The following is a 42,347-nucleotide window of genomic DNA, read 5'->3' on the forward strand; positions in this document are numbered from 1 at the left end:
CTTGCGACATGATCGTTGGTGACGTAGAGAATAACATTATAATCGCGTTCATAAGCTTCTTCCTGAATACCTGAAATCACCATCGAAAAATAATAATTGGTGATAAAGGGAATGACCACACCTATATTGTTTGTTGAACCGGAAGCTAAGGCGGAAGCATTTTTATTAGGCTTAAAGTTTAATTTCTTGGCGAGTGCCAGCACCTTTTTTCGGGTTTCGGGATTGACATCGTGGGTATCCCGAAAGGCCCGCGAAACTGTCGATACCGAAATTTGGAGCATCTTAGCGATATCCTTGATGCCTAAAGGATTCTTCATATTTAGATAGAGTTAAAGAATTGCGATACAAAATACTAAAAACTATCGAAAATTGCCCGTTTTAATGTGTTTTACTACCATAAATGTCACTAATTCATGCATTTTGCGGCTATGTAATCATTTAAGTAGCTGAAATATAAGCATCGACTACCCATACGATGCCGATAACTTCCACTCCAAATGCTATCATAATTTAGATCTTATTCCAAAGTTTAAATAATTAGGACCGAATGCGTCTTCATCAATATAGTATTTAACTTATAACCGGAATAAACGTATAATTTTTTTACAATGAAAGTTCTATCCCAATTCGGACATTTCGTGAGTTTATGTTTCGTTAACACCCTTTTCAGATTGCTTTCATTTCGCTATAAGTTTCTTCCTCAAGAACTACATTTTTGTAAACTTTGAAGATGTCGCTAAAATTGTTTAGTTCTTTAGTGTAATCAGCACCAATATAATGATAGCTTGTTGAAAAAGGTATAAAAAAAGGCTGATCATACTGACCAGCCAAGAAAATAAAACATTACAATAAAACTTATTAATCTTAATCGTGTCCTTCGGTTTTAACTATCTTATTGTAAATACCCAATAGTAAAAATGGTGCCGCCCATTGACCAACGAATAGTGCCGTATTATCATTTTTAGTTTTGCAACATTTTAAAGCTGCTGAAATTCCCATTGCTGCTAACGAAGCTGCTAAAAATACAATAGAGGGAATTTTAGATGTTTGTGTTTCGACCTCTTTCGTTACTTTGTCTTCATTTCCTGTTGTAAGTGCCATAGTTTTTATAGTTTAGTTTATTAGTGAACTACTTTCAAAATAAAATAGTTTGAAAATATCTATTATTTTTCTTTCTCACTTCATTTCCGGTCTGATCTTTATAAGAATCCACATTGCTTTGAAATTGCTTTATTAACCGAATTAAGGATTTTTATTCTTTATGACAAATAGTTTGTAAATTGAAATGCATCCCGGTATCATTGGTAAAATTGCTGTCCACATTCCAGGAAAATAATAGTTACCGGTTGTTTTAAAATAGTAGTTGGGCATATTTTCAATAACGGCTCCCGATACTGAATCAGTAATAATATGGGGATCATTAGGTAGAATCTCAGGTCTTATTAGCGGAAAAATGAAGTGTGTAAATTCAGCTACACCTGGACCGATAAAAATAAACCACGCAACAAATCCTGCCATAGGAATTCTGTAATATAAGCCCAATGTAGTTAGTGTATAGATTGTTGGCCCAACGAGCGCAAATATGAGGAGGAATTTCTTTTCACTCCAGGGAATCCCAAATAGTCTGCTCATGGAAGGCGCAAATCCTGTCTGATATTCTTCAATAATATGTACCTGCAGGGCAGCTACAGTAAGGACAAAAAGAGGCAATATCAATGATGGATCAGTAGGATGGCTCAAGTAGGTTTTATACCAGCAGATAAAAGCAATGAAGGCCGAGCCGCCCACGATAACTACCGGTGGTAAACCGATTGAAAAATAGCCTAATAAGGTTGCAAGAATCGTAGTAATGAGTACGATAGTAACGTTGAGCTTTCGACTGAAAAATAATGTTTGCATCATAACAGAATGAATTTTTTACTAAATTACATATGTGTTTACAGGCAGTATTTATCAAATGATAAAATCGCTAATTCTTGCCACGGATTCTGCTCAAAGAAACTTGCGTGATACCGAGATATGATGCTAAATCTGCTAAACTGATCCGTTGAAGGAGATATCCCTGATTTTTTAGGAATTTGTTGTATGCGACGATTCCCGTTTCCTCAAGCGAGCGGCCTATGCGGGTCATCATGTCGATAACGGCCGTCGAAAGAAGTTTACGGTAGAAAGTTTCTATCTCATGATATCTGACACATAATAATTGTAGGTCTTTATAAGATATGTAACTTACTACGGTATGTTCGAGTGCAACAATTTCGTAATTAGAAGGCTTTTGTTCTATAAAACTATCCAAAACTGAAAAGATATTTGTTTCCGAGAAAAAACGCATGATATACTCCCTGCTGTCTGAAGTAAACAGAGTTTTTACAAGACCAGATTCCAGAAAGAATATTTTATCGCAAATTCTTCCTCTTTTGACAATTTTGTCTCCTTTTTTAAAGGATTTTGAGGCGATTTTTGATTTAAAATCAAGCGATGCGTCATTATTCATATTAAAGTGAAATTGTACGAATTGTACAAAATCCGGTGGATTATGATTGGAAAAGTTAGTCATCATACTATATAGCTCAATGCCATTGTTTTATTTAATTTACGATTGTTTTTCCGAAATGATGTAAACATCGATAAATGGTTCAATAAGGCTCCCTTTACTTTCTTAATGGCGGATTTGTATTGTGTTGTCAGTGAGGTTTTCAAATATTACTAGTGAGGTTGGTCATTCTATTTTGTAATTTATCATTTTTTCTATAAAAGAAATTTTTATGCACTAATAATTTTAATTGCCTAAAGACAGTTCATAAATGAAGGATATCTATCGCGTAAATTATCTCATTTGTTACAAAAGTATTTTGCACAAACGATTGCATTGTGTATTTTTTGTTTTATTTAATTGTATTTATAAAATTAGAAAGAACAATTAAATTTAAATTATGAGATATCCCAAAGTTACACTACTGCTCAGTGCAGTATTGGCAAGCTTTCTTTCTTGCCAAAAAAGCGATTTACAAACCAATTTAGAAGAGAAATTATCGCTACGTGCTGCTTCCCCGGGTTTAAGCGGATACGAAGTTCCCTTAGGTGGCAATGGATTTGTCACTTCTGCACCTTCCGGTGCAGCGGAAGTCATCAATAGCAACGGATTGGCAAACTGGAACAATGTGAATAGCGTAATCAGTACCTATGCTAAGGTTCCTCAAGCGGGCGCTTTACGTGTTAAAATAAGAGCTAAAGTGTTATCTTCAGGCGATAGTAGTACAGTGAAATTAACAATTAATGGTATAAGCAAACAAATCAAACTTAAAGGTGCAGCATTAAAAGATTACACGGTCGGTACCTATTCACTAAATACCGCGGGATATGTAAAAATGGATCTTCAAGGCGTAACCAAGTCAGGCGGTTATTTTGCATATGTATCACACTTGATTCTAGATAGTTCTGCGACAAATGGCACGGTAATCTATAGTGATAACAATGTAGATAATACCTACAATTGGTCGCGGCGGGGCCCATCCGGACATTTGAATTATACCATTCCAACGAATCAGCAAGTATCCTATTATTATAGCGAGGTGAAAGTGCCTGTTGGAGAAGATAAAATAGGATCTTACTTTATGGCAAATGGCTTCGATCAAGGGTATTTCGGTATGCAGGTCAATTCAGCGACAGAACGCAGAATACTGTTTTCTGTTTGGAGTCCATATAGCACCGATGATCCATCCCAAATACCAGCAGAGGACCGCATCACATTAAATAGAAAAGCGGCAAATACGACTACAGGTGAGTTTGGTGGCGAAGGTTCTGGTGGACAAAGTTATCTCAAGTATAATTGGACTGCCGCCACAACATATAAATTTTTATTGAAGGGAGAACCTGATAACAGTGGAAGTACTGACTTTACGGCATGGTTTAATGATCCGTCGACCAATAATTGGATACTAATTGCAAGCTGGAAACGTCCTAAAATAAATACTTATTTAACAGGCTTTCATAGTTTCCTCGAAAATTTCAATGCCAACAATGGCTTCCTTAGCCGTTCTGCAGAATATAGCAATCAATGGGTTCGTACATCTACTGGAACTTGGCTGAAAGTTGTGGAAAGTACCTTTAATGTTGATGCGACCTATTCAAACAATCAGCGTATAGACGCTATTGGCGGAATAACCGGAAACAGCTTCTTCCTCAAAAATGGCGGTTTTTTCAATACTGTCGTAAATCCCGGAACGAAGTTTACACTGCCAGGTTATGGCACAGCACCTTCAATAAATTTAACAACACTACCTTAACAGACATATTTACAGTAGATTATTCATAATTTACATCTATTAAAAGGGACAATACTTCATTAAAGAGTATCGTTCCTTTTAATTTTCTTGTATGCTAAGCCGTCCCTTTGCCATAAATCTTATCTTAGTCTTATCCTGTACCACTTTGATGGAAAGCTCCGTTATGAAGCTTTCGGTTAGGAAATATTGTGGCCATTGGGGAGTGCTACGATGCAGACTTCATTGTTTTTAAATCAACATCCAATGGTAAGTTTAACGAAAGTTGTATCAAACGATAGACTAGAATTCACGGTATATATCGAAGATGCCGATAAGGTATGCTATGCATACTTAGGGAAGGAAAAGAGTACAGTTGGCAATATCTGGTTATACAATACCGTCCGTCCCTACTCCAAGCGAACCTGAATGGCATAACAAGTAAAATGTCTTCGCTAAATGGACTTTCTACTTACTTAGGGAAGCCTATTTTTAAAAAATTATTTCATTTAGCAGAGTATAGCAAACTAAAGCCCGAGGAACGAGAAATGTACAACGCAAGTTTAAGGAATAAATGGGATGCGGAGAGCATCCGAAGTAGTCAGGAGGAGCTCCTGAAACGAGGGCGCGAAAAGGCAGTGGCAGAGGGAAGAGCAGAGGGGGAGACTAAGGGAAAGGCGGAAGTAATAAAAAACCTTTTGTGTCTGAATAAGTTTTCGATTTCGGAAATTGCAGAATTAGCGGACGTCAATGTAGAGTTTTTAAAGCAGATCGAACACAAAGGGCTAAAGGAAAATAAAAACAAATTGCCCGATGAAAGAGTCTAACATAAAAATATCGACCGATACTCCGATTTTAGTTGTTAACTATGCAGAATAGATCTTTCTGAGGACGCTCGACAGAATTATAGTGGATAAGCTTTTGATCACCGTTATCCTACGCAACCAAACTGCGTACTTTTATATTTCTGTATAAACTTCATTTTTTTAATAAAATTATCTATCTGATAATAAGCGATATATTTTATTTTTTATACTCTTTTTCTAATGCGCAAGAGGGCTTCAGTATTGCAGTCGACCTTTGTGTTAATAAAAATAAAAAGCACGAAGAAATGAAAGCACTTATCATTAAGAAGCTCATGGAGATAGAGGCGAACGAAGGAGTACGAATAGTTTTTGCCTGTGAATCAGGAAGTCGAGGTTGGGGATTTCCGTCAATGGACAGTGATTACGATGTTCGGTTTATTTATGTGAGAAAAGAGGAGGACTATATCCGTTTGTTTCAGCTGCCTACCGAAATGCGGTTTCCGATAACCGATGACCTTGATATCGCAGGCTGGGATCTGTTCAAAGTGTTGACATTACTGTATAAGAGTAATGTCAGTCCATTCGAATGGATCCAGTCACCAGTGGTCTATCACGAGTTCACCGGATTCAAAACAAGTTTTATGACAATGATGGAAAGTTATTTTGACGCACGGAGGCATGCCCATCATTATTTGGGGATTGTCCGTAGTAGGATAGAAGATCTGCAAAGCGCAACAATAAAGCTCAAAAGCTTATTTTACATCCTAAGATCTTTACTTGCCGCAGATTGGAGTGTGACCTATCGTAATTATGCACCCATGACATTGGCCGAACTATCCGTATTATTGCCTGATGATCTTAAAGTTGAAGTAATGGGATTGCAGGAATTGAAAAGCCAAGTCGATGAAGCGTTTATATATAGCTGTTCAGCGAACATAAGGAGTTGTATCAACACAAAGTTAATACATTTAGAGCATCAGGTAAAGCAGCTTCCGATATCCGTATTGGATAAGGAAGGATTGGAGAATTACTTTAAAACTATATTAAGATGACTATAGACGAACTTCGAAAGAACGGGCTGATCCTGTTTGAAGCTGTTGTCGGCAGCCGGGCATATGGATTGGCCACAGCATCTTCCGATACCGATATCAGGGGTATATTTTATCTGCCACTGGAATATTACTTGAGCGGTACATACATTGCCCAAGTGGCTAATGCCAGTAATGATGAGGTTTACTATGAGCTAGGGCGCTTTGTAGAGCTCCTGTCAAAGAGCAACCCGACTGTATTGGAGCTATTGGCTAGTCCGGCCGACTGCATCGTATACCAAGATCCAATCATGGATAAATTTAAAATGCAGGATTTTATTACGCGAGAGGCCGCTATGACTTTTGCGCAATACGCCATGGTACAGGTGAGAAAGGCAAAAGGATTGAATAAAAAAATCAACAATGCAATGGATCGTGAACGTAAAAGTTTACTGGATTTCTGCTTTATCATAGCTGGTCATAGTAGTTTACCGTTAAGAGATTGGTTAAGTAAGCGGCATTGGAGAGAGGAAAACTGTGGTTTAACAAAGATCGAACATACAAAGGGTATGTATGCTCTGTATTATGATCAGGCCCAGAATTTGGATTACAAAGGTATCGTTGCTACAATGGAGAGTAATGAGGTTTCCTACAGTTCTATCCCCAGGGAAGAAATACTTTGTGCGTACCTATTTGTTAATCACGAAGCTTATTCATCTTATTGCAAGGCCTATAACGAATATTTTAGCTGGGTGTCGGCACGCAATGAGGCGCGCTTTGAAGGAACAATGACCCACGGTCATGGCTATGATGCCAAAAATATGATGCACACCATCCGTCTATTGCAACAGGCAAAAGAGATTTTTTCCAAAAGTGAACTACAGATACAACGTCCTAATAGGGAAGAGCTCCTGCGTATCAAGGAGGGGGCTCATAGCTATGATGATCTTTTTGTCTGGTCGCAAAAGCTCTTTCAGGAAGTTCAAGAACTTTGCTTGCGCAGTTCACTTCCGGCAGTGCCAGATCAGATTAAGCTACGTCAGCAATTGGTAGACATGCGTAAGGGTCTGTATCAGATTAAACTTTAATCATCATGCCCAAGGATCTACTCTGTTATGCCAAACAAGCTTACAAAATTTGAATTAGATCGAAGCTCAAAGCCAATTAACAATATGATCTTGTAATTTCCTCTATAAGTCCATCGCTTTAAGTGGTCCGATACTTTTTAAAATCGAAGCAATTGAGCTCAGGTAGGACTTATTTTTCGAAAAGTCACTGTGCGCTTCATTTTGCAGTGTGATAAATCGATCTGAGGCTTTTAATAGCTTGGAGAGTTTAACAGACGAGCCGTAATAAACAGCTGTGTCTTTGTTTCCATGAAATACAATCACAGGGCATTTTACCTTCATCAAAAAGGAAGCGTTGTCGAAACTATACGGGATATTGGAAGTATCCAATTCAGGCGCGATATTGTTTGTCCAGTCTTTAAAGTTGTAATATGGAGCTTGAAGGATTAGTAGAGCTGGATGGTTACTGGCGGCTGTATAGGAAGCAAGCGCCGTGCCCATTGATTGGCCTAAAACTATGATCCTATTTTCAGGGTAAATATCCTTTAAATTATCATAAACAATTTGAATGTCTTGGTAAAGAGTATTCTCATCTATTACTTTACCTTGACTCTTCCCATAACCCCGATAGTCAAGCATAAAGATATCATATCCATTTTCCGTGTATATAGATGCAATTTTACCCCATGTATCCAAAGCATTATTACTTCCATGTAGATAGAATATAAGTCCCTTGGCCTTCTTTGCTTTAAATATTAAGCCATGTAAAGCTGTGCTATCATTTACAAAGATGAACTTTTCTTCAAATGGAATATCAAAATGAAACATTAAACTATCAGTCTTTTTACCAGGGAATAATTGATCAGCCAGTAGATTTTTCCAATCTTGGTTTGATAACACGACCTTATTTTGTGCGCTGCTAAAGGTTTGCAAAAGCATTAAATTAAAAAATAGACATATACTCTTAAAAGCTACTTTCCTTACAATTCGTGTTATAACCATCTTATCGATTTTACGATTCTTATATTTAAATTACAAAAAGTTACTAAATTATCATACACTGATATTCAGCTTTATCGTTAATAATCGCATTTCAAATACAAAAGATTAGAAATAAGGCATTGATGCCATTGAATATATGGTTTTTAAGCTTGTTGCATTAGCAATTTAATTTTCCTCTCCAAAATAAGATGATAGAAGTTCTCGAAACAATCCTGATAGATATATCGATATCGAGTTTCTCTTTGATTTCTATACTTAGGCATTCTTCTTTCGATCTTGCCATCTTGGAACTCCCATTTCAATGGAAGTTTCATCGAAGCCGATCGTTGGCATATCGGCTTGAAGGCTCAATGACAGACTCCTGGACAATTTTTTAAACGTATGATGCAAAAATATCAATAGTTTTGTCAATAGTAATTACGCAGTGTTTGAACCATAAAAGTGGCATGAAGCTAATGCTGTGGTAGCTCCTTACATTTTAGGGCCGGACAATGCCTCAGTAATTATAATTGCTTATGTATTATTTCCAAAAATCTACAAAAAAGCTTTGTGAAATAGCAATTGTCTTACTATCGAAACCTGGTGGCTAATTATCACTTATATTGATTTTCGTTGCGATATGCACATGGTTACCTAAATTTGCCTCTTCCTGATCCTGTTGACGGATAAAATCAATTAGTCGCTCTAACTCTCCGTTGGTATCATCCCACCATTTAATGGACCATATCCTATGGAATATAAATCCATATCTTTCAAGTTGCTCCTGGCGGAAGTTGTCCCAGGCGTAAGCTTCCGGACTGTTATGGTATTTTGCGCCGTCACACTCTATTGCGATTCGTGGTTTGTTGCTTATTTTAGATTTTACAACGATATCAATCCTAAAACCGCCTACTGAATGCTGCTGTTCTAAGCGATCTGCGCCAATATGCTGTGCAAGTTGTTCAAATATTTCGTCTTCAAACGGAGACTCAGACCCTAAGCTAAATTCCGCGGGTTCATACAGTTTATCTGAACAGTACTGACTCAATAATTCAAGAATGCCCTTCCGCAAGTCGTCATTCCCTTCACTTACCGCTTTCGCATAAGTAAAGTAAGCGTACATAATACCACGTCCTTTATTGCCATTCTGCTGGATAAGATTTGGGTACTGACCAACATACTCCTGCGGGAAAGAAGTACATACATATACTTTAAACCGCGCTCGAGTAATGATTACATTCAACATGCGATGTCCCTTGCCCTGTATAATCGGACCAAAGTTTTGACTAAAGGAGCCGTCGGCTTTTCGCCCAAATGTCGTTGAGAGAATGATAATATCCCGTTCGTCGCCCTGAATGTTTTCGAGATTTTTAACAAAAAATGAATCTCCCGCCTGCGCCATTAAACTGTCGAATACAGGGTCATGCTGACGAACTGCACTCAGTTCCTCAAGGATTAAGTTGCGTTGATAAATATTGAACGTAGCAACACCCACGCTTGGAATACTATCTTTGGCATCCTTCATGATCTGTTGTAACAATTCGACCACTTTCAGCGCCTCTTGCTTATTTACTTGCCCTTCATACAATCCATCAATCTGTAAGTATTCTATAGGAGTGTAGTGCTCCTTTGCCGGAACCGGCATTAATCTATTTCCGTAAAACGCATGGTTGGAGAAGTCGATAAGATAAGGGTGTTTAGAGCGGTAATGAACTTTTAGATAAGATTCAACGAACCCCTTGTCTACAGCATAAGCGAGTAAGGATTCGCTATCCGCAAGGTTAAGCTGAGCAGCTTGTAGCGCAGTCCGATCTGAAAATTCATCTTCGGAGTCTTCTGTCTCATCATCAATCGGGTCAAGCAGCGCTCCACTTCCCTCGAAGTAAGAGGAGGGAGCCATCTGGTGCTTATCACCGGATACAATTTTAGCCTTCCCTCGGATCAGAGCCGCGTACGTATCTTCGAGACGCAGCTGACTGGCCTCATCAAATATGACCACATCAAAAATTCCTTCCTGTAGCGGCAGTATCGAGCTGCAGACCGAAGGATTGACCAATAGTACAGGAAAGAAATCAGTAAATAGTTCAAATTCTCTATTCACAATGGTGCGTAGTGAATTGCGACGCATTCCCTTAGCTCCCTTTTTGTTAAACAAACTATTTATGTTTTGTCCTCTGGATTTGAACTTTCCTACAGCGTCAGCCTGTTTTTCCGTCCACAAAGCAATAATGCTATTCAGCTGCGCATTATTAAACTCTTGTTTTTGCTGCTGATATTGTTGTAGTTGATAATCGCTTTTTGGCAATTCCTGTGGTTCATTTGTGGTGAGTATCCAATACAAATACCAGCATTCAAAAGCATCAGCCCAATGGTCTTTAAGATGAATGCTGATTCGGGTAACAAGCTTTTGTTGCACTTCGTCCACTGAAAGGAAAAATGATTTCCACTCATGATAGCTACGGAAATCACTCATATGTTCATTGAACATTGTAAAGGTATGCTTAATCGTATGACATAGGTCCTGTGCAGCCTGAAGACTCGTATACGGCAGAAATACTCCATTTGTTATATTTCCCGTTAACTGGTTACTCTCAATATCGTCAATCGAGTTTTGTAGACTCCGATAGGCATCAGCTCGTGCCGCGTAATAGTCACGAAAATGATTAAAATGCCTTAATTGAAAAGTAACTCTCTCAATTAGATAGGGTACTGCCTCAATCAAGCCGTTGATATCAGTAACTGGAGTCGTTGGAACGATATTGTAATCAGCGATTAGCATTTGCTCTATACTATCCAATTTTTGAAGTAGGGGAGCTACTTGCGCTTTTAGTTCACTCAGTTCAGCATGAAAACGATGATCATTAATATTAGCCAAATAGCTATCTATCGTATAAGGATATTCTTCTTTCCAATTCGCTGCCTTTTGTCGTAGTTCCTCAATATTGTTGAGATAAATGGATAAATCAGTCGTTTCCAAATGGTCGTTATATTGATGTTCAATATAATTTTTTTGAACATGGAATGATCTTACCTGCGCGATGCGATTCTTTAATTCAATTCTTGTTTGTTTTATCTGCTTGTGCTTTCCCGAGAATATACTCAACAAACTTGTTTTAAATTTCGCGCCGCTACTATTATTTAATAAGTTACTACCATATTGCGCAATGCTTGACTCAGCGTAGCCAAGATAAGTTGATAGTGCATGGCTTAGCGATGAATAATAGCTGCTGTAATGTTGTTGTAAAGCATCATCATATTGCTTGAAAAATTGTATTGCTTTAATCCGGACAGATTGTAATCCTACGACAATTTCATTGATTCGCTGTTCCTGAGGAAAAGTAGATGGTAATTCCTTTTCCTTCACTGAATCTCCAATACAAAATGCTAAAAAGGGCTTAAAATCCTGCTGCATTATTGCGGGGATGCCGCTCAAAAAATCATCAGCCCACTGCTTTCCAATTACTTGAAGTTCAGTAATAACCTGCTCAATAGTTGGTAGCTGTTTATGAGCGTATGCAATAACATCTTCAATTCTTACACGCGATGGTCCAACCTGTTGGTCTAAAAATAGAGCGTCTGATAGTGGTCTAAATATGGAATGGACCTGATGCGATTGCTTAAATAAATTATGGCTATGCTTTAAAACAACCAGTGTCCTTTCCAGTTCTGTATGATCCTGAGCGAAATCAAAGTCCTCTTTCGGTATAATATTTTTGAGCGGTACCTGATTAAAGTTTTTTAATAAAGCCAAATACCGTCCGACGATCTGCGGCCAACTTTTATCGCCGTAGACCGTTTCAGCTAAGGCAGCATGCTGTGCGTTGATACGTTCAGCTGATTCCTTGAGTTTTGACTTTATCGTATCATATTGGTTTTGGGCTTGCTTTACTGAGATGTAAAACGGAACTCCGATCTGACGGTCTCTGACAGAATCTACGATTGCTTCACGGGCATCGTTTACGTCATCAATTACACCTACAAGAGCGCCGATCTGAGTATTCGTACGTTCGATATTTGCTTTAATCACATCAAGCGCTGTTTTCTTTTCGCAGACGACCAGACACTTTAGTCCATTGGCAAGTGCATTTGTAATCAGTGCAGTTAATGATTGACTTTTTCCCGTCCCTGGAGGGCCTTGAATTATTTGATTCGGTTCATTTCCGAGAGCACTTATTATGGCCTGTTGGCTTGGATCGGTATCTACGGCACTGAAAGGTGTAGTCGATAGATTTTCTACTTTAAGCTCATCAAATTCAAAGGCATCGAAGCGATCTAATAAGCGGGAAATGTCGGTGATAATACTTTCTTTTTGCGCTCTGAACAAACCAAAAATACCACCAAAATGAATGTAAGCTTTGTTATTGGCGATAGCATCTATCTGGGATGCTTCGGGTAATACGTTAATGGCTGTTTCAAAGTTTTTTCGTAGCACCTCGAGTATCTGCTCTTTACTATTCGCATTTAGTGCTTCCAGTACTTCAGCACAAGCGTTCACTAATTCGTTGCTATCAATCAGTGCGTCTTCTAAGGCTTCATTAGCAAGATTGGGGAGAGTAATGTCATCTTCGCTTTTGATAAAAGAAAGGAGCACCTCGTTGATACTAATCGGGTGAATATCTGAATCCACTATTTTACCATTTGATTGAACCACTTTATTTCGCAAAAACGACCATTCATTGACTTTGTTTTTAGATTTAACGGCCTCTAGTTGCCAAATGAATAATGGGGCTTTTATGATTTTCGAGGGGTCTTTTGAAGATCTTTTTATAAGAATAGGATAGCCGAACCCGAGGGTCTTCATCCCATGTTCTTTAAAATAATCTTCATTTTCTATGATAATCGAGTTCAGTCGTTTAGAAATTAAGGTCAGTTTCTTTTGAGTTTCCGCATCTTTTTCATTAAGGTCTATTGTATCAAATGAAATCTTAAATTCAACGTGTGCTTTGGTCAACAACGTATCCAAAAATAATTTGGCGAGGCCATCCTCGATGAGGTCAAGCTGCTGGAGGTCTAACCGGGTGGCCAATCGCCCTGGCAATGCATTTAAATGAATAGAGCGCGCGTTGCCGCCTTTTAATTTACTCTGTAATGATTGCAGGAAAATCTTGGATGACATAACTGTAATATTTGTATTTATCCTAATATACAAATATTCGGTATAATCAGCAATGGAATCAAATTACCTAAGCATAATCTTCTCATCGATTTCTTAAACGAACTCTCTAGAGGACGCAAGGTCATTGCTGCTTTGTATTATAACAAAAATGAGCATTTAGAAGATACAGAGGATATCGGTACCGTTATTTTTGATCTGACTTGTACTGCAGACAATGGCTAGCGCTTTAATATTGAAGTGCAGCGCACGTCACAGTTCGATTTGAAAAAGCGCATGCTTTACTACAGTAGTAAATGGATTGCGGATCAAGCACGCAAAGGCAACCGAAGGGCTTGTAAGTATGCAATTAATAAAGTCTATATCATTGTGTTGATGTTTAATCGCACAGGTGATTTGCAGCGTAGTGGTTCAAAGTTAGGGATTTAGAATAATATTAACGAACCCTGTGTGAACCCTCAAATAATCAATGCTGTGGTAGCTTTTGACATTTTAGGGACAGTTCAACGGTAATTGTAGCGTAGTAGATAGGTTAAAAACAGCATTTGATGAAAGTATAAAATCTGTTTCATTTTCTTCAGCAGGTAATCTATGCCTCTTTCGGATCGAAAATTTTGTATCAGATTTCAACTTTAAGTTACTGCAGTTATATGTCAATTAAATGAGTGTCTGAACTCAAGTGGCGTTTGATTGGTTTTACTCTTAAAAAGGCGAGTAAAAGACTGTGGATAATCAAAACCTAACTGATAGGCTATTTCAGAAATAGAAAGATCTGTAGTAGATAAAATTGCTTTTGCATTCTCAATAATTCTATGCTGGATGTGCTGTTGGGTATTGAGACCCGTTAATGATCGCAGGATATCGCTCAAATAATTTGCAGAAACATGTAGATTCTCTGCAAAATACTGAACTGTTGGAATACCCGTTTGCACCAAATTTTCATTTGTAAAATAGGCCTCCATTGCATCTTCAAATCGTTGAATGAGGTTTTGATTTAATATCTTATGAGTTACAAATTGCCTCTTGTAGAAACGACTGCTGTAGTTTAACAGTAGTTCAATCTGCGATATGATAACATCCTGACTGAAATCATCAATCCTACTTTTAAGTTCCTCCTCGAGAATGCTAAAGACAGATAGTAGAGTTGTTTTCTCTTTTTCGGAGACTTGCAATGCTTCGTCTGTATTGTAGGAAAAGAAACCATACTGCTTAATTTTCTTTGAGAGTGGATAAGATAAAAAAAAGTCGGGATGCACAAGTAATATGCATCCGTTATTTTTTTTATTCGCAGGTTTTTCAAATAATTGCCCAGGAGCAGTAAAAACCAATCCTCCTTCACCAAAATCATAGTGATTTTGCCCATATTTTGCCTTACCGATCGTATTTTTATAAGCGATTTTATAAAAATCTAAAACAAGGAAATCAGCTAATGGCTCGTCTGGCAGTATCATTTCTTCTATCCGGATAAAACTCACAAGAGGGTGTTCGGGTTTTGGTAAACCAAAGATCCGGTGGAATTCAGATAAGGTGCTGAATTTATGCAATTTGTTTTCTTTACTTTTCATCTCTAATAAAAAAGATTTTATAAAACTTTGAACAATATTTAACAACGTTGTCGTCAGCAAAAATACTGAATTAACTACCAAGGTGTTTCGCCTGTATCTGGATTATGTTCTTCGCTGATGAATTTTCCCGTCACTCCGTCCTCTTCAACCATTGCATATTTAGCAATTCTAAAATCGGCTTCTTCAACAGTGCTAGCACCTCTTTGGCTGTTAAAATCGGTTGTCAACAAAATCAGTTCATACAGCATTCACTTTGAAGACAGTTTTTCGAAGCTCACCATTACTTTCTTGAAGGCATTAGCAGGGGCCTTTAAAGCTGCCTTGGGAAGTGCGCCGTTGATACCTGCGTTGTTGATGAAAACATCCAAAATTTCCATTTTACTCTCAAGTGCCTTTCTCGCGTTAATGACCGATTCGATATCCGTCACGTCCAACTGTGTGGCTTCAGCAGTTTTGCTGTCTCTATTCCAATATCTATATTGGCGTCTGTTATAAGTGCTTGTTCATCGGTCTAATTATTTTGTCTGTCATATTCTGCTGCGAATTCAGTTGCAAAATCACTGAGCTTGACTTTCCCCAAATTCGGTTTGTTACGATAAAAATCTTCATAGAGACTGCCGTCAGCCTGTGCTTTCTGCATGGCAACTAAACCATGTGCAATCCATTCGTTGATCCCAGCTGAAAGCATTTGGTTTAATAATTCCTCAGCGGTAATTACTTTCCATTCTAAAGATGCATATCCGATGGCTTTACCTAATGTCTGTGCAATTTCGTTAGGTGAAACCTCATCACTGGCAATATAGTGAACTGTCTTACCCGTAAAAGGCTTTGCCATTTCTTCAGCTATAGTATGTGCAATGTCATAAGGGGACACCCAAGGTTCCTTTCGGTCACCGCCATAACTTTGTACGATTGCGCCCGCCGATTTAATCGTGGGCAGCCAGCGATATATATTGCTAAAAAAGCCAACCGGCCGCATGAACTTGATACTAACATCCTGAGGCAGGGTGCGTAAAATTTGTTCAACTGCATGATGAACCAAAAGGCTGCCTGTTCCGTTTTCTGAGTGCGCCCCCACGCTACTCAAATGAACAATCCTTTTAACGTTGGAGTCTTTAACTGCTTTTACATAGTTGTGTGCAATTTTTTCGAACTCTAGTCTATAGTCAATACTCTTGTCGAAGAGGCTACCTATTCCTTCCCAAGCTTCCATTAAATACACAATATCCGCGCCGTTGAACACTGTTGTTAAAAAATCCACATCCTGAATATTTCCTATCGCAGGAGTTGCTTCCAAAGCTTCGATTGCAGATGCTCTTTCAGGCTTACTGCTGATTACCGTTACTTGGTGTCCCTTGGAAACCAACAATTTCGTTAGTGGTTTTCCGATGTTCCCTAGGGAACCAGTTATTACTATATTCATATCGTTATTTTATATAGGCAAATTTCCGTTAACCAATGAGAAGAAAATTAACAAAATCACGGTAATGATAAACTAAAACGTGGGTGCGCGGTAGAGGTTGCCTACAAATGATAAATACCCGATCCGACGAGCGAGTAACCTGCCGTTTAATCTAGTACCTGAGGCTAGTATTGATTGCAAATTTACCTTCTGCCGTTTCTTGGATGAAATCTGACAGATTGATATGAAGCATTAGTGTATGGTTTTCATTTGGTAAAAGCTTACTGTCGGCTGCGATATTCACGGCGATAATTGATTCTTGTGGCATCTCTAAAGCATGGGGAAGGTTATCTATAGTTAACTCCCCTAAAAATAGCTACGATTATTAAAGTAGCTTTATAAATTAGTCCAAATGCCCTACTTCTAAATGCTCCAGTTTTTTTTCAAACTTTTTTCTTACTGATATAGGAAGTGTTCTATGTTTAAATTATTGATAATGAGATGAACTACCTCATGTTGATGATTTAGTACCTTATTAATTTAATATATGATTTCAATTTTTAGATATTTGCAAATGGCTCTATTGATAACTTTGGATAATGTCTATAAATTGTACAATCTTGATTCTTCAAAAAAGACGGAAGGAATAGTTATTCTCAATCAGCAAAATGATCCTAAAAAGGAATATACAAATAATAGCCGTCTATTTGATGGTTTATTACTAGGATTTCTGATACAAGGATCCATGAAAGCACAGATTCATTTTTTAGAATATGAAATGAGCGCAGGGGATATTGCTGTTTTACAGCCGCAATTGATGATGGATACAAAATCATTGAGTGACGATGCCCAAATTGTAACCATTGGTCTTTCGTTAGATTTTATTACAGCATTTCCAATTTTACGTGAGTTTGTAATGAACAACCAAATGAGATGGCAGCCAGTTATCAGACTTCAACCTGAAGAAATTAAGTTGCAAAATGATTTATTGACGCTTATACAAAATTTCTATAATAAAAAACCTAGCCATAATAAAACGGAAATGCTTCGACATCTTGTTATGGTTCTCATAAGTATGATTTCTGAAGTATATTCTTCTTTGCCGAGTAACAAAAGCTTGGTTAAAAACCGCACACATGAGATTATAGACGATTTTTATCTACTCATTTCAAAACATGCAAACCAACAAAGAAGCGTTGCGTTTTATGCTAATAAGCTACATTTAACACCACAATATCTTTCCACCTTCCTGAAACAGAGAACTGGAAAATCTGTATTACAGTGGATTGATCATATCACCATTCTACATGCTAAAACACTATTGAAATCTTCTAATTTATCAATTAAAGAAATTAGCAGCGAGCTTCATTTCGACGAAACGAGTGTCTTTTGCCGATACTTTAAAAGAATAGTGGGGGTGTCGCCAAAAACCTATAGAAACGAATAATAATTTATGTCCTTTTTATCTGAACTATTTACAGCATATGATTAGCTTTCAGATTGTACGTAAACACCATTAAATTGTCAATACCTGCTATTTATCGCTGTTTAATTTTACAGGATGAAAAAAACAGGTAAAAAAGCAGCTATTGGATTTATATTTATAACGTTGTTGATTGATATTACAGGTTGGGGAATTATACTTCCCGTAGCTCCTAAACTCATTGGAGAACTTATCAATAATGACCTAAGTGAAGCTGCGAGATATGGAGGTTGGCTTGGTTTTGCGTATGCCATTACGCAATTTATATTTGCACCTATAGTGGGTAATCTTAGTGATAAGTATGGGAGACGCCCAATTATTTTAATTTCTCTTTTTGGATTTGCTATTGATTACGTACTCTTAGCACTAGCGCCTTCTATTGGGTGGTTGTTTTTTGGAAGAATCATTGCCGGTCTTACTGGGGCTAGTATTTCAACAGCTAGTGCATATATAGCTGACATATCGACCGATGAAGACAGAACTAAAAATTTCGGCTTAATCGGCGCAGCTTTTGGATTAGGGTTTATTATAGGTCCTGTAATAGGTGGTTTGCTTGGCCATTATGGCGCGAGAGTTCCTTTTTATTTCGCTGCTATATTATGCATGGTCAATTTTCTTTACGGCCTGCTTATACTACCGGAAAGTTTAGAAAAAGATAAACGTCGGTCGTTTAGCTGGAAACGTGCAAATCCTATAGGAACAATTAATTTTTTGAGAAAACAGTCAAAAATATCAAATCTCGTCATCGCTTTAATTTTGGTCTATGTTGCCCTCCACGCTGTACAAAGCAATTGGCATTTTTTTACTATGTATAAATTTAATTGGACGGAAAGAACTGTAGGTCTATCGCTTGGTTTGCTTGGCTTATTGCTTGGCTTAGTACAAGGCATTCTAATGAGGTGGACAACGCCAAAATTAGGGGAACATAAAAGTGTATATTTTGGGTTGCTATTTTATGCATTAGGTTTAATGCTTTTTGCATTTACTAATCAAGGGTGGATGATGTTTGTTTTTCTCGTTCCTTATTCCTTCGGTGGAATCTGCGGACCGGCACTTCAATCAATAATCAGTAAAAATGTTCCTGCAAATGAACAAGGTGAACTGCAGGGGGCATTATCAAGTTTAGTGAGTGTTACGGCTATTTTGGGTCCTCCAATTATGACAAACTTATTTTATTATTTCACTCACGATAAAGCACCATTTCAATTTTCAGGAGCTCCGTTTTTTCTAGCATCCATTTTAATGTTTATTAGTACAATTATTATATATTTTGCTTTTCGACAAAAACGTTAAAAAGACGCTAACGATTAAATGCCTCACCCTTCAAATAGCTGAGTCTATTTTCGTTCATAGGTTCTGTTTTGTGCTAAACAGAAAAGCCACCACCTTGTTTAAGCTGACATCGTAATATAAAATATTATGCTGACAATGAATGTGATAAAAATTAAACCATTGTACCTTCTTGGTTGTTTGCTAATAATATTAGTATTTTTGAATACGTCAACTGCCAAAAATCAAAAGGCACAATGCAGTGCTTTTGGCACAATTGAAAAACATGGAGAGGAGTATAGTACATTGTGATCTTGATACATTTTTTGTATCTGTCGAGCGCTTGCAGAACAGCAAGCTCATCGGAGTACCTGTGCTTATAGGAGGAAGCAGTGACCGTGGGGTAGTTGCCTCTTGTTCCTATGAAGCCCGTAAGTTTGGCGTGCATTCCGCTATGCCGATGCGGCTGGCCCTGCGCATGTGTCCCGAAGCAGTAGTCGTACGGGGCGATCACGATCGCTATAGTCACTATTCCGGCATCGTCACGCAAATCATTGAAGAAGACACGCCCATTGTCGAAAAAGCCAGTATAGACGAGCATTATCTAGATGTCTCCGGTATGGACCGTTTTTTTGGTTGTTGGAAATGGACACAGGAGCTCCGCCAGCGCATTATCAAGGAAACTGGACTTCCCATCAGTTTTGGCCTGTCGGTCAACAAAACAGTTTCTAAGATTGCTACAGGCACGGCCAAACCCTGCGGCGAAAAGCAGGTGCAGCATGGTACCGAAAAAGGCTTCCTCGCACCGCTATCCATCCGCAAAATCCCAATGGTAGGCGAGAAGTCCTTTACCCTGCTCCGGAATATGGGAATTTCTAAGATCGGTACCTTGCAGCAGATGGGGGTGTTCACCATGCAAAAGGTCCTCGGGGAAAACGGGATCAATATCTGGCGCAAAGCCAATGGTCTCGATGATTCCCTGGTGGTACCTTTTCGGGAGCAAAAGTCCATGTCCAAAGAAAATACCTTTCAGCAGGATACCATCGATATGGATGTACTCCGCCGCGCCCTGATCGGTATGGTCGATACACTGGCCTTTGATCTGCGCAAAGAGCAGAAGCTGACCAGCTGTGTCACCCTCAAGATCCGTTACAGTAACTTTGATACCCATACGCAGCAGTTGCAGATCGGTTATACCAATTCGGATCGAAAGCTTACCGATGTGGTGCTTTCACTCTTCAAGAAACTGTATAGCCGCAGGATGCTGATACGCCTTATCGGAATTAAGTTCTCGGGTTTAATTTACGGATCCTATCAGACCGACCTCTTCGACGATAGCGCCGAGGAGGTCAATCTGATGCAGGCCATGGACAAGATCCGAAAACGCTATGGCGCCGAATTTCTGATGAAGGCCATCTGTGCGCCGCTGCCGGAGAAAGGAGGGGATCATGCTCTTAAATCTACATAGTTACTATAGCCTGCGCTTTGGCACGCTCAGCCTGCAGGATCTTATCTCGGGCATGCTTGCTGGCGGTTATGATACCGCCGTACTTACCGATATCAATAACAGTTCCGGTTCGCTTGACTTTATTAAGCTGGGGCGGGCCGCAGGATTGAACCTGCTCGCCGGCATGGAGTTTCGCCACGACGATCAACTTTGTTTCGTCGCCATCGCCAAGAACGAAAAGGGCTTTCGGGAGATCAATGACTATCGGACCAAGCTTAATATGGAAAACCGTGCTGCACCCGAGCGTGCACCCGAATTCGAACAGGTCTTTGTCATCTATCCCCTTAGCAAACTCAATGCTTTTCCGCTAAAGGACTACGAATACATTGGCATCAGACCCATTGAGCGTACACGTGTCCAGTTGATGGACCGAAAGGTGCTTGACCGCTGTGTTATCCTGGCACCAGTGAGTTTTCGTAAGGCCGACTATACCTTACATCGGCAATTAAGGGCCATTGACAACAACCTGCTGATTTCGCAACTGAGCCCGGATCAGACTGCAGCCGAGGACGAGGTATTTATCCCCCGGGTTAAGCTGATGCGGTTATTTTCGGATCTGCCGCAGCTGCTCGCCAATACAAACCGCATACTGGGCCAGTGTTCTTTCAGTTTTGATTTTACCAGCGTCAAGAATAAAGAAACCTTTACGGGCAATCGCTACAACGATAAGCAACTCCTGCACAAATACTGCATAGACGGCTTCTCCAGGCGCTATGGTCGTCAGGACCGGGTGGCCACCGAACGCATTCAGCGCGAGCTTGAGATTATCGAAAACTTGCGTTTCTCCAGTTATTTCCTCATCACCGACGAGATCTGCCGCTATGCACGAGGGCGCAATTTTCACTATGTAGGCCGTGGATCGGGAGCCAATTCTGCAGTGGCTTATTGCCTGGGGATAACCGATGTTGATCCCATTGCGCTCAACCTACCCTTTGAGCGTTTTCTTAACCCCAAGCGCAAGAGTCCGCCAGATTTTGATATCGATTTCAGCTGGAACGAACGTGATGAGATTTATGATTTTATTTTTAATCGTTATCAGACAGGTCATACCGCACTTATGGGCGCTATGAGTACGTTTCGTTCGCGGAGTATCTTGCGCGAGCTGGGTAAAGTGTATGGACTACCCAAGGCCGAGATCGACCGCTTGGTGCATGAGCCCGAGCATATGCTCAACAAGAATGAGGTGACCAATACCATTCTGAGCGTCTACAACCGCATGGCCGACTTTCCCAACCAGCGCACCATCCATGCCAGCGGCGTGCTCATCTCTGAGGAACCATTGACCTTTTATTCGGCGATGGACAATCCGCCAAAAGGTTTGCCGACCGTGCAATTTGATATGTATGTGGCCGAAGATATCGGCTTCGAGAAATTTGATATTCTTTCGCAGCGCGGCATCGGCCATATCAAAGATTGCCGTACCATCGTGCGGGAAAACTTGGGGGTGGTCATCGATACCGACAATCCCAAGCGTTTCTTTCAGGATGCCCATATTGCAGCGCAATTAAAATCGGCCAATACCATCGGCTGTTTCTATATCGAGAGTCCGGCCATGCGGCAGCTGCTCACCAAGCTGCGTTGCGATGATTACCTGACTTTGGTGGCTGCCTCATCCATTATTCGGCCAGGTGTAGCCAGTTCGGGCATGATGAGCGAGTACATCCGTCGGCATCACGACCCCGCGACGGTCGTCTATCCACACCCTGTATTTAAAGAGCAGCTCGAAGAGACCTATGGCGTAATGGTCTATCAGGAAGATGTAATGAAAATTGCCAATGCCTATGGTGGACTCGATATGGCCGATGCCGATGTGCTGCGGCGTATGATGTCGGGCAAATACCGGAGCAAAGATCACCTGACCGAAATTGAGGATAAGTTCTTTTCAAACTGTAAGGCCAAGGGGTACCCCGAAAAAACCAGCCGCGAGATCTGGCGGCAGATGGAAAGCTTTGCGGGCTATTCCTTCAACAAGGCGCATTCAGCATCCTTTGCAGTAGAGAGTTATCAGAGTCTTTTCCTCAAGACCTACTATCCTTTGGAGTTTATGGTTGCGGTTCTCAACAATTATGGAGGGTTTTACAACCGTAAGGTCTATGTCAATGAGGCCCGAATTTCAGGTGGCAATATCTGCCTGCCCTGTGTCAATCAGTCGGTCTTTAATACTTCCATTCAGGGTAAAGATATTTACCTCGGTTTTGACTGCCTGCTCAATCTGGAGGGTAAACTGGCCAATCGCATTATTGAGGAGCGCGAAGCCAATGGCACGTATACGAGTCTGGAGAACTTTGTCAAACGGACACAGACCGGTATTGAGCAGGTCGTTATCCTGATCCGCGTTGGAGCCTTGCGCTTTACGGGGACGGGCAAAAAGCAACTGCTGTGGGCGGCGCATTTGATGATGAGCAAGCATAAGCCTGTGGCAGCGGGTACAGCGCTCTTTGATACCGAGATTCGCAAGCCCATTCTTCCACCATTGGAAGAAGATATCCTAGAGGATTATTACGACGAGATGGAGCTGATTGGCTTTTGCGTCACCGGGACCCTTTTTGATCTTGCCAAAAGCGATTACCGTGGCGATATGCCAGCCAGGGAACTCCATCTGCATGAAGGTAAGATAATCCGGGTGGTGGGGGACTTTGTCTGTGAAAAATTTGTGAAGACCAAGCGTGGCGACCTGATGAAATTCGGTACTTTCCTCGATGCCGAGGGGCGCTTTTTTGATACGGTACACTTCCCACAGACACTGGTGAAATATCCGCTCCGTGGTGCAGGAATCTATCTGATCGAAGGTAAAGTTGTTGTCGAATATGGCTGTCCATCGATCGAGGTAATACGCTGTGCCAAGATGCCGCTAAAGCCCGATCCGCGGAGTGAATAATTAATCCTATCTTAGTCCTATGCTGTACAATCCCTTTGAACAGGTCACCCAAAGTTCGTTTCGAGAGCTTGTCGAGTCCGGTTATGTCAACTTTGTGCTGCAGCGCTTGGAGTTAATTGTATCAGATTTTTCAACTAGTCAGTGGACTTTTACAACGATATACGATCCAAAGGTTGGTGAACATCCAATTTCTGGAAATAGGGATTTTAACTTCGTGTCGGAAATTATTGACCATTATTTAATGCATAGTTTGTAATTTATTAGGTTTATGCGTTTTATTTTGTACATTAGTTTTATAATATTTTAACAATTTATTATTGTGCAGAATATTGAACATTAATGAGTTTATTTGTGCTTTATGAACAATATAATAGACATTGCTAATTTATCGGATAAAGCTATTTTACAAAGAATAGGATTCTTTATTCAACAAATACGTATTAAAGAAAATATAACACAGATTGAATTAGCGCAAAAAGCTGCTATAAGCCGTACAACGTTAAGTTTACTTGAGCGGGGTGAAAATATAACTTTGGTCAATTTGGTAAAGATCTTACGTATTTTAGACGTACTATATGTTTTAAATAGTTTTGATGTACAAGAAGAACCCAGCCCAATAGAGTTAGCCAAAGGTGAAAGGCAAAAACGACAAAGAGCATCTAAAGCAAATACGCAAGAGCAAGATAATTCAGATTTAGGATGGTAAAAACGGCATTTATTAATATATATGGTAAACGTGTGGGTGTCGTAGCTTGGGATTCGAATAGAGGTTTAGCTAGTTTTGAGTATGATCCCAAATTTGATATCAAGCAATTGCCAATAGCTCCCCTTAAAATGCCTAATAAAAATAGGATTTATAGTTTCCCTGAATTTAGAGAAAACGAAACGTTTAAAGGTATGCCTGGATTATTAGCGGACGCGCTACCCGATAGATATGGTAAAGAATTAATCAATGCTTGGTTGGCGCGTCAGGGACGTCCTGATGACAGTTTAAATCCGGTAGAATTATTGTGTTTCATAGGTAAAAGAGGAATGGGTGCCTTGGAATTCGAGCCGGTAATAGGCAAAGAACCTACTTCTTACGATTTAGAATTAACCGATTTGATAGAAACAACAAAAGCATTATTGGAGAAAAAAGAAGAGTTTCATATTAATAGTCAACACAGCATGGAAGATGTGATGTTAGATGTGTTAAAAATGGGAACTTCTGCTGGAGGCGCTCGCCCCAAAGCCATTATTGCGTATGATGAAAGAACAGGAAAAATAAAATCTGGACAAACTTTAGCTGAAGAAGGATTTGAACATTGGTTAATCAAATTTGATGAGATTAGCGATGTACAATTTGGGGTGTCAAAAGGATACGGTCGTGTAGAGATGGCCTATTATAAAATGGCAACGAGCTTTGGAATAGAAATGATGGAATCACGATTAATAGAAGAAAATAATCGTGTGCATTTTATGACTAAGCGTTTTGATCGTGTTGGAGGAAATCAAAAAGTACATACCCAAACTTTATGCGCGCTACAACATTACGATTTTGCAAATATCACATCCTATAGCTATGAACAAATATTTCAAACAATGCGTTTATTACGCTTGAATTATGCTGAGGCTGAGCAAATGTTTAAACGCATGGTATTTAATGTGGTAGCGCGTAATTGTGATGATCACACTAAAAACTTTGCTTTTTTGATGGATGCTCAAGGTAAATGGAAGTTAGCGCCAGCATATGATATTTGTTTCGCATATCGTCCAGATAGTGTATGGGTGAGTCAGCATAATTTGAGTATCAACGGTAAACACAGAGATTTTGAACGTAAAGATTTGGTAGCAGTTGCCGAACAAAACTCTATTCGCAATCCAGAAAAAATCATAGACCAAGCACTTGAATTGGTGAAAGATTGGAGTAAATATGCAGCGATGTATCAAGTTGATCGATTTTTGGCAAAACAAATAGAGGGGGATTTAATCAAGGAACTGAAATGATAATAGAGAAAAATGCGTAATAAGTTTAAAGAAATTACTCAATCTGAAGAATACATTTTGACGAAGGAAATGATGTTACCATAGTCCAATATCAATATCTTAGAATATCTGTTTATGACGATCTAGCCGATAAAATCGAACGCTTGTTAACAACAGGATCAGGCTACCGCATTTTTCTTAACCGTATTAAGGGAGAAAATTGGGACAAGCGCATGCTCAAGCTCTACGAGAAAAATATTATCCATTATCTACGTACCAAAACCAGGTTTCAACGCAAAAATCCCATCGATATTGTGTTCTCCTTCGTCAATGGATTTGACAGGACTTTTCTTAATATAAAAATGAACTTCTGAGTCATATCATTAAAGAATTTTTATGTGTAGCTGTAAGTGTGTAATCAATTTTGATTACATTTGTATTATGGAAAAAAGTATGGAACGTTTTAAAGGAATTCATCCAGGGCTTATCTTAGAAAGAGAGCTTAAAAGGCGTGCGATTAAGCCAAGTCCATTTGCCCGCTCTATAGATACACAAAGACAAATATTCAATGCAATCATAAAAGGTAAACGCGGCATTCCAGTACCTTTATCATTGAAAGTTGACCAGGCACTAGGAATTGAAGAAGGGACTTTTGCGTTGTTACAAACTTTTTATGAAATAAAAAATGCTAAAATAAACATTGGAAGTATAAACAAGCCAGATTTGACTACTTTGCGAAAAGTTCTTTTTTGGGACACTGATGTCAATAAAATAGATTGGGAAAAACAGGCTAAAGCCGTAATTCATCGTATTTTCGAAAGGGGAAATCAAGAAGAGAAAAATGAGATACTAAGGTTTTATGGCAAGGAGCAAGTTCAGCAGGCTTTATCTGAACCAACAACAGCTCCAATGTTGTTGCATAAACATTAGCGCAAATAATTATATTATAATACTGTTAATCACCTATTAAGAGATACACTATTAACACTAATGAAAGCGGATATTTTTTCAACTTTTCGATTGGTTGGGGGAACCGCTTTAAGCTTGCATTTAGGCCATAGGGAATCTGTCGATATTGATCTTTTCTCGGATGTTCCATATGGTAGTTTAGACTTTGAGTCAATTGACAATTACTTGAAAGATACTTTTTCGTATGTCGATCACTTGTCCAATATTGCTTCCGCTATGGGAAAGTCTTCTACGATTGGAAATGATAAAAACAACAGCGTTAAATTGGACGTTTTCTATGCAGACCCGTTCATTCAAGAACTTATCGAAGAAGATAATATTCGTTTAGCCTCAATCGAAGAAATTATTGCCATGAAGCTCGATGTGATTCAGCGAGGAGGACGTAAAAAAGATTTTTGGGATTTACACGAGTTATTAGATAAGTATTCGATTTCACAAATGGTTGCATTACATGAAGAGCGATATCCGTAAGGTATATTCTATAAGATTATGTTATAGTCTCGCGCGATACTGCTGAGGTGATAGTCCAAAATATTCCTTGAATAGATTGGAAAAGTTCGGTACACTTTCATACCCAATTTGATAAACAATCTCAGCGATATGCATATCCTTATTTTCCAATAATTGAAGCGCCTTTAGAAGGCGATGTTGTTTTATAAACTGGAATATGGTGATCTGCATTTCTTCCTTAAACTGTCTAAAAAGTGTCCGCTCCGAAAGAAAAAAATTAGCGCTAATCTCAGCGATTGACAATTTATTGTCGAGATGTTGGAGGATATACGTGCATACCTGTATCATCAATTCACTTTTTGCAGGCGTAATTTGCAACAGGATCGGTTTTGCCAATAGTATGGGGAGCATAGACTTAAAGGCCTCTAAGGTGGATGCGGTCAACGTGTCATGGTCTTTCAGCTTCCAATGTTGTTGGCCAAAAAGCAAAAAATGATTCAACAATTCATTTGATGGATACACCTTAACGTCCTCGTGCATATTGTTCATATCGACAAAAATGGTTTTTAGTGACAGTTGCTGGGAGCGGGAAATGAGTTTGTGCGGGACATGTGCTGGAATATATACAAAGAAAGTACTCGGTACACAGAAGCTGGCTTTTTCTGTATAGATAAAGAGGGTACCATTTGTTGGGCTAAGTACCTGTACTTGTTCATGAGCATGCATTTCTGTATTGAATTGTCCATAGTTACGTAATTCAATTGTGCCATCGCAGAAGGTCTTGGCACATTGAACGAACGGGATGGTGGATTTTGGCATTATTGAATAACAATTGTTTTATTTTCAAATATATTAAATTTTATAGTTCTGGTACTTTTGAGCTATAGAAATAAGTTGAATATGAAACAAGTTAAGATTTTTGATACTACTTTACGTGATGGAGAACAGGGGCCGGGCTGCCAATTGACACTGAATGATAAATTAGAAATTGCTGAAAAACTCGATGCAATGGGGGTAGATGTGATAGAAGCAGGGTTTCCAATAAGTTCACCTGGAGATTTTAAGGCAGTCACAGCGGTTTGTAAACTGGTGAAAAGGGCAACCGTCTGTGCATTAGCTAGGGCCAATAGGAAAGATATTGAAGAGGCCTCTTTGGCCTTGAGTACCGCCAAGGTGGCACGGATTCAGCTCGGAATTGGAACATCGGACATTCATATTAAACATAAGTTTAATACCACTCGTGAGGTAATCTTGGCAAAAGCGTATGAGATGGTGGCTTATGCTTCTGATAAATGTGATGAAGTACAATTTTTTGCTGAAGATGCTGGCCGCGCTGACAACGATTTTTTGGTTCAAATGACCAATACGGTGGTTGAAGCGGGCGCAAAAGTTGTAAATCTTCCTGATACCAATGGTTTTTGTACACCCTTTGAGTACTTTGAAAAGATAGCCTATGTAAACCAGAATAGAAGGGAAAAAGAGAACGCAATTCTTTCTGTCCACTGTCATAATGATCTAGGTATGGCTACAGCGAATAGTATAGCTGGGTTAATGGCAGGTGCGCTTCAGGTGGAAGGAACGATTAATGGTGTGGGAGAACGTGCGGGAAATGCTGCCTTGGAAGAAATTATTTTGACACTCATTGTAAAGGAAAATCTAGGTATTGCAACCGGAATTGATCCAAAATATATTGTAGAATTAAGTAGTATGGTAGAACGGGCAATGTCAAATCCTGTACAGGCCAATAAGGCCATTGTCGGCAAAAATGCTTTCGCGCATTCTTCCGGCATCCACCAGGATGGCGTATTGAAAGACCGTAGAAACTATGAAATTATTGATCCCCAAATCATAGGAGGAAAGTTGCCTGAATTGTTTTTATCGGCAAGGAGTGGACGTGCCGCATTGAAAGATCGATTAAAAAATATGAAAATAGATTTCCCTGCTGAACATTTTGAAAGTATCTATAGCAGATTTCTTGTTTTGGCAGATCAGAAACGTTTTATTGAAGATAGCGACCTCCGACGTTTAGTTTAGGTGTACAACAACTCCGCGTATGGAACAATAATTACAATTATTTTTTTTAAATATCATGAATTCTTTTATGAAGAGACTTTTTGAGCTAATAGTAGCTGCAATACGTTAGTCAATATCTGATTTTGATCGTCTTTTCTCCAGTTAAGATAAAGATTTGTTTCAATTGAAGTTTGAATAAATCGAATGTCAGGATTGGCATGGTGAATATAAGAGGTTGGCAACACTGCAATCCCAAGTCCTTTGCGTACCAATGCGATAATTGCCGACCCGAATTCAGAATGAATTCGGGCGTTTGGAGTTATATTGAAAGAACTGAATAGGTCCTGGACCAGAGTACTATAACTACTGCCTTCATCTTTTATTGGTAGAATGAATTTTTGCGAACTAAGCGTTTCTTTTGTAATGTCCTCGACAACCTGGAAAGGATGATTTTCTGGAACAACTAAAGCAAGATAGTCCGTATAAATTTGATGTGACTCAATATTTTTGTATGTATTAATGTCACGAGTGATCACTAAGTCAACCTTGTAGTTGATTAGGAATTCATGTTGGTCCTCATAACGAACTTGTACAAGTTCAATTTTTAGTTTTGGAAAGTGTGATGTGATTTTACTAAGGATGTCAGGCATTATTGATGCGGAGATTGAATCTGGGTGTGCGATAATAATAGTACCTGTTTCTCCCAACTGAAGCTGAAGGGCATGACGGTGAAAAAATTCAAGTTTATTTAGCTCAACCTCACATTTTTCCTGGAGAAACTGACCGGCAGATGTAAGCTTTACATTTCGCTTATCCCGTTCGAATAATTTTACGCCCAAGAATCTTTCCATAGACTGAATTTGGCGACTCAAGGCTGATTGAGTAATATTTGCTTTTGCTGCCGCATTCCAAAAATGAAGCTCACGTGCAAGAACTAAAAAGTACTTTATTTGTTGTAGATGCATACTAATGCAATTTATGGATTAGTTTATGCTAAAATAGCATTTTTCTGCATTTATCATGATGGTATCTTTGCGATAGATCTATTAAAAATATATGAACTGGATAATACGATGGAACAAATAGAAACTAGGAGAGTTGGCCTTGAGGATATCCCAGCTCTCCAATAGATTGGTAGAGAAACTTTTTTTGAAACATTTTCTGATAGTAATACTCCAAAGAACATGGCAGCCTATCTTGCTGAAGGATTTTCCGAAGAGAAATTGACTGGCGAGCTTAATTGTGAAGGTTCTGAATTCTTCTTTGCTTTAAAGAATGATAAAGTGATTGGATATCTAAAGCTTAATACGGGAAAAGCTCAGACTGAACCACAAGATAACAATGCACTTGAAATTGAACGTATTTATGTTTTAAGTGCATATCATGGGAAAAGAGTAGGACAGGTTCTTTATGAGAAAGCTATTCAACGGGCTGAATCGCTGGATGCAACTTATATCTGGCTAGGTGTATGGGAAGAAAATCCTCGTGCGATAAGATTCTATGAAAAAAATGGTTTTAAAGCGTTTGACAAGCATATATTCATACTGGGTGATGATGAGCAAACTGATATTATGATGAAAAAAGCGTTAATCCAATAAACACTTTTTTCATTTATTAGATTTATAGCCGTATTAAAGAATAAGAAATTGTGGAACGAAAGCCCACGTATAATGGAGAAGTATTGTATTTCTTCGCATTGTTTATCTAAAGGTAGTTCTAAAAAGTTTTTAATACAGCCATCAAAGTCGAGTAACTAATCATTTTTTTTGTACTGTCTGGTATTCCGAAGATAATCAATTGTGGAAAGAAGCAGTACTCAATATTTTTTACTTTGGTAATTTCCCTATCGGTATAGTTGATTACCGAATCTATTTTGACGTTATCTTTATGTATTCCTGCCATACTTTTCTTAAAAAGCTTTAAGGCATTTTCTTTTCCGCCCATTGCTTTAATCAGCCTTGGAGAGGTTAAGTTTAAAGTGGCAAGTGCGTTGTTAAGAGTCGAGGCTGCGCTTATTTTAGACAATGCAACGCTAAGCCCAGGATCTTTCTGAGCGTAACTAGCTTTAAAACTGACGATAATGGCAAATACTATTAATAAAAAGGGTTTCATTGTGCTTTGTTATTCTAAATGTCTCACTGCAGTTTGATCTAGGGTTTTATTCTTTAATATGATCTTTCAATTCTTCTTCCAAACGATAGAATAACGCTAACTCATGCTTTAGCTGGTCCTCTTCCGAAATAACTGGAGGTTGGTGAGGCTCCGAAGGTTCAAATGGTCCCTTTACAATTTCCAAAGTGACTATGTCACCCAGATGAAGTGTTGTATTTAACCATTCAACATGACTTTCTGCATCCGAATCTGGGCCGCCCACACGGAAACCAAATGCGTCATTGCTGCCTCCTCTACGTGCAAAAGTAGCCATCGCATGCAATACGTAGTGAGCCTTGTTAAATCCTGCTTTTGTAATCTGTTCGCCGTTTATTTTGATATTGATACCTAAATTGTCCATAGACTTATTTGATGTGGTCTTTTAGTCTTTCTTTCAGATGATAGTATTTTTCCAGTTTGTTTTTTATCATGACTTTCTGGTCTATAGCACTTTTGGTTCTCATTTTGGGTTCGTCAAAAGGAGCTTCAATCACTTCAAAAGTAATTGCATCACCCGCTTTAAGTTCGGTTCCGTACCAATAGAGATGGTCGTTCTGCTCACCATCCATTCCACTTACATTAAGTGTAAAGTCCTTACTTCCGTTATATCGCTCCGTAAGGGTTACATTGCCAATTAATACATAGTCATCTGTGTCCAATCCGGCCTTTGTGACTGGATTGCCATTGACTTTTATTTTAAGACCAAGTTTTTTATCCATAATCTTTTCTGCGGTTAGTCCTGAAATTCTTTATTATTTTCAGTCCTTAATTTTTTTAATCAACTCCTTGGCAATTGGAATATCTGCAGGAGCCAGCTTCCAGTTTAGTAGATCACTGACTTCTACCTTAATTTATATCGTACGCCAAAATTCAAATAATTGGGATCAAATACGTCTTCATCAATATAATATTTCGCTTTATAGCCAGCATAAATCTGCATTTTTTTTGCAATAGCGAGTTCCATACCTATTTGAACATTTAATGGTATGTAGGTTTCCTTAACACTCGTTCCAGACTGTTTCCACTTCTCGCTATAAAATTCTGCCCCAACCCCTGCATTTGTGTAAGCTTTGAAGATATTGCTAAAATTGATCAGATCGTAACTATAATCAGCACCAATAAATGTAATGTTTGCCGTACTGTATCCAACACTTCCTAAAATATAATTTCTGTTCTTAAGACCATATTTAGCTTGAAAACCATAATAGAAATCATAGGCAGGCGATTCGAGTAATAAGTCACTATTTGCACCTACAGATAGGGAATTCTTCTGAGAATATCCTATAAATGAGATAAAACAGAAGATGATTAAAAAAATACATTTCATAAATTTAATGATAAGTTTCAATGGTATAAGTTAAAGTCCAATTTAATCCTTTTTTTTATAAATAGCCCAATTATTTCGTGGTTTGTTGAAGTTGTTTAAGCCATGCTAATGTTATTGGCTAACTTTAGGTACCATAATCGAGTTCAGGATCTAATTTTTCGTTCTTTTTACAAGCCATTAATAGGGAGAGCGAAATTGCTGTCAGTAATCTATTTTTTGTCCTCATTTTAATTTAGTTAAGTGAATAATGATCACTTACCATTTAATTAAATCTTCAATATCTTTAGGAATTTCCTCACAAATGCTTTCAACAATAAAGTCTGCTATAGCATTCGGATTATTGTCGAGCGGAATCTTAATCCTAAGAATTTGGAATGGGAAATTGGGAATGAAACTGTTTAGGGGAGATAATACGTTCGTTCTTGATTTTGTGTAGAAAAACTCGAAATTTGAGTTCATTAAATTTGCACTTCCTTTAAAGCATTCTAAACCGGCGATAGTATATGTTGGTATATGAGATGTTGTATCAATCTGAGTTACAACAGGAGGAGATATCAACGCTTTATAAAACAATTCAGGGCCGAAATTTAAAAGAGGGACATCTTTCATCTTATTGGGGACCTGTTTTAAATCACTTCTTACAAGTTTTTTAGTTAGATTTACAATATAATCTGGATTAGTAACTTTGACTTTTAATTCACCTTGATTGATTAAATTGTCTTTAATGATATTTTCGTTATATATTGTATCTTTCTGCAGTACTAAGTTACTCTTTATATAATATACATATTGCAGATATAATTCATTTACCTCAGGGTTGTCGAGTGGCGTTAAATACCATTTAAGTATAATTTTGCCTTTTCCCTGATCCTTAAATTGGCTTTGAGACACTGCTTCCAATTTTATAGTTGCAAAAAGGAAGATAGTTGAGATTGTCCTAATTATGAAGAAATTTGATATTCCTATTTTTAGTAAATTCATAAACTTAAAGGAGGTTAAACTAATTATTACTCGAATATAAGTTTAATTAACTGTATCTGTGGCAGGAAATTATCCGTTGTAGACTTGATCTTAACATTTTGTGTTTTTAACCTTTTTAAATTCTTCGAACGATTACTGATTTTCTCAGTAAATAGTCGTTTACGGTTTAAATCCAACGAAATTTTCATTTGCTTTCTCCAGATTTAAGATTGATAATTCATTATGAACTATTGTATCTCAAAATATACCAATTTTTCTGAAGGAGATATCGAAGTTCAATAAGGATCACTGTGGAATTGCAACAATAAAATGGATACCTAGTTAAGCTGCAATATTTTGTTTATTTATTTTTCTAGCAAACTCCTCTGGAGGTAAGTATTCTGAGGCAGCATGTTGACTTTTTCGGTTGTACCAAGCCTGAATATATTCAGAGACAATAAGTGCAGCTTGCTCCCTGTAAGCGAATTTATGCCGATATACACATTTCGCCTTCGGGGTCTTGAAAAAACTTTAAGCCACAGCATTATCCCAACAGTTCCCTTATCTACTCATGCTTCCTATGATGAGTGGATTTTTTTCCAGTATAGAGCTAAACTCGTGACATGTATATTGTACACTAAGATCAGAATGAAATATTAGTTTTTGAGTGATTGATCTTGCTTTTTGTGCCATTTTAAAAGCAGAAATCACCGTATCTACCGCATTCATCGTCTCGCTTGAAGTCTATCCTATTACTTTCCGATCTCCTAGTTCGATTACAGTTGCCAGTTAGTTCTAAAATTCTACTATTTCCAGTATTTAATTTTTTCAATCAACTCGTTCGCAATCGGAATATCTGCGGGAGCCAGCTTCCAGTTTTGTAGACCACTGAATTTTACCCATTCAATTAAATCATGATCTATGGAATCTATTCATGGAATCTTTGATTGACTGGTTTAGCTTTAAACTTCCCACATACCGGAACGAAAAGTAGTCGGGCAAATTCCCGTCGGATTAATAGATAAGATCTGAATTCTGATTAGCTAACTGTTCTTTTATAATCTTAAAATAGCATAATATTTTGCGCTAAAAATATTAGTAAAAATGTATTTATTTACTTATATTTGCGTTGTTAACCAATTTAAAAACAATGTATTATGAGTGAATTAAAACAGTCGAAATATATCGATATCACGACAGATTATGGTTTTAAAAAAGTTTTCGGATCAGATACTAATAAGGATCTTCTCATCGCTTTCTTAAACGAGCTCTTTAGAGGTCGCAAGGTTATTGCTGACCTGTATTATAACAAAAATGAACATGTCGGTGATACAGCGGATATCGGTACCGTTATTTTTGATCTGACCTGTACGGCAGACAATGGGGAACGGTTTATTATTGAAGTGCAGCGCACGTCGCAGGTTAATTTGAAAAAGCGCATGCTCTACTACAGTAGTAAATTAATTTCGGATCAGGCACCCAAAGGCAACCGAAGGGCTTGGAATTATGCAATTAGCGAAGTCTATATCATTGTATTGATGGATGGATTTGCAATGCCTGATGCGGGGGAGGAGCAGTATTTTTTGCACGATATTTGTTTATGTTATCGAGATCATGGTAAAATATTTTATGACGATTTAGGCTTTATATATATAGAATTGGTTAACTTTGTTAAAGCTGAGGCAGAGTTAGTTAATGATTTAGATCGTTGGCTTTATGTACTCAAAAATATGTCTTCGCTAAATGGACTCTCCACTTATTTGCGTAAGCCTATTTTTGAGAAGTTATTTCAGTTAGCAGAGTATAGCAAACTAAAACCGGAGGAACGAGAGATGTACAACGTAAGTTTAAGGAATAAATGGGATGCCGAGAGTATCCGAAGTAGTCAGGAGGAGCTATTGAAACGAGCGCGCGAAAAAGCAATGGCTGAAGGAATATCAGAAGGAGAGGCTAAAGGAAAAGCAGAGGGAAAAGTTATTGGAAAAGCGGAAGTAATAAAAAATCTTTTGTGTTCGAATAAGTTTTCGATATCGGAAATTGCCGAATTAGCGGACGTTACTGTAGAGTTTGTAAAGCAGATCGAGGCAGAGAAGCCTAAAGGAAAATAAAACAGATTACAATATAAGATTTAAAGGCCGCCTGGATATTTTCCAGGCGGCCTTTTTTGTGATTATAAATCCTATCTTAGTCTATGCTGTACAATCCCTTTGAACAAGTCACCAAAAGTTCCTTTCGCGAGCTTGTCGAGTCCGGCTATGTCGACTTTGTGCTGCAGCGCTTGGAGTGGCCCGATGTCAAGGAAAAGACAGGCTTTCTACTAACACCCTATGATGATAAGGAAGCCGCCGATCAGCATGCCTATCAATTGGGAGCAAAGGAGGGAAGGGCCTTGCAGCTGCCGCAAGATGCCGATAAAATCGAAAGTTTGTTAACGACAGGATCAGGCTATCGGATTTTTCTCCATACCGATATTGAAATTATCAAAAAGACTTTTCCGCAGTTGCGGGATGAGCGTCGTCAATTGGATTACAATTATGACTATCTGGAAAACGTCCAGGCCATTACCTTTCCCAAGTATCCGACCCTGTACAAGGACAAGGATTCCAGCCAGCTGGCATTGACCGAGATGGAGTGGGGGGGATTGCCTACCTATATTGACGGTCCGAAGCTGCAGGCCGATCGCCGGCGCAATATAAACGAAGAAGATATGCCACCCATTTTCCTGTTTGAAATGCCCAATGAAAAGTTGAAGCATTATTCGGTGTATACCTTAAGAGGATATCCAAACCCCCCGGATGGAAAGCACCGTTACGAAGCTTTTGATTGGGAAGGATTGCCGCCATTGGGGAGTGATAAAGGGCAGACTTCGTTATTTTAAATCAGCATCCAATGGGAAGTTTAACAAAATATGTATCAAATGATCGTCCAGAATTCGCGGTATTTATCGAAGATGACGATAAGGTCTGTTACGCGTACTTATTAAATGAGGAAAGAATCGTTGGAGATATATGGTTATATAATAAGGCTCCGACTCCGAGCGAACCTGAATGGCATAGCAAGGAAAATCTACCGTTTTTAAATCCTGCGGAGTTTGTCAAAGAGAATCTCGAACCATTTGAGGCGAGTTCGCCTGTCGAAGTAACCTGGGATTTTGGGGAAGAAACAGTGGCTAAGATATTTTTAGGATCCAGATTGATTGCAAAACTTACCGAGGGATCCTGTCCCGGTTGGTCTTGTCTTGTGACTAAAGATGGACCGTTGGCGCAGAAGATTTAATGTCTTCACGAAACTAATTGGACGCAGATAGAACAAATATGCAAACACATAGACGAATAATAATGAAATACTTTCTAAGTCTTATCCTTTTGGCAGCATCAATTTTTACTAAAGCCCAAATAAAGCTTGATCAAAAAGACTTCAATAATTTAATAGCTATTGCTGAGCTCTATTCCTATAATACAAATTCAAGAGGAGATCAATTTGCCAAATCAATTGACTCATTACGGACACCTAAGCTGAATCATATTGTTGATGCTTTAATTGCGGTTGGCAAAGGTGACCATACAATTTTGGAGACACAATTTCTTGCAAGACCAAACGAAGAAGAGTTGGTATTATGGTATGTCATCCGCGAAATTCACTATAATAGGACAAACGAAAAAGTCAAGGCAAGACCAGCTGCTGAAGTCGCAAATGAAGTTCTATTCCAGCAGATTGATAGTCGATGGTTGCTTGATAACTACTACTATCGTATCCATGGTGGTATAGCTTCATTGTTTAACGAAGCTGATTTGAGCAAGTACAATTTCAATATGGATAGTTTAGGACTTAAGGACGAAACTGAAAAGGCAATCTTCTTTTTAAATATGATGGATGCTTTGGTTGGAGGACGGTTCAAAGTTCTACAGATGATGAAAAACAATGAAAAGATACTTGAGTTTTGCGACAAGCTTCCAAAGTTTAATGGCAAGGAATATTTCTACTTTAAAAACTTTGACTACGCAGACTTTGATTGGGTTGGATACGATAAAACAGTAGCATACAATGAATGGCACATTGGTAGTTTTTACAGTACATTGATTGCACAATTCAGTGCATCTGCTGAATTAAAGGATAAGAAAAGGATGCAGGAAATTTATTTCAATTCTATTTTACACGAACCAAAGTATTTTAAATTCACGGAATCAAAAGATGAATTACAAGCATTCTATGACAAATCCAAATAAATTACTATTCCGGCAAGCAATCCACTGTGAAAACTATTTGAGTGGTGAAATAGCCTAACATAATGGAAAACGAGAAGTTGTTGATTCTACAGCTTTTATTCTGTTGAATGCTTAACAATTCCTTTTTCAATGTGCGATAAGTATAATGAGTAAATTTAACAAATAACTGTTGCGACTTTTTAAATGGGATATTTTATATGAAAAATTCTATATTAAAAAAACAAATCAGCTGCAGTAACCCCCATTCAATACATTTGCAGATAAATTCACCTACGCTTTTTGTTCCCGTTTTCCGAAATAGATTTTTACGATGTGTCCTTACGGTATCTGGCGAGATAAAAAGCTTTTCAGCAATCTGCGGGCTTGAGTTCCCTTTGGCAACCAACGATACGATTTCCATCTCGCGCTTGGAAAGTTTAGGGATCTCAAATTGTGGAAGCTGTTTTGATAAGTCGATCTGACAATAATCATCGCGACAACCAATACCGGTAACGAGCACAATTTTATTATTACTTTGGGTAATGTGTTGTACATCAGTATGAATGTTAAGTGAAGACGTTAAACGTCCTAGATCATCCTTAGCAAGATGTATAGCTTGATGATGAAACAAGTGATAATCGCCCTTAGCAACGCGCATGCGAAAGCAGTAAGACGTTTTCAAAAACAGTTGATGTTCAAATCCAATTTCCTTCATTTTGACTAATGTAGCTTCTTCTGCTTTCAGCACAAACTCCAGATCCTCCGGATGTATTTGGTCTATGACCTCCCTTATTGTCGTTGGTTGAGTAGCCAATCCATGGATACTTGTGATATTTTCTGAAACTTGAGAAAGCGAATAGTCAGCTAAATTGATTACATAATGGTAATATGGCCCAACTGACAAAATATCCGATAGGTGATTCACAATATCATACGGTTTTTCTGATTGAAAATCATTTGACAATGCATCGGGATAACTTTCCCAAAGGTCGGCGAGGAGGTGATGATGTTTCTTAGGTTCCATAGGCGCTCGGTCCGTAGTCAATAATGTGGCTTAATAAATAGGTTATTTATTCATACTAAAATATAAAAAATATTTAATATACCTCAATTGGGGTATATAGCTATCAAATGCTTTGCTGTAAATTAGTATTCTATATGACATATTAATTTAATGAAAACTGAACGTTTTAATGATCAAAACAAGAGGTTGACCGATTTTCGCACAGAGGTATTGGTTGTTTGTCCGAAATGTCGAAGGCAGGCTGTGGCAAGCGTAGATTATACGAACAAAAAATCAAGGCTGCAGTGTATATCCTGTGGTTATAACAAAGAAAAAACAACAGAGACACGGGTGTTTGGAATCAAAGGACATATAGAGGTAGCAGCACATATTTATTTCAGTGCAGAACTGTGGTTGGTACATCCCTTTAAAGATGATGTTTTTTGGGCTTATAATTACGCGCATCTTGATTATTTAGAAAGTTACATTTCTGCCAAATTACGGGAGCATAAAGATCGGAGCCATTTTACCTTGCTCGAAAAGCTGCCTAAATTTTACCATGATGCAAAAAACCGAAGCGCATTGTTGAAATTGATCAACAAGATGCGAAAGCGTTCACGCTAGCTCCCGATCTATTTTATGTCGCTCATTTCATTTTATATTTTAGTCTTTGGTACTCTAAAAGTCTGATTTCAAAATTGCTGCTGATAGCACTATGGAAAGGCAGTATCTCGATAAGAACATCCAATTACTTCTCAAACAGATCCACAATTTTCGTGCTTCCAATCAATAGGAATCCATTTTGCTATTTATACTCCAATCTCTTCCCTTAAAACTATTGCATCTCAATAGATATTTTAAAAATACCCCATTTGGGGTATTTACCTGTGTGTGTCAAATATGGAACTTAGCATTACTATATATTAACTAATTTGATTATGAAAAGTATTGCAAAGGTGATGTGCATATTTATTTTTATAGGCTTTGTAGCTAAAGGCCATGCACAGACAAAGAAAGAGACGGTAACTCATTATTATTATACACTTGTATATCTAGATGGTAAAAATGTTGGAATTACTCCAGTGTTAAGTGGTACTGTTGAAAAATACACCTATTTATCGACCTGTATGCGCGGTCTGGAAAAAAAACATCTCAACGTATAGTAGGGAATAAAATATTTCCAATCGTGTAAAGAAAGCCTTGATGCATCTTTCACGTTTTTGATCAGAGAAAAAAGAAATATTCTAACCGTTTAAAACTTAAATTATGGGAAAGAAGATAATCAATCGGAAATCAGTATGGATAGTGCTGCTGATGGGTCTTTCTGTTGTCGGATACGCTCAACAATTTAAAAATATCGGCGAGTTTAACCGTTTATGATGATAAAATAAGGTTACAATTGGACAGTATCTGGAAGTCGCTAGATCCAGAATATGAAAAATTAATAATGTATAATCCTAAACTCTCTAAGGTTGATTTTAGCACGCAAATCAGTAAGATACAAAAGTTAGTAAAGAGCTATGAAGCACGCATAGAGCAATGCCAAAATGCTTTGAAAACCTTGCCTGAATCAAACAATATACAGTCTAATTACGATCTCAAAGACTGGACAGAAGAGCGTATTTTACATTATCAAACGATTATTTCGGCCAGGCAAATGCTCAAACTGAAGATTAAGGAATTGGAAAGCAACATTAATAGGCTGAAAAAATAAGAAGATTTTTACCATGTTATAGAGTATGAAAAAGTATTTAATTGTGCTACTTCTATTGGGATGGGTAGGAGTAGTATGGGGCCAGAGAGAAGAAGATGTTTTGACAAAGCTAGAAAGAAAGTATAGGATTAATAATTCCACTAAGAAAGCAACCAAATCTAAGGATACAAAAATTGATGATAAGACTATTGATTTTATCTCAAAATTATACGAATCCAGAATATATGGTCGTGTTAATAAAGGGGTTCGTCCAAAGGAAACCAATACTTATGTTGTTGAGTATAATTTTGGGCAGGGTGTTTTTAGTCGGAATCGTTTAGCGGCAAGGGTAAATTATCCTATGGTATTTAAAATTACCAATATTAATAGGCTTGCATACGATATTAATATTTCATCTATTGATTCTATCCTTGCTAATTCTTTAATCGCTGATGACCTGTCAAAATGGATTCCTGCAGCGTCACCGGTAAAACCTGAAACGACCATAAGTCAAGCAGCCAACCAATCTAGTACAGTCGATATTTCTGCGAATGATGTTATCCATCAAGGGAAAGATTCCGAGGATAAAGTCAAAGCTATTGTTGCTGACGCTGAAAATATTCAGTATATAGGCCGAGAGAAGGAGAAACTTCGTGTTCTAAAAGATACGCTTGAAAAAGTTTCCAGTGATTATAAAGAAGGAAAGCGACAACTTAATGTTTTAATAGCTCAAAGAGATAGTTTGTTGACCGTAAAGAAGGCCATGTCGGACAGTTCGACGAACGAGAAACAATACCTACAAAGCTATATAGACACTTTAGATAGAATGAAGGAAAAGATAAAATTTTATCGTGATTCTACAAAAATGCTGGCAGGTGTGGAAGAGATAAGAAAAAAGTATAGTGACCAGGAAAGTAAAGTTAAACGTGTAACAGATATAAAGAATAAGGCGTTTAGAAAGTTTTCATACGATAGTGAGAATTATATAACAGGCTACAATGCGTTAATTAAATCCTATAATAATATTCGTCAGTTAATGGTTGATTATAAAGAGATGTTGGTTATCTGCCAAAACCCTAATCTAACTTTGGAAAGCTATTCTACTGATGCTAAAGTAAAGATGGATAGCGTTTACAGTAGGTTAACTTCGGCCTTTCACTCGATAGAAAGCATTAATGACCAGCTCAGTCAAATGGGGCCGTTATATGCACAAATAAAATACAACCCAGGACTAGATAGTCTTCTCAATTTTGGTGGAAAGATAAAATTATACGCGTACATAGAGTCCTTAAAATTCAATGTGGATATGCTGCAAAAGGGATTTGATCGAAAGCTTCTTGATGCGATAGCATCTGAAATGAAAGAGTGTATACCGATGTTGAGCCGTGAAGAGAATTATTATATTGTTTCGGAGCCCATACAACCGAAAAATGATATGGTAATTTTTAATATCGCCATAAAAAAACGTGAAGGTAACTCTAGTAAACTTATAAAAGAAAGATTTTTCAAGCATGAAGAATATATTCGAAAGGGTTTGCGATTCGATCTTGGTATAGGCCTAGCCGGTAGTTTTTTCAGGAATGCAAAACTGTATGATTTGGAAAGACGAGACAGCGCTACCTATATTACAAGGAAAGGTAGGCACACGTATGTACCATCGGTTATTGGGTTAGCTACTTTAGGGTTTCGTTCAGCATCTTACACCACGTTCGGATTGAGTGCTGGGATGGGATTGGATATCAATGAGGGTGAAATCCAGGTTAGTAATTTCTATACTGGTCCAAGTCTTACTTTGGGCCGTTATGACCGTGTCACGATCACTGGTGGAATTGCACTCAAAAACTTAAATGTATTAAAATCAAGCTATCAAGTTAATAAGGGGTATTCCGCATCTATCTCGGAGAGTGATGTATTCACTAAAAGATATCATTTTGGTTACTTCCTATCGATCACTTACAATCTGACTAAAGGAATGAAGAACAATATTAAGTATTTAAAATATATACCTTGATAGTTTTGTCATTGCATTACTGCTTCAAAGAGTGGTAAAAATATTTTTTACTTTCATTTTCCTATGTATAAAGGTGGAATTTATAATAAAGACGAAAAATATACCATAATCTCTGTTAATTTATTCGATTTTGAAAAAATAGATGCGCCAGACGAGAAGGAATGGAGAAATTTATTATACAAGAATAATAATAGCATAGGTTTAATATCCTTTTTGATGGTAGTGTAAACTGAACTGTG

General features: G+C 38.1%; 42 protein-coding genes and 3 pseudogenes (1 of these 45 running past the window's edge). 25 read left to right on the forward strand and 20 right to left on the reverse strand.

Going from position 1 to position 42,347, the window contains the following annotated elements; translation table 11 throughout:
- The 4 genes from B2W36_RS14910 to B2W36_RS14925 form a co-directional block, all read right to left on the reverse strand.
- A protein-coding gene (locus tag B2W36_RS14910; RefSeq protein WP_293888428.1) for a LacI family DNA-binding transcriptional regulator crosses the window boundary here: on the reverse strand, positions 1-317 show its 5' end (the start). Its footprint begins 700 nt before the window's first position; the window shows 317 of its 1,017 coding nt (coding positions 1-317); its start codon is at positions 315-317; its stop codon lies beyond the left edge, outside the window.
- 547 nt (positions 318-864) lie between these two features.
- The gene (locus B2W36_RS14915) at positions 865-1,101 is read right to left on the reverse strand and encodes a hypothetical protein (protein ID WP_293888430.1); all 237 of its coding nucleotides are present in this window, start codon (positions 1,099-1,101) and stop codon (positions 865-867) included.
- A 141-nt stretch (positions 1,102-1,242) separates the two neighbouring features.
- Entirely contained in the window at positions 1,243-1,902 is a 660-nt protein-coding gene (locus tag B2W36_RS14920) for a hypothetical protein (protein WP_293888432.1), read from the reverse strand.
- A gap of 67 nt (positions 1,903-1,969) precedes the next feature.
- Complete coding sequence (locus B2W36_RS14925; protein WP_293888434.1) at positions 1,970-2,560, reverse strand: Crp/Fnr family transcriptional regulator; 591 nt, start codon at positions 2,558-2,560, stop codon at positions 1,970-1,972.
- Positions 2,561-2,933: 373 nt separating this feature from the next.
- Here B2W36_RS14925 and B2W36_RS14930 point away from each other — a divergent pair, with 373 nt between their 5' ends.
- From B2W36_RS14930 to B2W36_RS14950, 5 genes are all read left to right on the forward strand, one after another.
- Positions 2,934-4,286: a DUF3472 domain-containing protein gene (locus B2W36_RS14930; protein ID WP_293888436.1), complete on the forward strand. Its 1,353-nt coding sequence runs from the start codon at positions 2,934-2,936 to the stop codon at positions 4,284-4,286.
- Between the two features lie 243 nt (positions 4,287-4,529).
- Positions 4,530-4,691, forward strand: coding sequence for a hypothetical protein (locus tag B2W36_RS14935; protein ID WP_293888438.1), 162 nt, complete (start codon positions 4,530-4,532; stop codon positions 4,689-4,691).
- Between the two features lie 17 nt (positions 4,692-4,708).
- On the forward strand, positions 4,709-5,089 hold the full coding sequence (locus B2W36_RS14940; RefSeq protein ID WP_293888440.1) for a hypothetical protein: 381 nt from the start codon (positions 4,709-4,711) through the stop codon (positions 5,087-5,089).
- 284 nt (positions 5,090-5,373) lie between these two features.
- The gene (locus B2W36_RS14945) at positions 5,374-6,120 is read left to right on the forward strand and encodes a nucleotidyltransferase domain-containing protein (protein WP_293880687.1); all 747 of its coding nucleotides are present in this window, start codon (positions 5,374-5,376) and stop codon (positions 6,118-6,120) included.
- On the forward strand, positions 6,117-7,184 hold the full coding sequence (locus B2W36_RS14950) for a DNA polymerase beta superfamily protein (protein WP_293888442.1): 1,068 nt from the start codon (positions 6,117-6,119) through the stop codon (positions 7,182-7,184). The genes B2W36_RS14945 and B2W36_RS14950 overlap by 4 nt, the downstream gene beginning before the upstream one ends.
- Before the next feature lie 102 nt (positions 7,185-7,286).
- On the opposite strand, the gene B2W36_RS14955 is transcribed toward B2W36_RS14950, so the two are convergent.
- Together B2W36_RS14955 and B2W36_RS14960 are read right to left on the reverse strand one after the other, a co-directional pair.
- Positions 7,287-8,063, reverse strand: a complete 777-nt coding sequence (locus B2W36_RS14955; RefSeq protein WP_293888444.1) for an alpha/beta hydrolase — start codon at positions 8,061-8,063, stop codon at positions 7,287-7,289.
- A gap of 688 nt (positions 8,064-8,751) precedes the next feature.
- Positions 8,752-13,260, reverse strand: a complete 4,509-nt coding sequence (locus B2W36_RS14960) for an AAA domain-containing protein (RefSeq protein WP_293888446.1) — start codon at positions 13,258-13,260, stop codon at positions 8,752-8,754.
- An 84-nt stretch (positions 13,261-13,344) separates the two neighbouring features.
- Between B2W36_RS14960 and B2W36_RS22675 the strand changes: the two are divergent.
- A pseudogene (locus B2W36_RS22675) lies at positions 13,345-13,686 on the forward strand (PD-(D/E)XK nuclease family transposase).
- 224 nt (positions 13,687-13,910) lie between these two features.
- Here the strand turns inward: B2W36_RS22675 and B2W36_RS14965 are convergent.
- From B2W36_RS14965 to B2W36_RS14985, 5 genes and pseudogenes are all read right to left on the reverse strand, one after another.
- Positions 13,911-14,822 (reverse strand): helix-turn-helix domain-containing protein, encoded by a 912-nt coding sequence (locus B2W36_RS14965; protein ID WP_293888448.1) that lies wholly within the window; start codon positions 14,820-14,822, stop codon positions 13,911-13,913.
- A gap of 74 nt (positions 14,823-14,896) precedes the next feature.
- Complete coding sequence (locus B2W36_RS14970) at positions 14,897-15,070, reverse strand: hypothetical protein (RefSeq protein WP_293888450.1); 174 nt, start codon at positions 15,068-15,070, stop codon at positions 14,897-14,899.
- Positions 15,071-15,274 (reverse strand): annotated as a pseudogene (locus tag B2W36_RS14975) (SDR family NAD(P)-dependent oxidoreductase); the annotation flags it as partial.
- Positions 15,275-15,333: 59 nt separating this feature from the next.
- Complete coding sequence (locus B2W36_RS14980; protein WP_293888454.1) at positions 15,334-16,245, reverse strand: NAD(P)H-binding protein; 912 nt, start codon at positions 16,243-16,245, stop codon at positions 15,334-15,336.
- Between the two features lie 151 nt (positions 16,246-16,396).
- Entirely contained in the window at positions 16,397-16,552 is a 156-nt protein-coding gene (locus B2W36_RS14985) for a hypothetical protein (RefSeq protein WP_293888456.1), read from the reverse strand.
- Between the two features lie 219 nt (positions 16,553-16,771).
- Between B2W36_RS14985 and B2W36_RS14990 the strand changes: the two genes are divergently transcribed.
- From B2W36_RS14990 to B2W36_RS15030, 9 genes are all read left to right on the forward strand, one after another.
- Positions 16,772-17,671, forward strand: a complete 900-nt coding sequence (locus B2W36_RS14990; protein ID WP_293888458.1) for a helix-turn-helix domain-containing protein — start codon at positions 16,772-16,774, stop codon at positions 17,669-17,671.
- A 114-nt stretch (positions 17,672-17,785) separates the two neighbouring features.
- The gene (locus B2W36_RS14995) at positions 17,786-19,000 is read left to right on the forward strand and encodes a TCR/Tet family MFS transporter (protein ID WP_293888460.1); all 1,215 of its coding nucleotides are present in this window, start codon (positions 17,786-17,788) and stop codon (positions 18,998-19,000) included.
- 262 nt (positions 19,001-19,262) lie between these two features.
- Positions 19,263-20,444, forward strand: a complete 1,182-nt coding sequence (gene dinB, locus B2W36_RS15000) for a DNA polymerase IV (RefSeq protein WP_293888462.1) — start codon at positions 19,263-19,265, stop codon at positions 20,442-20,444.
- On the forward strand, positions 20,425-23,361 hold the full coding sequence (locus B2W36_RS15005; protein ID WP_293888464.1) for a DNA polymerase III subunit alpha: 2,937 nt from the start codon (positions 20,425-20,427) through the stop codon (positions 23,359-23,361). The genes dinB and B2W36_RS15005 overlap by 20 nt, the downstream gene beginning before the upstream one ends.
- 19 nt (positions 23,362-23,380) lie before the next feature.
- A complete protein-coding gene (locus tag B2W36_RS15010) occupies positions 23,381-23,617 on the forward strand; it encodes a hypothetical protein (RefSeq protein WP_293888465.1) in 237 nt (78 codons plus the stop codon).
- 102 nt (positions 23,618-23,719) lie between these two features.
- Positions 23,720-24,067 (forward strand): helix-turn-helix domain-containing protein, encoded by a 348-nt coding sequence (locus tag B2W36_RS15015; protein ID WP_293888467.1) that lies wholly within the window; start codon positions 23,720-23,722, stop codon positions 24,065-24,067.
- Positions 24,061-25,347: a type II toxin-antitoxin system HipA family toxin gene (locus B2W36_RS15020; protein WP_293888468.1), complete on the forward strand. Its 1,287-nt coding sequence runs from the start codon at positions 24,061-24,063 to the stop codon at positions 25,345-25,347. The genes B2W36_RS15015 and B2W36_RS15020 overlap by 7 nt, the downstream gene beginning before the upstream one ends.
- A gap of 420 nt (positions 25,348-25,767) precedes the next feature.
- Entirely contained in the window at positions 25,768-26,256 is a 489-nt protein-coding gene (locus tag B2W36_RS15025; protein WP_293888470.1) for a helix-turn-helix transcriptional regulator, read from the forward strand.
- Between the two features lie 60 nt (positions 26,257-26,316).
- Positions 26,317-26,766, forward strand: coding sequence for a nucleotidyl transferase AbiEii/AbiGii toxin family protein (locus B2W36_RS15030; RefSeq protein ID WP_293888472.1), 450 nt, complete (start codon positions 26,317-26,319; stop codon positions 26,764-26,766).
- A 21-nt stretch (positions 26,767-26,787) separates the two neighbouring features.
- Here the strand turns inward: B2W36_RS15030 and B2W36_RS15035 are convergent, their stop codons facing one another.
- Positions 26,788-27,564: a helix-turn-helix domain-containing protein gene (locus B2W36_RS15035; RefSeq protein WP_293888474.1), complete on the reverse strand. Its 777-nt coding sequence runs from the start codon at positions 27,562-27,564 to the stop codon at positions 26,788-26,790.
- A gap of 81 nt (positions 27,565-27,645) precedes the next feature.
- On the opposite strand from B2W36_RS15035, the gene B2W36_RS15040 reads away from it, so the two are divergent.
- Positions 27,646-28,779, forward strand: coding sequence for a 2-isopropylmalate synthase (locus B2W36_RS15040; RefSeq protein ID WP_293888476.1), 1,134 nt, complete (start codon positions 27,646-27,648; stop codon positions 28,777-28,779).
- 65 nt (positions 28,780-28,844) lie between these two features.
- On the opposite strand, the gene B2W36_RS15045 is transcribed toward B2W36_RS15040, so the two are convergent.
- Positions 28,845-29,723 (reverse strand): LysR family transcriptional regulator, encoded by an 879-nt coding sequence (locus B2W36_RS15045; RefSeq protein WP_293888478.1) that lies wholly within the window; start codon positions 29,721-29,723, stop codon positions 28,845-28,847.
- Between the two features lie 219 nt (positions 29,724-29,942).
- On the opposite strand from B2W36_RS15045, the gene B2W36_RS15050 reads away from it, so the two are divergent.
- Positions 29,943-30,356, forward strand: a complete 414-nt coding sequence (locus B2W36_RS15050) for a GNAT family N-acetyltransferase (RefSeq protein WP_293888480.1) — start codon at positions 29,943-29,945, stop codon at positions 30,354-30,356.
- A gap of 118 nt (positions 30,357-30,474) precedes the next feature.
- Here B2W36_RS15050 and B2W36_RS15055 read toward each other — a convergent pair whose 3' ends face one another.
- The 6 genes and pseudogenes from B2W36_RS15055 to B2W36_RS22680 form a co-directional block, all read right to left on the reverse strand.
- Positions 30,475-30,870, reverse strand: coding sequence for a hypothetical protein (locus B2W36_RS15055; protein WP_293888482.1), 396 nt, complete (start codon positions 30,868-30,870; stop codon positions 30,475-30,477).
- A 46-nt stretch (positions 30,871-30,916) separates the two neighbouring features.
- Positions 30,917-31,270, reverse strand: a complete 354-nt coding sequence (locus tag B2W36_RS15060; RefSeq protein WP_293888484.1) for a hypothetical protein — start codon at positions 31,268-31,270, stop codon at positions 30,917-30,919.
- Between the two features lie 4 nt (positions 31,271-31,274).
- Positions 31,275-31,628 carry a hypothetical protein gene (locus tag B2W36_RS15065; RefSeq protein WP_293888486.1) on the reverse strand — a complete coding sequence of 118 codons (354 nt, stop codon included), beginning with the start codon at positions 31,626-31,628 and terminating at the stop codon, positions 31,275-31,277.
- A gap of 122 nt (positions 31,629-31,750) precedes the next feature.
- Entirely contained in the window at positions 31,751-32,236 is a 486-nt protein-coding gene (locus B2W36_RS15070; protein ID WP_293888488.1) for an autotransporter outer membrane beta-barrel domain-containing protein, read from the reverse strand.
- Between the two features lie 255 nt (positions 32,237-32,491).
- Positions 32,492-33,217: a hypothetical protein gene (locus B2W36_RS15075; RefSeq protein WP_293888490.1), complete on the reverse strand. Its 726-nt coding sequence runs from the start codon at positions 33,215-33,217 to the stop codon at positions 32,492-32,494.
- 321 nt (positions 33,218-33,538) lie between these two features.
- Positions 33,539-33,715: pseudogene (locus B2W36_RS22680) on the reverse strand (IS3 family transposase); the annotation flags it as partial.
- A gap of 638 nt (positions 33,716-34,353) precedes the next feature.
- On the opposite strand from B2W36_RS22680, the gene B2W36_RS15080 reads away from it, so the two are divergent.
- From B2W36_RS15080 to B2W36_RS15095, 4 genes are all read left to right on the forward strand, one after another.
- A complete protein-coding gene (locus B2W36_RS15080; RefSeq protein WP_293880639.1) occupies positions 34,354-35,304 on the forward strand; it encodes an Rpn family recombination-promoting nuclease/putative transposase in 951 nt (316 codons plus the stop codon).
- An 83-nt stretch (positions 35,305-35,387) separates the two neighbouring features.
- Entirely contained in the window at positions 35,388-36,074 is a 687-nt protein-coding gene (locus B2W36_RS15085) for a hypothetical protein (RefSeq protein ID WP_293880637.1), read from the forward strand.
- An 11-nt stretch (positions 36,075-36,085) separates the two neighbouring features.
- On the forward strand, positions 36,086-36,472 hold the full coding sequence (locus B2W36_RS15090) for a hypothetical protein (protein ID WP_293880635.1): 387 nt from the start codon (positions 36,086-36,088) through the stop codon (positions 36,470-36,472).
- Positions 36,473-36,534: 62 nt separating this feature from the next.
- Positions 36,535-37,422 carry a hypothetical protein gene (locus B2W36_RS15095; protein ID WP_293880633.1) on the forward strand — a complete coding sequence of 296 codons (888 nt, stop codon included), beginning with the start codon at positions 36,535-36,537 and terminating at the stop codon, positions 37,420-37,422.
- Between the two features lie 193 nt (positions 37,423-37,615).
- Here the strand turns inward: B2W36_RS15095 and B2W36_RS15100 are convergent, their stop codons facing one another.
- Positions 37,616-38,425 (reverse strand): LuxR C-terminal-related transcriptional regulator, encoded by an 810-nt coding sequence (locus tag B2W36_RS15100; RefSeq protein ID WP_293880631.1) that lies wholly within the window; start codon positions 38,423-38,425, stop codon positions 37,616-37,618.
- Between the two features lie 150 nt (positions 38,426-38,575).
- Here B2W36_RS15100 and B2W36_RS15105 point away from each other — a divergent pair, with 150 nt between their 5' ends.
- From B2W36_RS15105 to B2W36_RS15120, 4 genes are all read left to right on the forward strand, one after another.
- Entirely contained in the window at positions 38,576-39,028 is a 453-nt protein-coding gene (locus B2W36_RS15105; RefSeq protein WP_293880629.1) for a hypothetical protein, read from the forward strand.
- Positions 39,029-39,342: 314 nt separating this feature from the next.
- A complete protein-coding gene (locus B2W36_RS15110) occupies positions 39,343-39,567 on the forward strand; it encodes a hypothetical protein (protein ID WP_293888491.1) in 225 nt (74 codons plus the stop codon).
- 284 nt (positions 39,568-39,851) lie between these two features.
- Positions 39,852-40,118: a hypothetical protein gene (locus B2W36_RS15115; RefSeq protein WP_293888493.1), complete on the forward strand. Its 267-nt coding sequence runs from the start codon at positions 39,852-39,854 to the stop codon at positions 40,116-40,118.
- Positions 40,119-40,143: 25 nt separating this feature from the next.
- A complete protein-coding gene (locus tag B2W36_RS15120) occupies positions 40,144-42,108 on the forward strand; it encodes a hypothetical protein (RefSeq protein ID WP_293888495.1) in 1,965 nt (654 codons plus the stop codon).
- Positions 42,109-42,347 lie beyond the last annotated feature (239 nt).

Source organism: Sphingobacterium sp. UBA3549 (assembly GCF_002376635.1).
Taxonomy (GTDB): Bacteria; Bacteroidota; Bacteroidia; order Sphingobacteriales; family Sphingobacteriaceae; genus Sphingobacterium.

Coding starts and splice junctions, on each gene's coding strand:
- B2W36_RS14995 (WP_293888460.1), top strand. CDS start 17,786: ATGAAAAAAACAGGTAAAAAAGCAGCTATTGGATTTATATTTATAACG.
- B2W36_RS14990 (WP_293888458.1), top strand. CDS start 16,772: ATGATTTCAATTTTTAGATATTTGCAAATGGCTCTATTGATAACTTTG.
- B2W36_RS15040 (WP_293888476.1), top strand. CDS start 27,646: ATGAAACAAGTTAAGATTTTTGATACTACTTTACGTGATGGAGAACAG.
- B2W36_RS15030 (WP_293888472.1), top strand. CDS start 26,317: ATGAAAGCGGATATTTTTTCAACTTTTCGATTGGTTGGGGGAACCGCT.
- B2W36_RS14915 (WP_293888430.1), bottom strand. CDS start 1,101: ATGGCACTTACAACAGGAAATGAAGACAAAGTAACGAAAGAGGTCGAA.
- B2W36_RS14930 (WP_293888436.1), top strand. CDS start 2,934: ATGAGATATCCCAAAGTTACACTACTGCTCAGTGCAGTATTGGCAAGC.
- B2W36_RS15105 (WP_293880629.1), top strand. CDS start 38,576: ATGAAAACTGAACGTTTTAATGATCAAAACAAGAGGTTGACCGATTTT.
- B2W36_RS15120 (WP_293888495.1), top strand. CDS start 40,144: ATGAAAAAGTATTTAATTGTGCTACTTCTATTGGGATGGGTAGGAGTA.
- B2W36_RS15060 (WP_293888484.1), bottom strand. CDS start 31,270: ATGGACAATTTAGGTATCAATATCAAAATAAACGGCGAACAGATTACA.
- B2W36_RS15080 (WP_293880639.1), top strand. CDS start 34,354: ATGAGTGAATTAAAACAGTCGAAATATATCGATATCACGACAGATTAT.
- B2W36_RS15020 (WP_293888468.1), top strand. CDS start 24,061: ATGGTAAAAACGGCATTTATTAATATATATGGTAAACGTGTGGGTGTC.
- B2W36_RS14960 (WP_293888446.1), bottom strand. CDS start 13,260: ATGTCATCCAAGATTTTCCTGCAATCATTACAGAGTAAATTAAAAGGC.
- B2W36_RS14940 (WP_293888440.1), top strand. CDS start 4,709: ATGTCTTCGCTAAATGGACTTTCTACTTACTTAGGGAAGCCTATTTTT.
- B2W36_RS14935 (WP_293888438.1), top strand. CDS start 4,530: ATGGTAAGTTTAACGAAAGTTGTATCAAACGATAGACTAGAATTCACG.
- B2W36_RS15070 (WP_293888488.1), bottom strand. CDS start 32,236: ATGAAATGTATTTTTTTAATCATCTTCTGTTTTATCTCATTTATAGGA.
- B2W36_RS14965 (WP_293888448.1), bottom strand. CDS start 14,822: ATGAAAAGTAAAGAAAACAAATTGCATAAATTCAGCACCTTATCTGAA.
- B2W36_RS15075 (WP_293888490.1), bottom strand. CDS start 33,217: ATGAATTTACTAAAAATAGGAATATCAAATTTCTTCATAATTAGGACA.
- B2W36_RS15045 (WP_293888478.1), bottom strand. CDS start 29,723: ATGCATCTACAACAAATAAAGTACTTTTTAGTTCTTGCACGTGAGCTT.
- B2W36_RS15015 (WP_293888467.1), top strand. CDS start 23,720: ATGAACAATATAATAGACATTGCTAATTTATCGGATAAAGCTATTTTA.
- B2W36_RS15035 (WP_293888474.1), bottom strand. CDS start 27,564: ATGCCAAAATCCACCATCCCGTTCGTTCAATGTGCCAAGACCTTCTGC.
- B2W36_RS15090 (WP_293880635.1), top strand. CDS start 36,086: ATGGGAAGTTTAACAAAATATGTATCAAATGATCGTCCAGAATTCGCG.
- B2W36_RS14925 (WP_293888434.1), bottom strand. CDS start 2,560: ATGATGACTAACTTTTCCAATCATAATCCACCGGATTTTGTACAATTC.
- B2W36_RS14970 (WP_293888450.1), bottom strand. CDS start 15,070: ATGCTGTATGAACTGATTTTGTTGACAACCGATTTTAACAGCCAAAGA.
- B2W36_RS14945 (WP_293880687.1), top strand. CDS start 5,374: ATGAAAGCACTTATCATTAAGAAGCTCATGGAGATAGAGGCGAACGAA.
- B2W36_RS15110 (WP_293888491.1), top strand. CDS start 39,343: ATGAAAAGTATTGCAAAGGTGATGTGCATATTTATTTTTATAGGCTTT.
- B2W36_RS15085 (WP_293880637.1), top strand. CDS start 35,388: ATGCTGTACAATCCCTTTGAACAAGTCACCAAAAGTTCCTTTCGCGAG.
- B2W36_RS15115 (WP_293888493.1), top strand. CDS start 39,852: ATGTATAATCCTAAACTCTCTAAGGTTGATTTTAGCACGCAAATCAGT.
- B2W36_RS15025 (WP_293888470.1), top strand. CDS start 25,768: ATGGAAAAAAGTATGGAACGTTTTAAAGGAATTCATCCAGGGCTTATC.
- B2W36_RS15095 (WP_293880633.1), top strand. CDS start 36,535: ATGAAATACTTTCTAAGTCTTATCCTTTTGGCAGCATCAATTTTTACT.
- B2W36_RS14920 (WP_293888432.1), bottom strand. CDS start 1,902: ATGATGCAAACATTATTTTTCAGTCGAAAGCTCAACGTTACTATCGTA.
- B2W36_RS14950 (WP_293888442.1), top strand. CDS start 6,117: ATGACTATAGACGAACTTCGAAAGAACGGGCTGATCCTGTTTGAAGCT.
- B2W36_RS15010 (WP_293888465.1), top strand. CDS start 23,381: ATGCTGTACAATCCCTTTGAACAGGTCACCCAAAGTTCGTTTCGAGAG.
- B2W36_RS15055 (WP_293888482.1), bottom strand. CDS start 30,870: ATGAAACCCTTTTTATTAATAGTATTTGCCATTATCGTCAGTTTTAAA.
- B2W36_RS15065 (WP_293888486.1), bottom strand. CDS start 31,628: ATGGATAAAAAACTTGGTCTTAAAATAAAAGTCAATGGCAATCCAGTC.
- B2W36_RS14980 (WP_293888454.1), bottom strand. CDS start 16,245: ATGAATATAGTAATAACTGGTTCCCTAGGGAACATCGGAAAACCACTA.
- B2W36_RS15100 (WP_293880631.1), bottom strand. CDS start 38,425: ATGGAACCTAAGAAACATCATCACCTCCTCGCCGACCTTTGGGAAAGT.
- B2W36_RS15005 (WP_293888464.1), top strand. CDS start 20,425: ATGCTCTTAAATCTACATAGTTACTATAGCCTGCGCTTTGGCACGCTC.
- B2W36_RS15050 (WP_293888480.1), top strand. CDS start 29,943: ATGGCAGCCTATCTTGCTGAAGGATTTTCCGAAGAGAAATTGACTGGC.
- B2W36_RS14985 (WP_293888456.1), bottom strand. CDS start 16,552: ATGCCACAAGAATCAATTATCGCCGTGAATATCGCAGCCGACAGTAAG.
- dinB (WP_293888462.1), top strand. CDS start 19,263: ATGGAGAGGAGTATAGTACATTGTGATCTTGATACATTTTTTGTATCT.